The 56,411-nt window shown below is 68.3% G+C and carries 55 protein-coding genes and 1 pseudogene (2 of these 56 cut by a window edge); 17 read left to right on the top strand and 39 right to left on the bottom strand.

Going from position 1 to position 56,411, the window contains the following annotated elements; all coding sequences use genetic code 11:
- From phnN to IEW87_RS06510, 15 genes are all read right to left on the bottom strand, one after another.
- Nucleotides 1–47, bottom strand: the beginning of a protein-coding gene (gene phnN / locus IEW87_RS06580; protein ID WP_188711478.1) for a phosphonate metabolism protein/1,5-bisphosphokinase (PRPP-forming) PhnN. 511 nt of this gene lie to the left of the window's left edge; the window shows 47 of its 558 coding nt (coding positions 1–47); it begins with the start codon at nt 45–47; the stop codon falls past the left edge of the window.
- Entirely contained in the window at nt 44–1,195 is a 1,152-nt protein-coding gene (locus tag IEW87_RS06575; RefSeq protein WP_188711477.1) for an alpha-D-ribose 1-methylphosphonate 5-triphosphate diphosphatase, read from the bottom strand. The genes phnN and IEW87_RS06575 overlap by 4 nt, the downstream gene beginning before the upstream one ends.
- Nucleotides 1,192–1,863 carry a DUF1045 domain-containing protein gene (locus IEW87_RS06570; RefSeq protein WP_188711476.1) on the bottom strand — a complete coding sequence of 224 codons (672 nt, stop codon included), beginning with the start codon at nt 1,861–1,863 and terminating at the stop codon, nt 1,192–1,194. The genes IEW87_RS06575 and IEW87_RS06570 overlap by 4 nt, the downstream gene beginning before the upstream one ends.
- A complete protein-coding gene (phnL, locus tag IEW87_RS06565; protein WP_188711474.1) occupies nt 1,860–2,582 on the bottom strand; it encodes a phosphonate C-P lyase system protein PhnL in 723 nt (240 codons plus the stop codon). The genes IEW87_RS06570 and phnL overlap by 4 nt, the downstream gene beginning before the upstream one ends.
- 2 nt (nt 2,583–2,584) lie before the next feature.
- Nucleotides 2,585–3,364, bottom strand: coding sequence for a phosphonate C-P lyase system protein PhnK (gene phnK, locus IEW87_RS06560; RefSeq protein WP_188711462.1), 780 nt, complete (start codon nt 3,362–3,364; stop codon nt 2,585–2,587).
- Complete coding sequence (locus tag IEW87_RS06555) at nt 3,361–4,272, bottom strand: alpha-D-ribose 1-methylphosphonate 5-phosphate C-P-lyase PhnJ (protein ID WP_188711460.1); 912 nt, start codon at nt 4,270–4,272, stop codon at nt 3,361–3,363. The genes phnK and IEW87_RS06555 overlap by 4 nt, the downstream gene beginning before the upstream one ends.
- Entirely contained in the window at nt 4,259–5,362 is a 1,104-nt protein-coding gene (locus IEW87_RS06550) for a carbon-phosphorus lyase complex subunit (protein WP_188711459.1), read from the bottom strand. The genes IEW87_RS06555 and IEW87_RS06550 overlap by 14 nt, the downstream gene beginning before the upstream one ends.
- Complete coding sequence (gene phnH / locus IEW87_RS06545; protein WP_229730997.1) at nt 5,362–5,976, bottom strand: phosphonate C-P lyase system protein PhnH; 615 nt, start codon at nt 5,974–5,976, stop codon at nt 5,362–5,364. The genes IEW87_RS06550 and phnH overlap by 1 nt, the downstream gene beginning before the upstream one ends.
- Nucleotides 5,973–6,461: a phosphonate C-P lyase system protein PhnG gene (phnG, locus tag IEW87_RS06540; protein WP_188711457.1), complete on the bottom strand. Its 489-nt coding sequence runs from the start codon at nt 6,459–6,461 to the stop codon at nt 5,973–5,975. The genes phnH and phnG overlap by 4 nt, the downstream gene beginning before the upstream one ends.
- Before the next feature lie 106 nt (nt 6,462–6,567).
- Entirely contained in the window at nt 6,568–8,295 is a 1,728-nt protein-coding gene (gene phnE, locus IEW87_RS06535) for a phosphonate ABC transporter, permease protein PhnE (RefSeq protein ID WP_188711456.1), read from the bottom strand.
- Nucleotides 8,296–8,297: 2 nt separating this feature from the next.
- On the bottom strand, nt 8,298–9,146 hold the full coding sequence (phnC, locus tag IEW87_RS06530; protein ID WP_229730995.1) for a phosphonate ABC transporter ATP-binding protein: 849 nt from the start codon (nt 9,144–9,146) through the stop codon (nt 8,298–8,300).
- Nucleotides 9,147–9,226: 80 nt separating this feature from the next.
- Entirely contained in the window at nt 9,227–10,186 is a 960-nt protein-coding gene (locus tag IEW87_RS06525) for a phosphate/phosphite/phosphonate ABC transporter substrate-binding protein (RefSeq protein WP_188711455.1), read from the bottom strand.
- Between the two features lie 175 nt (nt 10,187–10,361).
- The gene (locus IEW87_RS06520; RefSeq protein ID WP_188711454.1) at nt 10,362–11,069 is read right to left on the bottom strand and encodes a GntR family transcriptional regulator; all 708 of its coding nucleotides are present in this window, start codon (nt 11,067–11,069) and stop codon (nt 10,362–10,364) included.
- 68 nt (nt 11,070–11,137) lie between these two features.
- Complete coding sequence (locus IEW87_RS06515; RefSeq protein WP_188711453.1) at nt 11,138–11,821, bottom strand: uracil-DNA glycosylase; 684 nt, start codon at nt 11,819–11,821, stop codon at nt 11,138–11,140.
- Nucleotides 11,818–12,591, bottom strand: coding sequence for an SDR family oxidoreductase (locus tag IEW87_RS06510; RefSeq protein WP_188711452.1), 774 nt, complete (start codon nt 12,589–12,591; stop codon nt 11,818–11,820). The genes IEW87_RS06515 and IEW87_RS06510 overlap by 4 nt, the downstream gene beginning before the upstream one ends.
- Nucleotides 12,592–12,701: 110 nt before the next feature.
- Between IEW87_RS06510 and IEW87_RS06505 the strand changes: the two genes are divergently transcribed.
- Together IEW87_RS06505 and metX are read left to right on the top strand one after the other, a co-directional pair.
- Entirely contained in the window at nt 12,702–14,003 is a 1,302-nt protein-coding gene (locus IEW87_RS06505; RefSeq protein ID WP_188711451.1) for a bifunctional o-acetylhomoserine/o-acetylserine sulfhydrylase, read from the top strand.
- Nucleotides 14,004–14,347: 344 nt separating this feature from the next.
- The gene (gene metX / locus IEW87_RS06500; protein WP_188711450.1) at nt 14,348–15,553 is read left to right on the top strand and encodes a homoserine O-acetyltransferase MetX; all 1,206 of its coding nucleotides are present in this window, start codon (nt 14,348–14,350) and stop codon (nt 15,551–15,553) included.
- Nucleotides 15,554–15,677: 124 nt separating this feature from the next.
- Here the strand turns inward: metX and IEW87_RS06495 are convergent, their stop codons facing one another.
- The 5 genes from IEW87_RS06495 to IEW87_RS06475 are packed head-to-tail and all read right to left on the bottom strand — an operon-like array spanning nt 15,678 to nt 23,070.
- Nucleotides 15,678–16,898 carry an MFS transporter gene (locus IEW87_RS06495; protein WP_229730993.1) on the bottom strand — a complete coding sequence of 407 codons (1,221 nt, stop codon included), beginning with the start codon at nt 16,896–16,898 and terminating at the stop codon, nt 15,678–15,680.
- A gap of 28 nt (nt 16,899–16,926) precedes the next feature.
- Nucleotides 16,927–17,229, bottom strand: a complete 303-nt coding sequence (locus IEW87_RS06490; protein ID WP_188711449.1) for a thiamine-binding protein — start codon at nt 17,227–17,229, stop codon at nt 16,927–16,929.
- Nucleotides 17,230–17,237: 8 nt separating this feature from the next.
- Entirely contained in the window at nt 17,238–18,422 is a 1,185-nt protein-coding gene (locus IEW87_RS06485) for a glycosyltransferase 87 family protein (protein ID WP_229730991.1), read from the bottom strand.
- Entirely contained in the window at nt 18,419–19,306 is an 888-nt protein-coding gene (locus IEW87_RS06480) for an ADP-dependent NAD(P)H-hydrate dehydratase (protein ID WP_188711448.1), read from the bottom strand. Before IEW87_RS06480 ends, IEW87_RS06485 begins: the two co-directional genes overlap by 4 nt.
- Before the next feature lie 32 nt (nt 19,307–19,338).
- Nucleotides 19,339–23,070, bottom strand: coding sequence for a multifunctional oxoglutarate decarboxylase/oxoglutarate dehydrogenase thiamine pyrophosphate-binding subunit/dihydrolipoyllysine-residue succinyltransferase subunit (locus IEW87_RS06475; RefSeq protein WP_373285095.1), 3,732 nt, complete (start codon nt 23,068–23,070; stop codon nt 19,339–19,341).
- Nucleotides 23,071–23,279: 209 nt separating this feature from the next.
- On the opposite strand from IEW87_RS06475, the gene IEW87_RS06470 reads away from it, so the two are divergent.
- Nucleotides 23,280–24,617, top strand: coding sequence for a hemolysin family protein (locus IEW87_RS06470; protein WP_188711447.1), 1,338 nt, complete (start codon nt 23,280–23,282; stop codon nt 24,615–24,617).
- Entirely contained in the window at nt 24,614–25,663 is a 1,050-nt protein-coding gene (locus tag IEW87_RS06465) for a hemolysin family protein (protein WP_188711446.1), read from the top strand. The genes IEW87_RS06470 and IEW87_RS06465 overlap by 4 nt, the downstream gene beginning before the upstream one ends.
- Before the next feature lie 42 nt (nt 25,664–25,705).
- Here the strand turns inward: IEW87_RS06465 and IEW87_RS06460 are convergent, their stop codons facing one another.
- Genes IEW87_RS06460 through IEW87_RS06450 form a run of 3 tightly spaced genes read right to left on the bottom strand, consistent with a single transcriptional unit; the run spans nt 25,706 to nt 27,870 of the window.
- Complete coding sequence (locus IEW87_RS06460; protein WP_188711445.1) at nt 25,706–26,998, bottom strand: GNAT family N-acetyltransferase; 1,293 nt, start codon at nt 26,996–26,998, stop codon at nt 25,706–25,708.
- Nucleotides 26,999–27,016: 18 nt separating this feature from the next.
- On the bottom strand, nt 27,017–27,271 hold the full coding sequence (locus IEW87_RS06455) for an alpha-ketoglutarate decarboxylase (RefSeq protein ID WP_188711444.1): 255 nt from the start codon (nt 27,269–27,271) through the stop codon (nt 27,017–27,019).
- On the bottom strand, nt 27,268–27,870 hold the full coding sequence (locus tag IEW87_RS06450) for a sigma-70 family RNA polymerase sigma factor (RefSeq protein WP_188712680.1): 603 nt from the start codon (nt 27,868–27,870) through the stop codon (nt 27,268–27,270). The genes IEW87_RS06455 and IEW87_RS06450 overlap by 4 nt, the downstream gene beginning before the upstream one ends.
- Before the next feature lie 110 nt (nt 27,871–27,980).
- Here IEW87_RS06450 and aroA point away from each other — a divergent pair, with 110 nt between their 5' ends.
- From aroA to IEW87_RS06425, 5 genes are all read left to right on the top strand, one after another.
- Nucleotides 27,981–29,318 (top strand): 3-phosphoshikimate 1-carboxyvinyltransferase, encoded by a 1,338-nt coding sequence (aroA, locus tag IEW87_RS06445; RefSeq protein WP_188711443.1) that lies wholly within the window; start codon nt 27,981–27,983, stop codon nt 29,316–29,318.
- A gap of 2 nt (nt 29,319–29,320) precedes the next feature.
- Nucleotides 29,321–30,361, top strand: coding sequence for a ribosome small subunit-dependent GTPase A (gene rsgA / locus IEW87_RS06440; RefSeq protein ID WP_188712679.1), 1,041 nt, complete (start codon nt 29,321–29,323; stop codon nt 30,359–30,361).
- Nucleotides 30,362–30,441: 80 nt separating this feature from the next.
- Nucleotides 30,442–31,557 carry a hypothetical protein gene (locus IEW87_RS06435; protein ID WP_188711442.1) on the top strand — a complete coding sequence of 372 codons (1,116 nt, stop codon included), beginning with the start codon at nt 30,442–30,444 and terminating at the stop codon, nt 31,555–31,557.
- Nucleotides 31,558–31,571: 14 nt separating this feature from the next.
- Nucleotides 31,572–32,045, top strand: coding sequence for a thioredoxin-dependent thiol peroxidase (gene bcp, locus IEW87_RS06430; protein WP_188711441.1), 474 nt, complete (start codon nt 31,572–31,574; stop codon nt 32,043–32,045).
- 125 nt (nt 32,046–32,170) lie between these two features.
- Entirely contained in the window at nt 32,171–33,091 is a 921-nt protein-coding gene (locus tag IEW87_RS06425) for a cation diffusion facilitator family transporter (protein WP_188711440.1), read from the top strand.
- Between the two features lie 10 nt (nt 33,092–33,101).
- Here IEW87_RS06425 and IEW87_RS06420 read toward each other — a convergent pair whose 3' ends face one another.
- Nucleotides 33,102–33,728 carry a trimeric intracellular cation channel family protein gene (locus tag IEW87_RS06420; RefSeq protein WP_188711439.1) on the bottom strand — a complete coding sequence of 209 codons (627 nt, stop codon included), beginning with the start codon at nt 33,726–33,728 and terminating at the stop codon, nt 33,102–33,104.
- Between the two features lie 166 nt (nt 33,729–33,894).
- Between IEW87_RS06420 and IEW87_RS06415 the strand changes: the two genes are divergently transcribed.
- Both IEW87_RS06415 and IEW87_RS06410 read left to right on the top strand, forming a co-directional pair.
- Nucleotides 33,895–35,013, top strand: coding sequence for an alcohol dehydrogenase family protein (locus tag IEW87_RS06415; RefSeq protein WP_188711438.1), 1,119 nt, complete (start codon nt 33,895–33,897; stop codon nt 35,011–35,013).
- Nucleotides 35,000–36,046 (top strand): proline racemase family protein, encoded by a 1,047-nt coding sequence (locus IEW87_RS06410; protein WP_188711437.1) that lies wholly within the window; start codon nt 35,000–35,002, stop codon nt 36,044–36,046. Before IEW87_RS06415 ends, IEW87_RS06410 begins: the two co-directional genes overlap by 14 nt.
- A gap of 39 nt (nt 36,047–36,085) precedes the next feature.
- On the opposite strand, the gene IEW87_RS06405 is transcribed toward IEW87_RS06410, so the two are convergent.
- On the bottom strand, nt 36,086–37,519 hold the full coding sequence (locus tag IEW87_RS06405) for a glycosyltransferase (RefSeq protein WP_188711436.1): 1,434 nt from the start codon (nt 37,517–37,519) through the stop codon (nt 36,086–36,088).
- 276 nt (nt 37,520–37,795) lie between these two features.
- Entirely contained in the window at nt 37,796–38,410 is a 615-nt protein-coding gene (locus tag IEW87_RS06400; RefSeq protein ID WP_188711435.1) for an SAM-dependent methyltransferase, read from the bottom strand.
- A gap of 91 nt (nt 38,411–38,501) precedes the next feature.
- Here IEW87_RS06400 and IEW87_RS06395 point away from each other — a divergent pair, with 91 nt between their 5' ends.
- Complete coding sequence (locus IEW87_RS06395) at nt 38,502–39,095, top strand: helix-turn-helix domain-containing protein (protein WP_188711434.1); 594 nt, start codon at nt 38,502–38,504, stop codon at nt 39,093–39,095.
- A gap of 21 nt (nt 39,096–39,116) precedes the next feature.
- Here the strand turns inward: IEW87_RS06395 and IEW87_RS06390 are convergent, their stop codons facing one another.
- The 3 genes from IEW87_RS06390 to IEW87_RS06380 form a co-directional block, all read right to left on the bottom strand.
- Nucleotides 39,117–40,088: an alpha/beta fold hydrolase gene (locus tag IEW87_RS06390; RefSeq protein WP_188711433.1), complete on the bottom strand. Its 972-nt coding sequence runs from the start codon at nt 40,086–40,088 to the stop codon at nt 39,117–39,119.
- Entirely contained in the window at nt 40,081–40,302 is a 222-nt protein-coding gene (locus tag IEW87_RS06385) for an AbrB/MazE/SpoVT family DNA-binding domain-containing protein (protein ID WP_188711432.1), read from the bottom strand. The genes IEW87_RS06390 and IEW87_RS06385 overlap by 8 nt, the downstream gene beginning before the upstream one ends.
- A gap of 98 nt (nt 40,303–40,400) precedes the next feature.
- Nucleotides 40,401–41,936 (bottom strand): MFS transporter, encoded by a 1,536-nt coding sequence (locus IEW87_RS06380; RefSeq protein WP_188711431.1) that lies wholly within the window; start codon nt 41,934–41,936, stop codon nt 40,401–40,403.
- A gap of 30 nt (nt 41,937–41,966) precedes the next feature.
- Here IEW87_RS06380 and IEW87_RS06375 point away from each other — a divergent pair, with 30 nt between their 5' ends.
- Both IEW87_RS06375 and IEW87_RS06370 read left to right on the top strand, forming a co-directional pair.
- Nucleotides 41,967–42,659 carry a TetR/AcrR family transcriptional regulator gene (locus IEW87_RS06375; protein WP_188711430.1) on the top strand — a complete coding sequence of 231 codons (693 nt, stop codon included), beginning with the start codon at nt 41,967–41,969 and terminating at the stop codon, nt 42,657–42,659.
- Nucleotides 42,660–42,720: 61 nt separating this feature from the next.
- Nucleotides 42,721–43,056: a DUF6804 family protein gene (locus tag IEW87_RS06370; protein ID WP_188711429.1), complete on the top strand. Its 336-nt coding sequence runs from the start codon at nt 42,721–42,723 to the stop codon at nt 43,054–43,056.
- Nucleotides 43,057–43,192: 136 nt separating this feature from the next.
- On the opposite strand, the gene IEW87_RS06365 is transcribed toward IEW87_RS06370, so the two are convergent.
- The 7 genes from IEW87_RS06365 to IEW87_RS06335 all read right to left on the bottom strand — a co-directional run bounded on the left by IEW87_RS06365 (nt 43,193) and on the right by IEW87_RS06335 (nt 51,474).
- Entirely contained in the window at nt 43,193–44,272 is a 1,080-nt protein-coding gene (locus tag IEW87_RS06365; RefSeq protein WP_188711428.1) for an aminopeptidase, read from the bottom strand.
- A complete protein-coding gene (locus IEW87_RS06360) occupies nt 44,269–45,786 on the bottom strand; it encodes an FGGY-family carbohydrate kinase (protein WP_188711427.1) in 1,518 nt (505 codons plus the stop codon). Before IEW87_RS06360 ends, IEW87_RS06365 begins: the two co-directional genes overlap by 4 nt.
- Nucleotides 45,783–46,916: an ABC transporter permease gene (locus tag IEW87_RS06355; protein ID WP_229730989.1), complete on the bottom strand. Its 1,134-nt coding sequence runs from the start codon at nt 46,914–46,916 to the stop codon at nt 45,783–45,785. Before IEW87_RS06355 ends, IEW87_RS06360 begins: the two co-directional genes overlap by 4 nt.
- A 3-nt stretch (nt 46,917–46,919) precedes the next feature.
- A complete protein-coding gene (locus IEW87_RS06350) occupies nt 46,920–47,951 on the bottom strand; it encodes an ABC transporter permease (protein ID WP_188711426.1) in 1,032 nt (343 codons plus the stop codon).
- Complete coding sequence (locus IEW87_RS06345) at nt 47,948–49,450, bottom strand: sugar ABC transporter ATP-binding protein (RefSeq protein WP_188711425.1); 1,503 nt, start codon at nt 49,448–49,450, stop codon at nt 47,948–47,950. The genes IEW87_RS06350 and IEW87_RS06345 overlap by 4 nt, the downstream gene beginning before the upstream one ends.
- Before the next feature lie 58 nt (nt 49,451–49,508).
- Nucleotides 49,509–50,546 (bottom strand): autoinducer 2 ABC transporter substrate-binding protein, encoded by a 1,038-nt coding sequence (locus IEW87_RS06340; RefSeq protein WP_188711424.1) that lies wholly within the window; start codon nt 50,544–50,546, stop codon nt 49,509–49,511.
- A 148-nt stretch (nt 50,547–50,694) separates the two neighbouring features.
- Nucleotides 50,695–51,474 (bottom strand): DeoR/GlpR family DNA-binding transcription regulator, encoded by a 780-nt coding sequence (locus IEW87_RS06335; protein WP_188711423.1) that lies wholly within the window; start codon nt 51,472–51,474, stop codon nt 50,695–50,697.
- A 114-nt stretch (nt 51,475–51,588) separates the two neighbouring features.
- Between IEW87_RS06335 and IEW87_RS06330 the strand changes: the two genes are divergently transcribed.
- Nucleotides 51,589–52,410: a BtpA/SgcQ family protein gene (locus tag IEW87_RS06330; protein WP_188711422.1), complete on the top strand. Its 822-nt coding sequence runs from the start codon at nt 51,589–51,591 to the stop codon at nt 52,408–52,410.
- Nucleotides 52,411–52,467: 57 nt separating this feature from the next.
- Here the strand turns inward: IEW87_RS06330 and IEW87_RS06325 are convergent, their stop codons facing one another.
- Nucleotides 52,468–53,115 carry a hypothetical protein gene (locus IEW87_RS06325; RefSeq protein ID WP_229730987.1) on the bottom strand — a complete coding sequence of 216 codons (648 nt, stop codon included), beginning with the start codon at nt 53,113–53,115 and terminating at the stop codon, nt 52,468–52,470.
- A gap of 355 nt (nt 53,116–53,470) precedes the next feature.
- On the opposite strand from IEW87_RS06325, the gene IEW87_RS06320 reads away from it, so the two are divergent.
- On the top strand, nt 53,471–54,262 hold the full coding sequence (locus IEW87_RS06320) for an inositol monophosphatase family protein (RefSeq protein ID WP_229730985.1): 792 nt from the start codon (nt 53,471–53,473) through the stop codon (nt 54,260–54,262).
- Between the two features lie 201 nt (nt 54,263–54,463).
- Here IEW87_RS06320 and IEW87_RS15180 read toward each other — a convergent pair.
- A pseudogene (locus tag IEW87_RS15180) lies at nt 54,464–54,544 on the bottom strand (LuxR C-terminal-related transcriptional regulator); the annotation flags it as partial.
- A gap of 421 nt (nt 54,545–54,965) precedes the next feature.
- The gene (locus IEW87_RS06310) at nt 54,966–55,883 is read right to left on the bottom strand and encodes a sigma-70 family RNA polymerase sigma factor (protein WP_188711419.1); all 918 of its coding nucleotides are present in this window, start codon (nt 55,881–55,883) and stop codon (nt 54,966–54,968) included.
- A gap of 110 nt (nt 55,884–55,993) precedes the next feature.
- Between IEW87_RS06310 and IEW87_RS06305 the strand changes: the two genes are divergently transcribed.
- Nucleotides 55,994–56,411, top strand: partial view of an FAD-binding oxidoreductase gene (locus IEW87_RS06305; protein ID WP_188711418.1) — the start only. Its footprint extends 911 nt past the window's final position; the window shows 418 of its 1,329 coding nt (coding positions 1–418); the start codon lies at nt 55,994–55,996; its stop codon lies beyond the right edge, outside the window.

The following is a 56,411-nucleotide window of genomic DNA, read 5'->3' as shown; positions in this document are numbered from 1 at the left end:
GCGCCGCTCGGCCCCACGACGGCGACGAAGCATCCCGGCGCGCTCATGCGACCCGCATCCCCTCGCGCCACACGCCACGCACGATCGGCACGGGTGCGCCTGAGGCGCCCTCGTACGGCGCGACCCGCACGAGGTCACCGCGCAGCCCCGTCGAGACGGATCCGCGGTCGAGCAGCCCGGCGGCCGTCGCAGGATTCGCGCTCACGAGGCTGACGGCCTCCGGCAGGCTCGCCGCGTCGTCGGCCACGATGCGGAAGACCGCCTGCAGCAGGCTGGCGGGCACGTAGTCGCTCGAGAGGATGTCGAGAAGCCCGGCGGCCAGCAGCTCGGCGGCAGCGACGTTGCCCGAGTGGGACCCGCCGCGGACGATGTTCGGCGCGCCCATCACGACGGCCTGCCCCGCCTCACGCGCCGCGCGCGCCGCTTCGATCGTCGTGGGGAACTCGGAGATGTGCACGCCGAGCTGCGACGACTCAGCCACGTGCGCGAGGGTCGCGTCGTCGTGCGCGGCCATCCGCAGGCCGCGGGCGCGGGCCCGCTCGGCCATCGCACCCCGGTGGGTGTCCGCGTAGGCGGCCGACAGCTCGTGCAGCTCGGCGACGTGACTCGCGAACTCGCCCTCCGACATGTTGTGCTTGCCCACCATGTACGTGCGGAAGGCCTCGATGTCGGCGTACTGACGCTGACCGGGCGTGTGGTCCATGAGCGAGACCATGCGCACGCGGTCGCTCACGCCGAGGTCGTCGAACACGTCCACGACGTCGGGGGTGGCGACCTCGCACCGCAGGTGCACGTAGTGGTCGGATCGAAGAATGCCGCTGTCCGCGGCCTGCACGAGCGCCCCGACGAGCGTTGACGCGCGCCCGGCGAGTCGGTTCTCCCCCGGTCCGGATCCGATGCGCAGTGCGTCGAAGACCGTCGTGACGCCGGACGCGGCCATCTGCGCGTCGTGCGCGACGACGGCGGGAATCGGATCCCAGAAGCGCTTCGGCCGCGGCTGGAAGTGCGATTCCACCTGGTCGGTGTGCAGCTCGACCAGGCCCGGCAGCAGGTAGTCGCCGCCGAGGTCCTCGCCGACATCGGACGCGCCCGCGTCGATGGCGTCGATACGGCCATCGCGCACCCGCACCGATCCGTGGAGGACACCGTCCGGAAGGACGATGCGCGCGTTGGTGAGGATCGTCTCGTGGCTCATGCGGTGGGCTCCTTCGTACGCAGGGGAAGACTGGCGAGGTGGTGGAACGGCTCGCCGGGCGCCGGCTCGACCGCGACGGTCAGCGCGGTCAGCGGGACGTCGGTGCCCGTGACCTCACCGAAGTGCAGGGCGATCGCTTCGTCGATCGCGTCGCACCCCGCGGGGTCGAGCGCGTCGGTCAGCGTGATGTGGAGGCGGAACTCGTCGAGCACGTACGGGTAGCCGTAAGCGTCGAGCAGCTCCCGCTGTCGATCCGAGAGGCGTTCGGGTCGGCGCCGTTCGCGCTCGGCGTCGGTCAGCGGGGCGCGGAACGGCTCGAAGTGGCGGACCACGTCGGCCGCGAGCGCGTTGGCGTCGTGTGGATCCCCCGCCGACACCAGTGCACGGAAGCGGCCGATGACCGCCGGCGCGACGTGCCGGAGGACGACCGCGTCTCGCGCCGCTGCGAATGCACCGACGGCCTGGACGAGGTCGTCTTCCGTCGTCCCCTCGGCCAGCCGGAACGGCGCCTTCAGCGTCGCGTGGTACCCGTATCGACGCGGATCCACGGTGACGGCGCGCGCGCCGCGCCGAGCGAACCAGCGCTCGACGGCATCGCGCAGGTTCATCGCGTCGGCGGGCGGGTTCGGACCGGCGCCGGGAACCGCGTAGACCGCGTATCGCGTCATGCCGGCACCATCTGCCGTTCGGGCGCGAAGGCGGACACGTCGACGATCCGATCGGCGACGGCATCGCGCACCTCGGCGTCGTGGCAGATCGCGAGGATCCCGGTGCCGGCGCGGAGTCGCTCGCGGATCATCTCGACGACCACGGCCCGGTTGCGCGCGTCGAGCGACGCGGTCGGCTCGTCGAGCAGCATGAGGGGTCGCTCGGTCGCGAACCCGCGCGCGATGTTCACGCGCTGCTGCTCACCGCCGGAGAACGTCGCGGGCGGCAGCTCCCAGAGTCGCTCGGGGATGCTGAGCCGCTCGAGCAGCTCTCCCGCCCGTTCCCGGGCGACAGCGCGGTCGGATCCGCGCTCCACGAGCGGCTCGGCGACGACGTCGATGGCGGCCACACGCGGCACGGCGCTGAGGAACTGGCTGACGTACCCCATGGCGTCGCGTCGGGCGGCGAGCACCTCACGCGGAGACGCGATCGCGATGTCGACCGTCCGGTCGCCCGCGGCGAGCGCGATTCGGCCGCGTTCGACCTGGTAGCTGCCGAAGACCATCTTCATGATCGTGCTCTTGCCGGCTCCGGAATCACCACCCAGGACGACGCACGCGCCGCGCGGCACGTCGAACGTCACGCCCTGCAGCACGGGCAGCACCTGAGATCCCTGGAGATGGAGAGTGAACGTCTTCGCCACGCCCTCGACGGAGAGCACGGGGGTGAGGTCGGTCATGATCAGCCCTTCAGGATCGAGGAGACGAGAAGCTGGGTGTAGGCGGCCTGCGGGTCGTCGAGCACGCGATCGGTGAGGCCCTGCTCGATCACGTGGCCGTCCTTCATCACGACGGTGCGGTGCGAGATGAGGCGCGCGACGGCGAGGTCGTGGGTGACGACGATGACCGCGAGGCCGAGGTCGGCGACGAGCGAGCGGATCAGGTCGAGCAGTCGGGCCTGCACGGAGACGTCGAGGCCGCTCGTCGGCTCGTCCATGAAGACCAGCCGCGGCCCGAACACGAGGTTGCGAGCGATCTGTACGCGCTGGCGCATCCCGCCCGAGAACGTCGCCGGGGCGTCGTCCATGCGGTCACCCGGGATCTCGACGCGGTCGAGCCACTCGGCGGCCTTCTCACGGATCCGTCCGTAGTGGCGCCATCCGTTGGCCATGAGCGGTTCGCCGACATTGCCGCCGGCCGACACGTGCATCCGCAGCCCGTCGGCGGCGTTCTGGTGCACGAAGCCCCACTCGGTGCGCCAGAGCCGGCGCACGTCGCGCTCGCTCAGCGCGTCGAGATCGGCCAGCTCGCCCGACGCGCCCGCGTAGTGCGCGGATCCCTCGTCGATCGTGAGGCGCTGGGAGAGCATGCCGAGCAGCGTCGACTTGCCGGACCCGGATTCGCCGACGACGGCCAGCACCTCACCGGGCCAGAGGTCGAACGTCACGCCGCGGCAGCCGAACCGGTCGCCGTAGCGGTGTCCGGCGTCCGTGACGCTCAGGAGGGGAGTTGCCGTGGTCATGAGGTCTCCTTCTGGGGCTGCTCGGCGGCGCGCTCGCAGTGGTCGGTGTCGCTGCAGACGAACATGGCGCCGCCGACGTCATCGGTCACGACCTCGTCGAGGTAGACGCCCTCGGACCCGCAGATGTCGCACGGCCGGTCGAAGCGCTGCGGTTCGAACGGGAAGTCCTCGAAGCCGAGGCTCTCCACTCGCGTGTACGGCGGGATCGCGTAGATCCGCTTCTCGCGGCCGGCGCCGAACAGCTGCAGAGCGGGCGACATGTGCATCTTGGGGTTGTCGAAGCTGGGGATCGGCGATGGCGCCATCACGTAGCGCGAGCCGACCATCACCGGGTAGTCGTAGGTCTTGGCGATGTGCCCGTACCGTGCGATGTCCTCGTAGAGCTTGACGTACATCAGGCCGTACTCCTCGAGCGCGTGCAGGCGACGCGTCTCGGTCTCGCGCGGCTCGAGGAAACGCAGCGGCTCCGGGATCGGCACCTGGTAGACGATCGTCTGGCCCGGGGCGAGCGGCGTCTCGGGGATCCGGTGCCGCGTCTGGATGATCGTCGCCTGCTCGGTGCGCGTCGTGGAAGCGGATCCAGCGACGCGCTCGAAGAACTGACGAATCGACACGGCGTTGGTGGTGTCGTCAGCGCCCTGGTCGATGACCTTCAGCCGGTCGTTCGCACCGATCACCGAGGCCGTGACCTGGACTCCGCCCGTCCCCCAGCCACGCGGCATGGGCACCTCACGCGAGGCGAACGGCACCTGGAAGCCGGGGATGGCGACGCCCTTGAGCAGCGCCCGGCGCACCACGCGCTTGGTCTGCTCATCGAGGTAGCCCTCGTTGTAGACGATGCGCGGCTCGCCCGTCGGCGCGAACGACAGCGCCTCGTCGGGGCGGACACCGGGATCAACCGCGGTCATGAGCGGGCTCCTTCATCTCTTCGCGCGCCTCGGAGCGCGCCGCGAACTCTGCGCCGAGCTGCCGGACGAGCACGAGCTCGGCCTGGAAGTCGACGTAGTGGGGAAGCTTCAGGTGCTCGACGAAGCCGGTCGCCTGCACGTTGTCGCTGTGGGCGATGACGAATTCCTCGTCCTGCGCCGGCGAGACCTCGCGCTCGCCGAACTCGTCCTTCCGCAGCGCGCGGTCGACAAGCGACATCGACATCGCCTTTCGCTCGGCGCGACCGAATGAGAGGCCGTATCCGCGCGTGAACTGCGGGGGCCGGTCGGCGGATCCGACGAACTGGTTGACCATCTGGCATTCGGTGACCTCGATGCGGCCGATCGGCACCGCGTGCCCGATCTCCGGGACCTCCAGCTCGACCTCGATCTCGCCGACGCGCACCTCCCCGACGAACGGGTGGGTGTTGCCGAAGCCGCGCTGCGTGGAGTAGCCGAGCGACAGCAGGAACCCCTCGTCGCCGCGTGCAAGCGCCTGGAGGCGTTCGGCGCGCGTCATCGGGAAGGTCGTGGGCTCGCGGGTGAGGTCGCCGGGGTCCGGATCGTCCCAGCCGTCGGGCCGGTCGGGTTCCACGAGCGCGCCGTGTCCCAGCAGGTCCGTCACGCGCGGCATCGGCTCGTCGTCGACGTCCGGCGTCGGAACCTCCGGCGTCGCGAGCTCGTCGGCAAGGAGCCGGTGCGTGTAGTCGAACGTCGCGCCGAGCTGCTGCCCGCCCGGGATGTCCTTGAACGTCGCGGAGACGCGGCGCTCGGGCGGCAGCATGCCCGTGTCGAGCGGCACCGTCACGCCGAAGCGCGGCAGCGTCGTGCGATACGACCGCAGCAGCGTGATCGCCTCGAGCACGTCCCCCTGCGCCTGCAGCAGCGCCTTCGCGGCGAGGTCCGGATCGTACAGCGAGCCCTCGTTCATGACGCGGGCGACGAGAACGCCCATCTGGTCGCGCAGCTGCTGCGACGCGATCCGCTCCTGGTCGGATCCGGATCCTCGCTTGGCGAGCAGGGCGTGCGCATTCGCGATCGCCTTCTCGCCTCCCTTGACGGCGACATACATCAGGCCTTCTCCTTCTGCGTGGTCACGGTCGTGCGCGGCAGTCCGACGACGGTTCCGCGCGCGGCGAGGATCGCGTCGATTCCGCGTGGGAACATGGCGATGTTCGCGCGGCGCGCCTCGAGGAATCGGGCCGAGGCTCCTGCGCCGTCCCAGGCGATGGATCTGTCGATGCCGGGGCCCGTGGCGACGATGTCGCCGGTCGGGAGCGCGTCGGTCGCGTCGATGAGGACGGTCGCCGACAGGTGCGGCTCCTCGTCCGTGCCGGCGTTCAACGCGTCGAACGCCGGCACGGCGGAGGGGCCGGACGCGATGCAGAATAGTGCGTCAGCCGGATCCTCGACGATCGGTGCGCCCGTGTGGAATCGGATCCACCCCGCGACGTCGGGCGCGTGGGTGAGCGCGCTGTCGAGCCAGATGGGCGTCTGCTCGTCGCAGAGTGCGAGGGCGATCGCGCCGACCTCGCGCGAGAGCGGCGCGGGCGGATCGAGCACGACGTCGAGGCGCTGCGGCATCAGGGGCCGGGCCAGCGCGTCGAGCACCGCGCGGAACACGCGCTGCGCGTCGTGCACGGGGCTGTGGAAACCGGGCGTCAGCATGCCGGTCTGGGCGGTCATTCGTCGTCCTCCTCGTCGTTGGAGTCGTTCTCGCGCGCCACGGTGAAGAAGTCGACAACCGTGCTGCGGGCGTCGGCTCGACGCTCGGCGTCGCGCGCATTCTGCCGCTGTTCGAGCACCGCGATGACCTCCTCGCGCACCCGGTTCGCCTGAACGGATCCGAGCAGGCCGTCGAAGATCGCGGCGAGCGCCGCGTGTTCGGGGTGGCTGCCGAGGACGTAGGCGGTGCCGATCGCCTCGTCGTCTGCGGAGCGGACGGCGACGGTGGCGCGCGTCGCGGTCGCCTCACCGAGATGGAATCGATCGCCGGTGCCGCCGGTGCGGGCCTGCACCATGACGAGGCCGGACTCGGGACCGCGCACGTATTCGACCTCGGGTCGGTCGGGCCACTCGCGCCAGAGATCGGCGAGCTCGGCCGCCGACGCCTGCGCGAGCACGCGCGCGGTGCGGCGTCGCTCTTGGGGTTCGCGCTGAAGCTGTTGCATGGCTCCAGCGTCCGGTGCGGAGATGTCCCGGCCGGGCCCCGAGGATGAACGGGCGGTGAATCGATCCGTAAACCCCGCGTGAGATGTCGCGGAGTGCGCGGCGACGTCAGATGACGACGCGACGCACCCACGCCGAGATCGCCTCGAGGGCGAGGACCACGGCGAGGATCATGAGGATGATGAACGTGACGGTCTCGAACTGCATCACGCGGTTGGCCTGCAGCAGCAGGAAGCCGATGCCGCCGGCGCCGACGATGCCCAGGAGGGTGGCCGAGCGCACGTTGACGTCGAGCTGGTAGAGCACGTGCGCGACGAACGCGGGCAGCGCCTGACGCACCGTGGCGCTGGCGTACACCTGCAGGCGGCTCGCGCCGCCGACGCGCACCGCATCCTGTACGCGCACGTCGGTCTCCTCCACCGAGTCGGCGACGAGCTTGCCGAGCAGGCCGACGGATCCGATGCCGAGCGCGAGCGCGCCGGGCACGGCCCCGAGGCCCATCATGACGATGAAGATGATCGCGAGGATCAGCTCGGGGAAGGCGCGCACGACGACGATGAGCGTCCGGAACGTCGTGGCGGTCGCCCGGTTGGGTGCGACGTTGCGCGCCGCGAGCGAGCCGATCGGGATCGCGAGGACGACGCCGATGAGGGTCGCGGCGAAGCCGATCTGCACCGTCGCGATCATGCCCTCGATGAGGCGGTCGAGGATGCCGCCGTCGGACGGCGGGAAGAACAGCGCGAGCGTTGCCGGGATATCGGCGATGCCGGCCATCAGGGCGGCCGGTTCGATGCGGCTGCCCGCGACGGCGAGCGCGATGATCACGAGCGTCGCGCCGATGCCGAGGAAGCGGCGGATGCGGTCGGCGTCCCACGGCGGCGAGGTGACGATGCGCCCGCGCGCGGTACGCGGCACGTCGTGCGTCGCGGTGGGCGCGGTCATCCAGCCGCCGCTCATGCGGTCGAGCACGCCGAGCAAGCCGCGACGGCGGCCGTTCTGGCGTCCGAGCAGCGCGGTGCGGATGGCACCGGAGATGAGCTCGACGACGATGCACAGCACGAGCACGACGAAGGCGAGGGCCATGCCGCGCTGATAGTTCATGGTGTTGAGGGCCTCGGCCATCGCGAGGCCGATTCCCCCGACGCCGACGTAGCCGAGCAACACCGACGTGCGCAGGTTGATGTCGAAGCGGTGCAGGGCCGTCGCGATGATCTGCGGCATCAGCGGCGGGATGATGCCCGACCAGATCTGCTGCCAGCGCGACGCGCCGGCCGCGCGCAGCGCCTCGACGGGGCCACGGTCGAGCTCCTCGATGGCGTCGGCGTAGAGCTTGCCGATCATGCCGATCGAGTGCAGTCCGAGGGCGAGGATCCCGGGAACGGCGCCGAGGCCGAACAACCGGAAGAAGAAGATGGCGAGCACGAGATCCGGGATCGCGCGCATGACCACGATGAACGTGCGCGCCGTGACACCGGTGACCCGGTTCCGGGTCGTGTTCGATGCCGCGTACAGCGCGACGGGCAGGCTGAGGACGACCGCGAGCGCCGTCGCGACGGTGACGATCGCGAGCGTCTGCAAGGTGAGCGAGACGAGCTCGGCGACCGGCGGGAAGTCGAGTGGCACCATCCGCGAGAGGAAGTCGGCCGCGTTCTGGAATCCCGCGGTGAGCGAGCTCACGCCAATACCCAGGTCGACGAACGACCACACGCTCGCGGCCAGCAGGCCGAGCATGACGGTCCAGACGGCGACGACGCGGGCCCTGGGCGCTGGCCGCGGCGGGACGGGGAAACCGGCGCGCGCGGTGTCGGACGCGTCGACAGGAGCGATCGTCGCCATCGTCACGCCCTCGCCGGATCGGAGTCGACGGCTTCCGGGGCTGAGACGGCCGTGTAGACGTCGAACACGTCGTCCCGGCTGAGTCGGTCCGCGGCACGGTCGAGCACGACGCGCCCCGAGCGGAGGCCGGTGATGCGATCGCCGACGTCCATCGCGAGCTCGACCTGGTGCAGGCTGCAGATGACGGTGAGTCCGAGGTCGGTGGAGATCTCCCGCAGCAGATCCATCACGCCGGCGGAGCTGACGGGGTCGAGGCTCGCGACCGGCTCGTCGGCGAGGAGGACGACGGGCTCCTGGATCAGCGCCCGCGCGATGGCCACACGCTGCTGCTGTCCACCGGAGAGCGTGTCGGCGCGCTGGAACGCCTTGTCGGCGAGCCCGACGCGGGCGAGGTGCGCCATCGCCTGCTCCTTGACGGCGCACGGATAGCTGAACAGCCCGACGCGCGGTCCGCGCAGGGATCCGAGGCGACCCGCGCAGACGTTCTCGAGCACCGACATCGATCCGACGAGGTGGAAGTGCTGGAAGATCATGCCGACGCGGGTGCGGAGCCGGCGGAGGTCGCGCTGTGACGCGTCGTGCACGGCGACGCCGAGGGTCTCGACCTCGCCCGCCGTCGGCTGATGCAGCCCGTTGATATGGCGCAGGAGCGTCGACTTGCCGGACCCTGACAGGCCGAGCAGCACGTTGATCGCGCCCGGCGTGAAGTCGACCGTCACGTCGGCGAGTGCCGTCACCTGGCCGAACTGCTTCGTGACGCCGTTCAGCCGCACTGCGCTGTCGGCATCGTCCGGCGTCAGATGGGGAATCCCCGCGGTCATCGCCTGTCGGATCTCTGCCACGTTCGTCATCTCGTCCCTCTCCTGCTGGTGTCGTCAGGGCGGGTGAGGAGGCTCCGAGCGTTCCTCACCCGCCCCGTCGGCCGGGTGCGTCAGGCGACGCAGGACTCCGACTCGGTGATGTCGCAGACCGCGCGGATGCCGTCGTACAGCGAGTCTTCGACGGCGATGAAGCCGTACGCGCTCTCCTCGGGAAGCTCGCAGTCCTCCTCGCTGTCGCAGATACCCATCTCCACGAGTGCGGGCTTGTTGATCTGCTCCTGGAAGACGCGGGTGATCTCGTCCTGGAGGTCCTGCGGAAGCTGGTCGCTCACGACGGTCGGCGAGTTCGGGATGTCCTCCGACTCCCAGACGACCTCGAGGGCACCTTCCTCGAGCTGACCCGATCCGATCAGCTCGTGAGTGACCATCGTGTCGAACGCGAATCCGGCGTCACACGTGCCGTCCGCGACGGACAGCGCCGACGCGTCGTGACCGCCGGCGAACACAGCCTCGACGTCCGACGTCGGGTCAATGCCCTCCTCGAGCAGACCGGCGGAGGGGAACAGGAAGCCAGAGGTCGAGGTCTGGTCGACGAAGCAGACATTCTTGCCGGCGAAGTCCGCCAGGCTCGTGATGTCGCTGCCCGCGGGGACGATGCCATAGGAGCGGTAGCTCGCGGCCTCATCGGGCGAGTCGGCGAGCGCACCCACCGGCACGACGCCGGCGCCGCTATCGGCCGCGACGACGTACGAGAACGGCCCCATGGATCCGATGTCGACCTGACCGGCGCGGAGCGCCTCGATGACGGCCGCGTAGCTGGTCGCCTCCTGCATCTCGATCGTGAGCCCGAGCTCCTGCTCGAGGGCGTCGATGATCGGGGCGTTCGACTCGGCGATGCTCGTGGCCGACTCGGAGGGGATCTGCGCGAAGGTCAGCGTGTCCGGCCAGTCGTTGCCGCCGGCGCTGTCGGCCGTCTCATCCGCGGCCGTTCCCGCGCAACCGGCGAGGGCGAGGAGCCCTACGCCCGCGAGAGCGACGAGCGAGGTGCGCTTCGTACGGGTCGAGATCATGAGAGTTCCGTCCTGATTGTTACGGGTGCGTGCCGGCAGTGCCAGCGAGGGACGGATCCACCGTCGGCGCCGGACCTGGCCCGTTCCCCACCCCGAACCGAACGGCCGGAAGCGCGCCGGTGAACACTCGAGAAACTTGCGCGACAACTGGTCGCGCATCGCGCGGCGGCGTGCGTCAGGCGCGGGTGCCGAACTCGATCGTCACGCGCACGCGATCCGGCCGCAGCCACGACCGGCTGAACATCAGTGGCGGACCGTCCTGCGCATCGGTGGTCAGCGTCTCCAGGAACCATGCGGCCGTGCCCTGCGCGACACCGAGGCGCTCGACGGCATCGGGCGGCGGAACGTCGGTCGCGACCCGTGACCAGGCGCGCACCGGGTCCCGCCGGTGCCCGCGCAGCACTTCCGCGAGGGATTCGATCACCTTGAGCGTGACGTCGATGTTCTCGAGCACCCCGGGCGCGATCCATTCCTCCGAGCAGCTGATGACGTCGTCGTCGACGTAGGCGATCCGCTCGAGGCGCGTGCACGTCGCGTTCTTCGGCAGGGCGAGCATCTCGGCGACGTCGGCGGGAGCGCCCGTCTCGGCGATCGCGATCGGGAAGGTCCGGGCAATGGAGCCGGCACGTTCGACCATGCGGTGCAGCGACGGCGGGCCGTCGGACGAGATGACGTAGTCGAGGCGGCGGTTCACGAACGTGCCGGCTCCGCGCCTTCGGCGCACGAGGAATCGCGCCTCGAGACCGTCGATCGCGCGCCGCACGGTCGCTCGCGTCGTGTCGAACCGCGCCATGAGGGCGTGCTCGCTAGGAAGCGGCGAGCCCGCCTCGAGACCGCTGATCTCGCGGGTGAGCTCCGCGGTAATGCGGCTGACGACGTCCATGCGGTGACGCTACGAGCGTCGAGTGAACGCCAGGGATCCGGACGGTGACGCGCGCGTGACGTGGCCCGTCAGCGCACGCGCCAGTCGACCGGATCCGCCCCCTGCTCGGCCAACAGGGCGTTGGCGCGCGAGAAGGGCCGGGATCCGAAGAACCCGCGGTGCGCAGACAGCGGCGACGGGTGGGGCGACTCGATGCGCGGCACCGAGCCGAGCAGCGGAGCGAGGCTGCGGGCGTGCGCTCCCCAGAGGATCGCGACGAGCGGGCGGTCGCGGGCGGCGAGCGCGCGGATGGCGTGCTCGGTGATGCCCTCCCAGCCCCAGCCGCGGTGCGACGCCGGCTGCCCGGGCGACACCGTCAGCACGCGGTTGAGGAGCATGACGCCCTGGTCTGCCCACGCACTGAGATCGCCGTGCTCGGGGGCGGCGATGCCGAGATCGGTGCGCATCTCGGTGTAGATGTTGGCGAGGCTGCGCGGTACGGGGCGCACGTCGCGCTCGACGGCGAAGGAGAGGCCGACGGCGTGGCCGGGGGTCGGGTACGGGTCCTGCCCGACGATGAGCACCTTGACCTCGTCGAGTGGTCGCTCGAACGCACGCAGAACGTGGGATCCCGCGGGCAGATACGGCTGGCCCCCGGCGCGGAGCCGCTCGCCGATCGCCGCGATGTCGTCACCCACGGGGGCGAGCGCGTCGGCCCAACCGCGGTCGATGAGGCCCGCCGCAGCGAGACTCGGCAGGCTCCGGTCGGTCATGGGGTGCGGGGGGCGAGCGGTCCGCGGTGCAGCAGGTGCTGGGCGGCCTGCGCGACCGGCCGCATCGTGATGAGGTCGAGGTTGACGTGGCCGGGGAGCCCGAGCGTGTAGGCGATGACCCCGGCGACGTCGTCGGCCGTGAGGGGCGCTTCGACGCCGTCGTAGACCGCGTCGGCCGCAGCGGCGTCGCCGAGGCGGGTGAGCGAGAACTCCTCGGTCTTCACCATGCCGGGGGCGATCTCGAGCACGCGGATCGGCTCGCCGACGAGCTCGTGGCGCAGTGCGTCGACGAGCATCGACTCCCCCGCCTTCGCCGCGTTGTATCCGCCGCCTCCGGGGTACGCGACCTGAGCGGCCGTCGACGTGAGAAAGAGGAGATCCGCGTGGGTGTCGCCGTCGGCTGCCGTGCGCCGCAGCTGCGGCAGGAGGGCCTTCGTCAGGCGCTGCGCCGAGAGCGTGTTGCGCTTGTACATCGCCAGCCAGCCGTCGCTGTCGCCGTCCTCAACGCGGTCCGCTCCGAGCGCGCCGCCCGCGATGTGCACGAGCGAGTGGACGGGCCCGGCTCCGACGTACTCGGCGAGCGCGTCGACGTCGGCCTGCTGCGTCAGGTCGGCCGCGAACGCGTCGGCGCCGGTCTCGGCGGCCAGCTTCTCGAGGCGTTCGGCGCGGCGTGCGACGCCGACGACCTCCCACCCGGCCCCGCGGAGGGCGGCCGCCGTCGCCCACCCGATGCCCGAACTCGCTCCCGTGACAATCGCGCGTCTCATCATGGCTCCAGGCTACTGCCGCCGTGTGACGTCGGGTTTCCGGGGGCTTGGCGGCCCGACACGCCGGTCGTATGGTCGAAGGAACGTAGTTCTCACCCGACCGAGAGGCACTCATGAGCGACTCCGCGAACTGGAAGTTCGAAACCCAGCAGATCCACGCCGGTGCACAGCCCGACCCGACCACGGGTTCGCGCGCGACGCCGCTCTACCAGACGACGGCGTACGTCTTCAAGGACGCCGACCACGCGGCGAACCTGTTCGCGCTGACCGAGGTCGGCAACATCTACACGCGCATCATGAACCCGACGACCGACGTCGCCGAGAAGCGCATCGCGGCGCTCGAGGGCGGTAGCGGCGCGCTGGTTGTGGCGAGCGGGCAGGCGGCGGAGACGTTCGCGGTGCTCAACATCGCGCAGGCCGGTGACCACATCGTCTCGTCGAGCGCGATCTACGGCGGCACCTTCAACCTGTTCAAGTACACGCTCGCGAAGCTCGGCATCGAGACGACGTTCGTCGAGAACCAGGACGACCTCGACGAGTGGCGCCGCGCCGTTCGCCCGAACACGAAGCTGTTCTTCGCCGAGACGATCGGCAACCCGCAGGCGAACGTCCTCGACATCCGCGGCGTCGCCGACGTCGCACACGAGAACGGCGTGCCGCTCATCGCGGACAACACGGTCGCGACCCCCTACCTGATCCGTCCGTTCGAGCACGGCGCCGACATCGTCGTGCACTCGGCGACGAAGTTCCTCTCGGGCCACGGCACGATCGTCGCGGGTGCTGTCGTCGACGGCGGCACGTTCCCCTGGTCGCAGCACGCCGACCGCTTCCCTGGCCTGACCGAGCCGGACCCCTCGTACCACGGGGTCAGCTACACGGGCGTGCTCGGCGACGAGATCGCGTTCGTCATGAAGGCGCGCGTGCAGCTGCTGCGCGACCTCGGATCCGCCGCGGCGCCCAACAACTCGTGGCAGCTCATCCAGGGCATCGAGACGCTCTCGCTGCGCATGGAGCGTCACGTGCAGAACACGCAGGCGATCGCCGAGTGGCTCGAGCGCCACCCGGACGTCGCGAGCGTGAACTACTCGGGTCTGCCCTCCTCGCCGTGGTACGAGGCCGCACAGAAGTACGCGCCGAACGGGCAGGGCGCCGTGCTCTCGTTTGAGCTCAAGGGCGGCGTCGACGCCGGTCGCGCCTTCGTGAACTCGCTCAGCCTGTTCAGCCACCTCGCCAACATCGGCGACGTGCGCTCGCTCGTGATCCACCCGGCCTCGACGACGCACTCGCAGCTGAGCCCCGAGGAGCAGCTCGCGGCCGGCGTCACGCCGGGCCTCGTGCGGCTCTCGGTCGGTCTCGAGAACATCGACGACCTCACCGCGGACCTCGACCAGGCGTTCGCCACCGCCCGCGCCTAACGCTCGCAGGAACACGTGTGGGGCCCGGACACTCGTCCGGGCCCCACACGCATCCCCAAGAGCACCCCCACCCTCCCCGTCGCACCTGTCCCCAGCGCGGAAGCGGAGCGACCCGCCTCGGTCCGGCCGCTGACCCGTGCCACGCGAACCCGACGCGCTAATCAGGAGCGGAGCGATCCGCCCTCGCCAGGCCGCTGGCTCGGGCCTGGCGGGCGCGCGACGCAGGAGAGCGCGGGATCGCGGCCTGGCGAGGGCGGATCGCGCAGCGGCCGTCACGCGCCATTCGTAACTCAGCCAGAGCGAGAAACAGGCGCGGACTCCCAACCTCCGGCAGAATGGACGAGATGGACTGGCAGATCTCCGAAGACACGGTGCCGTCGGCTCCGGTGACGGAGGCCGACACGCGCCTCATGGCTGGGCGCCCGCCGGCGACGGGTGCGTGGCAGGACGGCGACCCGGTCGGCAATCGCCACTTCGCGTGGCTCGGTGCGTTCACGACGGAGCGCGGCGACACGCTGCCCCAGCTGCGCTTGGCCTACGAGACCTGGGGCGAGCTCAACGCGGATGGCTCGAACGCCGTGCTGATCCTGCACGCGTTCACGGGCGACAGTCACGTCATCGGCGAGGCCGGCCCCGGCCACCCGACGGCGGGCTGGTGGGAGGACATCGTCGGTCCGGGCAAGGCCATCGACACGGATGAGCTGTTCGTGGTCGCGCCGAACATCCTCGGCGGCTGCCAGGGGTCCCTCGGCCCCGCGAGCATCCACCCCGACGGCGACCACTGGGCATCGCGCTTCCCGTACGTGACGACGCGTGACCAGGTCGACGCGCAGCGCGTGCTCGCGGATCACCTCGGCATCGGCGCGTGGCATGCCGTGATCGGCGGATCGATGGGCGGCATGCACGCGATCGAGTGGGCGGTCACTCACCCGGAACGCGTCGCGCGGCTGGGCGTGATCGCGGCGCCGCCGTACAACACGGCCGATCAGATCGCGCTGAACTCGACGCAGCTCGAGGCGATCCAGATCGATCCCGGCTTCGCGGGCGGAGACTTCTACGAGGCGGACCCGGGTGAGGGCCCGCACCGCGGTCTCGCGCTGGCGCGGCGGATGGCGATGCTGAACTACCGCGGCATCGTCGAGCTCAACAAGCGCTTCCAGCGGTCGTGGCAGTCGGGCGTGAGCCCGCTCGGGCACGGCGGGCGGTTCGCGGTCGAGTCGTACCTCGACTTCCACGGCAACAAGTTCACGCGCCGGTTCGACGCGAACACGTACATCCGTCTGGTCGAGGCAATGGACTCGCATGACGTGGGCCGCGATCGCGGCGGCGTCGAGGATGCGCTGGCGCGTGTCACGGCGCGGACGCTCGTCGTCGGCATCGACACCGACCGGCTGTTCCCCATCGAGGGGCAGCATCGGATCGCGCGGGGCGTGTCCACGACGATCCACGGGGACGACGCGATCGTCATCACGAGCGATTTCGGCCACGACGGCTTCCTCATCGAGACCGACGTCCTCGGCCACCACCTGCGCACCCTGATGGCGGAATAGCATTCGCTGAACGTCGGGAAATCTCGCGAGATCCGCCACAAACGGGAGATCTCTCGAGATGCTCGGCGAATTTCGAGATGCCCGGCGAACCCGATCCGCGAACGAGGCCCGGCGAACCGGACCGCTATGCGGGCGCCGGCGCCGGACGCCGGTCCAGCGCGAGCGACCACGCCGCGATCCCGACGCCGGCGACCGACAGCACGACGCCGAGCCACGCGGGCGCCGCGTAGCCGAAACCGGCGGCGATGACGACGCCGCCGAATGCCGCGCCGACGCTGTTGCCGATGTTGAGCGCGGAGTGGTTCAGTGCGGCGCCGATGGACTGGTAGGAGCCGGCGACGTCGAGCAGCCGCAGCTGCACGGACGGCACGGTGATCTGACTCAGCACGCCGAAGACGAACAGCGCGATGACGAGCGCCACCGGCCACGCCGACAGCGCGCCGACCAGAGCGGATCCGACCGCGACGGCGCACAGCCCGAACAGGAGGGTGCGCTCGACGCTGATGTCGGCGAGCCGTCCGCCGAGTACGTTGCCGAACACCATCCCGAGGCCGATCGACATGAGCGCGATCGGCACGGCCCATTCTGGTCCGCCCGCGGCCTCGGTCATGAGTGTCGCGATGTAGCTGTAGATCGAGAAGAACGCGCCGAATCCGACGGCGCCGAGCAGCACGGTCATCCACACCTGCGGAATGCGGAAGATGCCGAGTTCCTGGAGGAAGGATCGCCCGCGGTCGCCGGGGCGGGCGGGAATGTGTCGCGCGCACATGATGAGGGCGAGGACGAATACGAGCACCACGACGGCGTACGCCGCACGCCATCCGAGGTGCTGGCCGAGGAAGGTGCCGCCCGGAACCCCCACGACGTTCGCGACAGTGAGGCCGGTCATCACCATGGCCACACCCCAGCCACGGCGGCTCGCCCCGAGGATCTCGCTCGCGACGATCGTCGTCATCCCGAAGTAGGCGCCGTGCGGCAGGCCGGAGAGAAAACGGGTCGCGGCGGCGAGCTCGAACGTCGGCGCGATCACGGTCAGGAGATTGCCGACCAGCAGCGCCGCGATGAGCAGGATCATGACCCGATTGCGCGGGTAGCGCGTGACGATGGCGGCGATCGTGGGGGCGCCGACCACGACGCCGAGCGCGTACAGGCTGATGAGGATCCCGGCGCGCGCGATCCCCTCTTCTGGGTGCGCGGCCATGAGCGTCGGCAGCAGGTCGTCGGCGATGCCGGGCAGCAGCCCCATCGAGACGAACTCCGTCATGCCGATGCCGAATGCACCGATGGCCATAGAGAGGAGCGCCATCGTCGCCGCACCCCTCGACACGGGGGTCGAGGTAGTCACCCGACAAGTGTAGGTGACGAGGCAGGGGTCAGCCGTCGATCGCGGTCTCCAAGCGCTCGATCTTGCCGTCGAGTTCGCCGGTGTAGCCCGGGCGGATGTCGGCCTTCAGCACAAGCGAGACGCGGGATCCATAGGGAGCGACCGCGTCTGTCGCGCGCTTGACGACGGCCATCACCTCGTCCCACTCCCCCTCGATCTCGGTGAACATCGACGAGGTGCGGTTCGGAAGCCCGGAGTCGCGGACGATCTTCACGGCCTCGGCAACGGCGTCGTGGACGGATCCGTCCGCGCGACCGGTGCCGGATGGGGCGACGGAGAAGGCGACGATCATGGGGGCTCCTAAGATGGTGTCGGCGTTCGGATCAAGCGGATCACGGCCCAGGCGCCGAGAGCGATGATGATCACGTTGCGCGCTCCCAGGACCGCTGTCGCCAGCGTATCGCTCATGAGGATCAGGTGATACGTCACGGGGTAGACGACGTGCGTAAGGGCCGCGGCGATGAGCGCCAGCAGCGCCGGGCCCCAGGCGCGGGCGCGATCCCACGCGATCCAGAGCACGAGGGGTGGGATCAGCCAGGTCTGGAACTGCGGGGAACCGACCTTGTTGAAGACGATGAGGACGATGACGAGCGCGAGCGCGAGCGGCGGCAGCACGCGGACGACCGGCGATCCGCTGCGGATCCGCCACACGCCCGCTGCCGCGACGGCGAGCGCCGCGACGGCCATCAGCGGCGTCAGTGCGGCGGCGACCTCGACGACGCCCCGGCCCGAGACCTGGTAGGTCAGGATCTCGGTGTCGTAGGCGATCGTCGCGTCGCCCGCCCCGAGGACGAAGGGCGTGGCGGCGATCGCCTCGATCTGCAGCCCGCGCGCGCCCTGCGTCGTGATGAATCCGAGGAGGTGCTCCGCGTCGCCCGCGAGAGAGACGACAGCGATGACGACAGCGGAGACCGCGGCGCCGCCGGCGATGATCCGCCAGCGGCCGCGCACGGAGACGACGAGCGCGGCGACGAGCGCGGCCGGCCACACCTTGATCCAGGTCGCCGCGCCCACGAGGGCGCCGGCGACGACAGGGTGACGGATCGCGGCGAGCAGACCGAGAATCGCGATCGGCACGGTGATCGCATCGAGCCGGAACAAGGCGATCGGGCCGAGGACCGCGGTGAATGCGGCCCAGTACACACCTGCCGCGAGCCGCGGCCGGCTGGATCCGCGACCGACGAGGACGCCGAACGCGACGGCATTGACGATCGCGACGAGAACGGCCCAGGCGAGCGGATACGTCGGGAACCACACGAGCGTCTGGGCGAGCACCATCGGCGCGAGCGCAAGCGGCGGGTACACCCACGGGTCCGTCACGCCCATGATGGCCTGGCCGCTCAGGGCGAGTTCGCTCCACGGCTCGTAGACGAGGTAGGTGTCGCCCATCGGCTGGTTCGGCCAGAGCCACCCCAGGGCGATCGACACCGCGTGCGCGAGGAGGAACGCCGCCCACACCGCGGCGAGACGGGTGTGGCGCGTCACGCAGAGGCCTCCGCGAACGCGTGCGGGAGGGCCTCCGCGACGTCGAGGGCCGTGATCGGGCCGCCGTGCCGGGCGGCGATCTGGCCCGCTGTGCCCTGCAGCCAGGCGCCGGTCGCGGCGATCGGTCCGAGATCCTCCACGTCGATCTCTTCCTCGGCCGCGGCGACGGCGCCCGCCAAGACGGATCCGATCGCGCCCGCGAGGACGTCTCCGGTGCCCGCGGTGGCGAGCCACGGCGTTCCGGCGCGCACGACGGTCCACCAGCCGCCGGGGGTCCCGACGATCGTCTCCGCCCCCTTCAGCAGCACGACGCCGCCAAGTGCGACGGCTGTCTCGCGCACGACGAGGAGGCGCTCGGGGAAATCGCCGGCAAGTCGTTCCGCGAGCGGATCCACGTCGATGTCGTCGACGCCGAGGCCGAGCGGGATGCGCACCTCGCGCAGCTCCCCCGCGTGCGGCGTCACGACGAACGGACCGTGCGCTCGCGGGGCGAGGTCGAGCGCGCCCGCATCGATGACGGTTGGCGCCGGCGAGGCGAGCATCCGCTCGATCGCCCGCGTGACCTGATCGGTGCGCGTGCGCGCGTCGATCCCGCTGCCGACCACGACCGCGTCGGTGCGTCCCGCTCCCATCACCGTCTCCGGACGCTGCTGGAGCACCAACCGCCCGACGTCGGCCTCGCCGAACCAGCGCACCATGCCGATCCCGGTCCGCCACGCGCCCTCGACCGAGAGCACCGCGGCGCCCGGGTACGCCGAGCTGCCCGTGAGCATCAGCACGGATCCGCGTGAGTACTTGTGGTCGTCGCGCGACGGCGTTCGGAGCACCTCGCGCGCGTCAGCGCCCGTCCATTCGTCCTCGTGCCATCCGTATCCGCCGGGCATGCGGCCACACTATCGGCCGCACCAAGCGTCCGTCAGCGTCCGAGCGCTCGCTTCATGAGCGCCGTGTGCTCGACGGCGTGCACCTTCGACGATCCGGTCGACGGCGCGGCGGCTGCCGGGCGCGACACGACCGAGATGGTGCGGCCCACCTGGTGGTCCACCCACTGGGTGATGAACGGCCACGCGCCCTGGTTCTCGGGCTCGTCTTGGACCCACACGATCTCCGCGTTCGGGTACTGCACGAGCACCTGCTCGAGCTCGTCCACCGGAGTCGGGTAGAACTGCTCGACACGCACGAGGGCGATCGACGGATCCGGGTTCTTCTGCAGCTCGCTGGCGAGATCCCAGTGGATCTTGCCGGAGTGCAACAGCACGCGCGTGATCTTCGAGCGGTCGATGTCGCGCTGGTCGTCAAGGACCGGTTCGAACGCGCCCTCGGCGAAGTCCGCCACCTCGCTCGTCGCGCCGCGCAGGCGCAGCATCGCCTTCGGCGTGAACACGACCAGCGGACGGCGCGGACGCGAGTATGCGTGACGGCGCAGCAGGTGGAAGTACGACGCGGGTGTCGAGGGCCGCGCCACGGTCATGTTGTCCTGCGCGCACAGCTGCAGGAAGCGCTCGATGCGCGCCGACGAGTGGTCGGGACCCTGTCCCTCATACCCGTGCGGGAGGAGCATTACGACGCCCGATTCCTGTCCCCACTTCTGCTCGGCCGAGGAGACGAACTCGTCGATGATCGACTGCGCGCCGTTGACGAAGTCGCCGAACTGCGCCTCCCACAGCACGAGAGCGTTCTTTTTCTCGACCGAGTAGCCGTACTCGAACCCGAGCGCCGCGTACTCGCTGAGGAGCGAGTCGTAGACACTGAACCGTGCCTGGTTCTCGGCGAGGTTCGACAGCGGCAGCCACTCCTGGCCGTTGACGCGGTCGTGGAACACGGCGTGGCGCTGCACGAAGGTGCCGCGGCGCGCGTCCTGGCCGACGAGGCGCACGGTCGTACCCTCGAGCAGCAGCGATCCGAACGCCAGCAGCTCGCCGAACGCCCAGTCGATCTTGCCGCTGCGGCTCATCTCGACGCGCTTGTCGAGCAGCTGCTTGAGCTTCGCGTGCACCGTGAAGCCCTCGGGAATGTTGGCGTGCGCGTCGCCGACCTGCTCGACGACGGAGGCACCGACGCCTGTGGCCTCCGGCGCCCCCTCGATGCCCGGCTTCATCTGCTCGGGCGTGAGGACAGGAATCGACCCGGTCTCTGCCGCGTGGGTCTCCGCGAACGCCACCTCGAGTCGGTTCTGGAAGTCGGCCTTCGCCGCCTCGTACTCCTCCTCGGTGATGTCGCCGCGACCGACGAGCGCCTGCGTGTAGAGGCGGCGCACCGAGCGCTTCGCCTCGATCAGGCCGTACATGAGCGGCTGCGTCATCGAGGGGTCGTCGCCCTCGTTGTGGCCGCGGCGGCGGTAGCAGATCAGGTCGATCACGATGTCGCGGTGGAACTTCTGGCGGTACTCGAAGGCGAGCTCCGCCGCGCGTACGACCGACTCGGGGTCGTCGCCGTTCACGTGGAGAACGGGCGCATCGATCGTCTTGGCGACGTCGGTGGCGTAGTACGACGTGCGAGCATCCTGCGGCAGCGTCGTGAAGCCGACCTGGTTGTTGACCACGACGTGGATCGTGCCGCCCGTGCGGTAGGCGCGGAGCCCGGACATCTGCATCGTCTCGAAGACGACGCCCTGGCCGGCGAATGCCGCATCACCGTGGACGAGGATCGGCAGCCACGGGAACGTGCCGCTCTCGAAGCGGTCCTGCTTCGCGCGCACGATGCCCTCGAGCACGCCGTCGACGGTCTCGAGGTGCGAGGGGTTCGCGGCGAGGTAGATGTCGATCTCGCGGCCGTCGGATCCTCGGAAGGAGCCCTCGGTGCCGAGGTGATACTTCACGTCACCGGATCCGCGCTTGTTGCCGGCGAGCGCTCCCTCGAACTCGCTGAACACGTCGCCGTACGTCTTGCCGGCGATGTTGGTGAGCACGTTGAGGCGGCCGCGGTGGGCCATGCCGATCGCGGCGCCTTCCATGCCCTCCATCGAGGCACCGTCGATGATCCGGTCCAGCAACGGAATGAGCGATTCGCCGCCCTCCAGCGAGAAGCGCTTCTGTCCGACGTACTTCGTCTGCAGAAAGGTCTCGAAGGCCTCGGCCTGGTTGAGCTTGCCGAGGATCCGCAGCTGCTCGTCGTGGTGCGGCTTCTCATACGGCCGCTCGAGCTTCAGCTGGAACCACTCGCGCTGCTCATAGTCACGGATGTGCATGTACTCGATGCCGATCGTGCGGCAGTACGTGTCGCGCAGCACGCCGAGGATGTCACGCAGCTTGGCCTGGCGCTTGCCGCCGAACCCACCCGTGACGAACTCACGTTCGAGGTCCCAGAACGACAGCCCGTGCGACTCGATCTCGAGGTCGTGGTGCTCGCGCTGCACATACGCGAGCGGGTCGATGTCGGCCATCAGGTGGCCGCGCACACGGTAGGCGTTGATCAGCTTCTGCACGCGGGCGGTCTTGTCGACGCGTTCCGAGATGTCGACCGAGACGTCGGGGGTCCACCGGATCGGCGCGTACGGGATCCGCAGCGCCGCGAAGATGTCCTCGTAGAAGTGATCGGAGCCGAGCAGCAGCTGGTGGACGATCTTCAGGAACTCCCCGGATCCGGCCCCCTGGATCACGCGGTGGTCGTACGTGCTCGTGAGCGTGATGGTCTTGCCGATCGCCATCTCGTTCAGCGTCTTCTGGCTCGCCCCGGCGAACTCGGCCGGGTAGTCGAGAGCGCCGGCGCCGATGATGCAGCCCTGCCCCTTCATGAGGCGAGGGACGGAGTGGACCGTGCCGATGCCGCCGGGGTTGGTGAGCGACACGGTCGTGCCGGCGAAGTCGGACGCCGTGAGCTTGTTCGCCCGGGCGCGCGTCACGAGATCCTCGTAGGCGGCGAGGTACTCGTTGAACGTAAGCGTGTCGGCCTTCTTGATGCTCGGCACCATGAGGGCGCGCGTGCCATCCGGCTTCGGGAGGTCGATCGCGATGCCGAGGTTGACGTGGGCCGGCGCGACGACGCTGGGCTTGCCGTCGATCTCGTCGTAGTAGACGTTCTGGCTCGGGAACGACTTCAGCGCCTGGATGAGGGCCCAGCCGATGACGTGCGTGAACGAGATCTTGCCGCCGCGCGTGCGCGACATGTGGTTGTTGATGACGATGCGATTGTCGATCATCAGCTTCGCCGGGATCGTCCGCACCGAGGTCGCGGTCGGCACCGAGAGCGACTGGTCCATGTTCCGCGCGAGCGTGCGGGACAGGCCCTTGAGCGCGGTGACCTTGTCTTCCTGTGCGTCGTCTTCGGTCTCGGAACGTGCGCTCTGCGGTTCAGCGGGCGTCGGAGCGGGGGCCGCGGGCTTCGCCGTGGTCTTCGCGACCGGCTGCGTCGACGTCGATGTCTTGTCTGCGGCGGATCCAGCCGACTCCGACGTGGACTGTCGCTGCGTCTGCGCGGACGCCTGCGGCTTCTGCGCGGGAGCCGACTTCTTCTGCTCTGAGACCGTTCCGTTCTGCTCGGCCTCGTAGCGCTCCATCACCGGCCACCATTCCTTGTCGACGGCGTTCTTGTCGAGCTTGTACTGCTGGTAGAGCTCATCGACGAGCCACTGATTGGCTCCGAAGTCCCCCTCGCTCGACGTACCGACACCCGTCCCCTGACTCGACACGGCCAGATCGCCCACTTTCATCGATGAATGTTGCTCGTCGCATGCGCCGAAACCTCGACGCGATCCGTGTTCCAGCGTATCCCACGTGATCCTGGGTTCTCCCGGGAACGCGGCACGAAATTGCCATATGATCGAGGGATCATGGACGACCCTCCTAGTAGCAGATCCGAGTCCGACCCCGCACGACATCGTCCGTGCCGTGACAGAGGGGCGGGTGCGGAGCAGTCGTGATGGACTGGATCATGCTGGGCGTCGGCCTGCTGCTCATCCTCGGCACCGGCGTCTTCGTCGCCAGTGAGTTCGCCCTCGTCAACCTCGATCGCGCGGATCTCGAAGCCCGCCGGGATCGCGGCGAAGCGCGACTCACGATGACGATCAGCGCCCTGCGAAAGACCTCCACCCACCTCTCATCCGCGCAGCTGGGCATCACGCTCACGACGCTGCTGACCGGCTACACGATGGAACCCGCCCTGTCGCGGTTCCTCGCACCAGCATTCGAGAGCTGGCTGCCCGAACCGACCGTCGCCGCCATCAGCGTCGTCATCAGCATGACGATCGCGACGATCCTGTCGATGATCATCGGCGAGCTGATTCCCAAGAACTTCGCGCTCGCCCTGCCACTCGCGACCGCCAAGGTCGTGGCCCCTTTGCAGATCGCGTTCACGGCGGTCTTCCGCCCGGCGGTCGCCGGCCTGAACGGGAGCGCGAACGCGTTCATCCGCATGCTCGGCATCGAGCCGCAGGAGGAGTTGTCCGGCGCGCGCTCGGCGGAGGAGCTCTCCAGCCTCGTGCGCCACAGCGCGCTCGCCGGGATGCTCGAGAAGGACACCGCGACGCTGCTCGACCGCTCGCTGCGCTTCACGCGCCTGTCCGCGGGCGACGTCATGACGCCGCGCCCCCGTATGCACGCGATCGGCGTCGGCGAGCCGGCCGACGCGGTGATCGACCTCGCCCGCGAGACCGGGCTCAGCCGATTTCCCGTGTACGACGACGACCTCGACGACATCGTGGGGATCGTGCATCTGAAGGCAGCCGTCAGCGTGCCGCGCGAGAAGCGACACGACGTTCCCGTCGGCGCGCTCCGCACCGAGCCGCTGCGGGTGCCCGATACGGTGCGTCTCGACCAGCTGCTCGCCGAGCTGCGCACCCGCGGCTACCAGATGGCCATCGTCGTCGACGAATACGGCGGGACGGCGGGCGTCGCCACGCTCGAGGATCTCGTGGAGGAGATTGTCGGCGAGGTCGCGGACGAACACGACCGGCGTCGGGCCGATGTCGTCCGCCACGTCGACTCCGTCACCTTCCCGGGGCAGCTGCGACCCGATGAGGTCGAGGAGCGCGCGGCCGTGGAGGTGCCGGAGTCCGATGACTACGACACCGTCGGCGGATACATCATGAGCGCGCTCGAGCGCGTTCCGGACGTGGGAGACACGGTGCGCGTGGAGCACGGCTCGCTTGAGGTCATAAGCATGGACGGTCGCCGCGTCGATCGCGTGCGCTTCATCCCGGATCCGCTGCCGGCCGGCGCCGAAACCGCGAACGAGCGCACGGACGGGGGTGCGCGATGAGCGACTGGGCTGGACTTGCCTGGCTAGTGGTGCTGCTGATCGCCAACGCCTTCTTCGTCGGCGCCGAGTTCGCCGTCATCTCGGCGAAGCGCTCGCAGATCGAGCCGCGCGCCGACAAGGGCTCGCGTGCCGCGAAGACTGCGCTGTACGCGATGGAGCACGCGACGCTCATGCTCGCGACGAGCCAGCTCGGCATCACGATCTGTTCGCTGCTGATTCTCAACGTCTCGGAGCCCGCGCTGCACCACCTCCTGCTCGGGCCGCTCGAACTGACAGGACTCGGCGAGGCGGCGATCGACACGGTGTCGTTCCTGATCGCGCTCATCATCGTGTCGTACCTGCACGTCGTCTTCGGCGAGATGGTCGCGAAGAACCTCGCGTTCAGCATTCCCGACCGCGCGGTGCTCCTGCTCGCGCCGCCGCTCGTGTTCGTCTCGAAGGTGTTCCACCCGGTCATCTGGGTTCTCAACGGTCTCGCGAACGGCTTCCTGCGCCTCGTCGGTGTCGAGCCGAAGAACGAGGCGAACGCGACGTTCACGCTCGACGAGGTCGCCACCATCGTCAGCCAGTCGCGGCGGGAGGGTGTGCTCGAAGACATGTCGGGGACGGTCGCTGCGGCGCTCGAGTTCACGAACAAACGGGTGGGCGATGTGGCGGTGCCGCTCGAGCGGATCATCATGCTGCCCGAGTCGGTCACGCCCGCCGAGGTGGAGCGCGCCGTCGCGACGCATGGCTACTCGCGCTACATCATCGCCGACGGCGCCGACGAGCCCATCGGCTACGTGCATCTCAAGGACGTGCTGCGGTCGGCCGAGCACGCGCATGTCGAAGAGCCCGTGCCCGGTAAGCGGATCCACCACATGGTGCCCGTGAGCGAGTCGACCGAGCTCGAGGACGCCCTGGCGCTGATGCGCCAGCAGGGACGCCACCTCGCGCGGGTGCGCGACAAGGACGGCCGCACCGTGTCGGTGCTCTTCCTCGAGGATGTGATCGAGGAGCTGATCGGCGAGGTGCACGACGCCACCGAGCGCTCGCGCCGCCGGTGACGCTGCGGTCCGCGGGCGGCGACCTCTCGCCGCCCGCGGACGTCAGTAGACGATCGAGAGGTGCGGCGCCGTCGGCGCGCGCAGCGCATCGGAGAGCGCGCGGATCTTCGCCCCATCGCCCGTCACCCGACCAGCAGCCTGCAGCGCTTCGAGCGGAACGCCGCCGAGATAGGCGGCCGACAGCGCGCCCACGTCCAGCGTGATGTCGGTGCGCTCCCCCTCATCGAGCGGCTCGACCCGCACGCCGTCGGCACCCAGCTGCGCAACAGTCCACGCGCCGTCGGCGAGGCCGAGCGGATCTGTGACCGCGAGGCGCACGCCGAAGGCACCCGACATCGAGCGGGCGGCGAGCGCCGCCGGAACGTCGAGGATCCGGAGCCAGCCGTGGTCGCGGACACGCTGCTCGACGCCGCGACGGTCGTGCACCTGCCAGCCGATCGGGTCATCGACCGGTTGCAGGCTCGCCTCGACCGTGTCGATGAGATCGTAGGAGATCGCGAAGCGCCACAATGCGGCGCGAGCGTCCGGCGTCGCGGCGATGAGGTGGTTCACGCGGAACGTGTGCCGGTCGCGCGACGGCCCGTCGACGATCTCGAAGGCGAGGGATCCGACGAGCTCGCCAGCCGAGTCGACGGCGCGCACACCACGGATCCGTCGGGGCTCGGTCGCACCGGGGACGACACGCGCGATCTCACGCCACCGGCGCGGCCAGCCCGCGATGTCGCCGATGCGGTCGCCGCGCGTGCGCTCGTGGAGAGCGTCGAGGTCGTCGGCGAGCTGGTCCCGGTCGACGAACAGCACGCGGGCGGACGGTTCGTGGGGCCCCCACCCGGCGCGCGCGGTATCGATCGTCACCCGAGCGACCGCCGTCGCCGGGGCGAACCCGTATCGACCATAGATGGTCGCCTCGGTGACCGTCAGGCCCGCAATCGCGAACCCGGCGCCGGCGGCCGCGCGCAGCTCGCCCTCGAGCATGTTGCGCGCGATGCCGCGGCGACGATGCGTCGCCGCGACGGTGACCCCGCTGATCGCCCACATCGGCATCTCTCCGCCGGGCACCGTGAGGCTGGTCCCCCACGAGCATTCGGTGGCGACGGGAAGCGGCTGCACGGCCTCGCGGTCGTAGACGGCGATGATGCGACGCTCGCCCTGTGCAGCGAGCTCGTCGGCGACGACCTCGTCGGTTGGCTCGGCGTCGATGAACCCGCGGTGCTCGGCGCGCAGAAAGTCGGCGACGTCGTCGCCGGAGATCACACGATAGTCGAGCCCGCGGTGAGCGAGTCGCTCCGTCGAGAGCGGGTCGGCCGGGACGGTACGGGCGTCAGCGATATCCACCGGCACAGGATACGCGCGTCAGTGCGGCTCCGCCTGCACGATCCGGAGAGTCGTCATCACGCGCGCTCGCAGGTCGTCCGGCGCCATCTCGTCCGAGCAGGCGCGTTGCACTGCCAATGTCAGCGTGCGCGCAACGGTCTCCTCGTTCTGACACTCGGCGCAGTTCTCGATGTGCTCTCTGATGTCGGTATGCGCGGTCTCGCAGCAGTCGAGCTCTCCGCGTACGAACGCTTCGAGATCCGCACGGGTCTTCTCACATCCGCAATCGCTCACTTGTCTTCTCCTGTCTGTGCCGCGACGATTCCTCGCTCCGCCGCGTACCCCCGCAGGCTTTCCCTCAGCAGTCGCCGGCCACGGTGCAGGCGACTCATGACGGTGCCGATCGGGGTGTCCATGATGTCGGCGATCTCCTGGTAGGCGAATCCCTCGACGTCAGCGAGGTAGACGACCATCCGGAAGTCCTCTTTCAGTTCCTGAAGTGCGTCCTTGACCGCGGAGGCGGGCATGCGGTCGATCGCCTCCGCCTCGGCGGAGCGCCGGGACGACGACGTGGTCGACACCGCGCCGCCGAGCTGCCAGTCCTCGAGCTCGTCGATCGCGCCCTGGTACGGCTCACGCTGACGCTTGCGGTAGCCGTTGATGTACGTGTTCGTGAGGATCCGGTACAGCCAGGCCTTCAGGTTGGTGCCCTGTGTAAACCGTCCCCACGCGGCGTAGGCCTTGACGAACGTGTCCTGCACGAGGTCGGCCGCGTCCTGTGGATTGCGCGCCATGCGCATCGCGGCGCCGTACAGCTGGTCCATGTACGGCAGCGCCTGCTCCTCGAATTGGGTTCGAGGATCGGTGCTCTCGGGGATCTCGGCGTCATCCATCACCGGCAAGCCTACGTCGAGGACCACGTCAGCGACCTCGAGGGGTCGTGCGATCCGTACGGCCACGCTCATCCGTCACCTCTCCCTGGGGTTCACTAAGGTAGAACGCGATGAGCACCCGAGGGTATTCCCCCACATCCACATCCGCGGCAAGCGCGCCCCGCGGCCCGTTCGACGCGCCTGTGGCCTCGAAACCGCTCGACGCGAGCGTCACGGTGCCCGGATCCAAGTCACTGACCAACCGCGAGCTGGTGCTCGCGGCGATCGCCGATGGCCCTGGGCGCATCGCCGGTCCCCTCCTCTCCGCCGACTCGCGACGGATGGGCGACGCCCTCCGCGCGCTCGGCGTGACGATCGACCGCGTTCCGGGCGACAGCCCGTTCGGCCACGATGTCGAGGTGACACCGCCGCGTACGCTGCGCGGCGGGTGCGAGATCGACTCCGGGCAGGCGGGAACCGTGATGCGGTTCGTCGCGCCGCTCCTCGGCCTGGCCGAGGGCGACGTTCACATGACGGCGGATGACAACTCGCTGCACCGCCCCATGGGAACGATGATCAAGGCGCTGCGCGACCTCGGCGTCGACATCGACGACGGGGGCAACTGGAGCCTCCCGTTCACGGTCCACGGCCGCGGCCAGATCCGCGGCGGCGAGCTCGAGATCGACGCCTCCGGGTCGAGCCAGTTCGTCTCCGGCCTGCTGCTCGCGGCGCCGCGCTTCGACGTCGGACTGCACCTGAAGCACACGGGCAAGCGCCTGCCGAGCATGCCGCACATCGACATGACCGTGGAGTCGCTCTCGCGCCGCGGCGTCCTCGTCGAGCGGCCGAGCGCCGGCGAGTGGATCGTCCCGGCGACCACGCCGCGCGGCAAGACCGTCTCGATCGAGCCCGACCTGTCGAACGCCGCACCGTTCCTGGCCGCCGCCATGGTGGCCGGCGGCTCCGTGACGATCCCCGCGTGGCCCGCGCACCCGACGCAGCCGGGCGGCCAGCTCACCGAGATCCTGTCGCTGCTCGGCGCGCGCGTCACCCGTCGCGGCGGCGCCGTCACGGTCACGGGCGGCACGCGGATCCACGGCGTCGATCTTGACTTGTCGGCCGTCAGCGAGCTCACGCCGACCCTCGTCGGCATCGCCGCGTTCGCGGACTCGCCGTCGTCGTTCACCGGCATCGGCCACATCCGCCAGCACGAGACCGACCGCATCGCGGCGCTCGTGGACAACCTCCGCGCGCTCGGTGGCGAAGCTCACGAACTCGACGACGGGATCCGCATCGTGCCCGCGCCGCTGCATGCCGGCACCTGGGAGGCACGCCACGACCACCGCATCGCGACGACCGGCGCCCTCGTCGGTCTGCGGGTGCCCGGCGTCGTCGTCGACGACATCGGGACGACCGCCAAGACGATGCCGCAGTTTCCGGCCCTCTGGCAGCAGATGCTCACCGGGTGACCATGAGCTGGTGGAGCGACGTCGACGACGACGATGACGACGAGATCTACGACGAGTCCGCCATCCGGGTGCGCCCGAACCCGAAGGCCAACCGACCGCGCACGAAGCGCCGGCCCGCCCACGAGGACGCCATCATCGGGCGCGTGCTCGGCGTAGACCGTGGCCGATACCGCGTCCTGATCGACGAGAAGGACACCACGGAGCGCGAGGTCATCACGGCGCGCGCCCGCGAGCTGCGGCGGACGCCGATCGTCACGGGCGATCGCGCGCGCGTGGTCGGCGACACCTCCGGAGACGAGGGGACGCTTGGCCGGATCGTCGGCATCGAGGAGCGCACGTCGCTGCTGCGACGCTCGGCCGACGACACCGATAACGTCGAGCGCGTCATCGTCGCCAACGCCGACCAGATGCTGGTGGTCGTTGCGGCCGCGGATCCGACGCCCCGCCCGCGCCTCGTCGACCGCTATCTCGTGGCCGCGCTCGACGCGGGGATCCGCCCGCTCCTGGTCGTGACGAAGACCGACGTGGCCGATCCGGAGGAGTTCCTCACGCACTTCGAGGGCATCGACGACCTCCGCGTGTTCCGGTCGTCGCCGCAGCACGTGCCGATCGACGAGATCGGCGCGGCGCTCGTCGGCCATTCGACGGTGTTCGTCGGGCACTCCGGCGTGGGGAAGTCGACGCTCGTGAACGCACTGGTGCCCGACGCGGACCGTGCCACCGGACACGTCAACGAGGTGACGGGACGCGGACGCCACACGTCGTCGTCGACGGTCTCGCTGCGCTTCCGTTCGGAGGCCGGCGACGGCTGGGTGATCGACACCCCGGGCGTGCGATCGTTCGGGCTCGGACACGTCGACCCTGACAACATCCTCGCGGCGTTCGGTGATCTCGCCGACGTCGCCGAGCAGTGCCCGCGTGGCTGCACCCATCTCCCGACGGCCCCGGACTGCGCGCTCAACGAGTCGCCCGACGTCTCGCCGGCTCGCCTGTCCTCGTTGCAGGGCCTGCTGGAGACGTTCGCCCACCGCGACGAGCACTGACGCCCGCTCGCCAGATTCCATCACCTGTTGATTTCTCGGGTATGGTCGATCGCTGTTTGTGTCACGCACCTGGAGGTCCCATGAACATCCGCGCCCGTCGCACCGCAGCAGCGGCCCTGACTCTCGCTCTCGCCGCTGGCCTCGCGTCGTGCAGCCTGTCACTTCCGCTCCGCGACGCCGTGACGGAGGGCTCCACCGGTGAGACGGCGGAAGCGGCCGCGGTCGATGCCTCGCTGCCGGCCGCAGAGCCGGACCTCGCCGGCACGACCCAGCTGCTCGGCGACGTCGAGCTGACGGAGATCGACGCCGGCGCCGAGAGTGGCGTGCATGCACCGGGCCTCGCCGTTCAGATCACCCACGCGGGAGTCGTCCCGACGATCAGTGCTGCGGTGTACGAGGACCTCACCGGCGACGCACTCGACGCAGACGAGGACGGCGAGACCCCAGCGGAGGTCCGCGCCGCCGACGGGTACGCGCTGCTCGTCAGCCGCTACGAGACCATGGACCCGGAATGGGAGCCGCGCGGATCCGCACCCCGCACGGACGTCGTCGTCAAGTCCCCGGGAGCGGACGGCATGCAGCTGCTCAGCACGTCGAATAACGACGCCCGCAGCATGGGCACGATCGTAATGAGCGTGCCGGAGGACCACTCCCCCGAGGACGCCCTCATCGAGATCGAGACCGCCGACGCGCGCCAGTCCGTGAGCCTCGTGGACGGCATCCGCATCGACAGCGACGTCCCGCACGCCTACCCCGGGCCGCGTGAGGTCACGCTGACGAACGCGGAGAAGCTCGACACGACGTTCGAGCATTGGATCTCCGGGCCGGCGACCGTGCAAGGCCAGGTCACCGGTGCGATCGCCACGCCGTACCTCGATGCCGGGCGCGGCCAGGGCGACGGCTGGGCCGCGCCCGAGCAGATGTATCTTGCGATCGACGTCGACTGGCACCTCAGCGAGTCCGCGACGTACGACGAGACGTCCATCCGGCTCGAGGCCCCGGACGAGCAGGTCTTCCAACCGATCAACGACCCGAAGGGGCTCACGGACGTGTTCGAGCGCGCCGCCGTGTTCCAGATCCCGATGGACGTCGCCACGGCGACGGTCGTGATCGAGTCGGCCTACCGCAACGGTGTGCTGAGCGGCGCGAAGCTCATCGAGTTCGACCCAATTCGCACAGAGCTCGAGCTCGGCTGAGTAGGCTGGCACAGATGACTGACACGCGCCTCGAGGCAGGATCCCCCGCACCCGACTTCTCGCTGCTCGACCAGGACGGCACGGCCGTCTCGCTCGCCGACTTCCGCGGTCGCAAGGTCGTGCTGTTCTTCTACCCGGCGGCCATGACCCCCGGGTGCACCACCGAGGCCTGCGACTTCCGCAACTCCCTCGCATCGTTGCAGGGCGCTGGCTACGACGTCGTCGGCATCTCGCGCGACGAGCCCGCGAAGCTGAAGCAGTTCGCCGAGCGCGACGCGCTGACGTACCCGCTTCTCAGCGATCCGGACCGCACGGTGCATCTCGCGTACGGCGTCTGGGGCGAGAAGAAGAACTACGGCAAGGTCGTCGAGGGTGTCATCCGCTCGACGTTTGTCGTCGACGAGGACGGGAAGATCGCGTTGGCGAAGTACAACGTCAAGGCGACCGGTCACGTGGCCCGGATCCGAAAGGACCTCGGGCTCGACTGACGCGCCGCGGCGCCGCTCAGGTCGCTGTCGATAATGGTTCTGATTTACCCTCTCATCAGGACTTGAGCACAGCAGTCTCTCCGGTCGCCCCGGTATGCTCGACGGCGAGAAGAGAGGGGGCCTGCGTGGGTGCTCATCATCCTCCGGGCGCCGCGGTCGACAACCGCGCTCGCCTCGCGATCGCGTTCGGTCTGACGTTCGCAGTCTTCGTCGCGCAGGCGATCGGATCCGTCATGACCGGCAGCCTCGCACTGCTCACCGACACGGCGCACATGCTCACGGATGCGGCCGGACTCGCCGTGGCATTCGTGGCCGCGACGCTCATGCTGCGACCCGCGAGCTCGACGCGCACGTGGGGGTTTCGACGCGCCGAGGTGATCGCCGCGCTCGCCCAGGCGGCCCTGCTCATCGTCGTGGGAATCTACAGCGCGATCGAGGGCATCCGGCGGCTGGTGGATCCCCCGGAGGTGCCGGGAGTCGGACTGCTCGTGTTCGGCGTCGTCGGCCTCACGGCGAACGTCATCGCGATCGCGGTGCTCACGACTCAGCGCAACGCGAACGTCAACATGCGCGCGGCCTTCCTCGAGGTCGTCAACGACGCGCTCGGATCCGTCGCCGTGATCGTCGCGGCGATCGTCATCGCGACGACGGGCTTCCTGCGTGCCGACCCCATCGCGAGCCTCGTCATCGCCGCGCTCATCGTGCCGCGGGCAGCCATCATCGTCCGCGAGACGATGCGGGTGCTCATGGAGTTCACCCCCGTCGGCCTCGACCTCGACGACGTGCGGCGCCACCTGCGCGAATTGGAGCACGTCACGGACGTGCACGACCTCCACGCGTCGACGGTCGGGACGGGACTGGCCACACTTACGGGTCACCTCGTCGTGCGCGACGAATGCTTCACCGACGGCCACGCCGCGGAGGTCCTCGACGCAGCGAAGCGATGCGTCGCCGAGCACTTCGACGTGCGCATCGACCACACGACCTTCCAGATCGAGACCGAGCAGATCCGGGCGAGCGAGCCAGACTCGATCACCCACCCCTGAGCCGAGACCGTCACGGCTCTTCGCTGCCGCGAGGCGGGCTCGCGTGCGGGATCCGCCACTTGAAACGCAGCGACACGACGCGGAACAGGAACACGAACGCCGCGACGGCGAAGCCAGTGAGCGATGAGTGCCAGCCGAGGACCCAGAGTCCGACGAGGAGAGCCGCACCAAGAATTGCGGGGACCGCGTAGAGGTCGTTCGGGTTGAACAGTTGCGGATCACGGTTGGCGACCACGTCCCGCAGCAGTCCGCCGCCGACCGCGCTCGTGACGCCGAGTACGATGGCCGCGATCGGGTTCAGGCCGGCGCTCAGGGCGATGACCGTGCCCGTCGTGCAGAACAGGCCGAGCCCGCCGGCGTCGAACACCAACAGCGTGCGCCGGAAGCGCTGCACGCTGGGCGCGATGGCGAACACGAGCAGCGCCGCGAGGACCGGCGGCAGCAGGTAGACCGGCTGGTCGAACGCGACGGGCAGGCGTCCGATGATCACGTCGCGGATGACGCCGCCGCCCAGCCCCGTCAGCGCGCCGAGCAGCAGGGATCCGACGAGGTCGTAGCCGCGACCGACGGCGAGCAGACAGCCCGAGATCGCGAAGAAGAACGTGCCGAACAGGTCGGCGATGAGCGCCCACGTCATGGTCGCGCTCCGTCAGCCGCCGTCACCACGGCGCGCCTCACGCCCACCCCGCCGATCGTCTCCATGCTCCCCAGACTGGCCGTCGCCGGTCTCGGGCGCAACACCTCATCCGGGGCATGCCTGATAGCTATTCCGTGCGGGCGTCCGCGCCCCTACACTCGGTCTCATGATGGCCGAGACCACCGCGATTCCCGCGGAGATGAAGGCCGTGCAGCTCGTAGGGCACGGCGGTTTGGAACAGCTGGTCTACCGGGACGTGCCGACACCGGCACCGGGCCCGGACGAAGTGCTCATCGACGTCCACGCGTGCGGTATGAACAACACCGACGTGTGGGTGCGCGAGGGCGCATACGGCACCGAGACCGACCCCGCGTCGGTCTCGACCTGGCGACGCGGGCGATCGACGCTCGAGTTCCCGCGGATCCAGGGAACAGATTCTGTCGGCGAGATCGTCGCAGTCGGGTCAGGCGTTTCGCCCGACCGCATCGGCGAGCGCGTCATGGTCGATTTCAGTATCTACAACAGGCCCGAGGGCGACGACAGCCTTGCCGACATCGACTACATCGGTCACGGGCGCGACGGCGGGTACGCGGAGTACCAGGTGGTGCCCGCCGCCAACGCGCACGAGATCACGGCCGACATCTCCGACGCCGAGCTGGCGACCTTCTGTTGCGCGTATCTCACGGCAGAGCAGATGTTGGAGCGCGCGCGCGTCGCGCGGGGCGATCGCGTGCTCGTCACGGGCGCCTCGGGCGGCGTCGGATCCGCGATCATCCAGCTCGCGCGGGTGCGCGGCGCGGTGCCGTACGCCGTGTCGAGCCCCGGTAAGGAGGATGCTCTGCGGCAGATCGGCGCAGAGGACGTGATCCTGCGCGGCGGTGACCTCGTGACCGACGTCGAACGCGTCGTCGATGGCCCCATTGACGTCGTCGCGGACCTCGTCGCGGGGCCGATGTTCAACGACCTGCTGCGGATCCTGCGCCCGGAGGGCCGATATACGACGGCGGGCGCGATCGGCGGGCCCGTCGTCGAGCTCGACCTGCGCACCATGTACCTGAAGCAGCTGCAACTGAACGGGTCGTCGCAGGGCACCCGCACCGATTTCCGCCGCCTGGCGGGCTACATCCAGACCGGTGAGATCCGCCCGCTGCTCGACCGCACGTTCCGCCTCTCAGACTTCCACGATGCGCAGCGGACCTTCATGGACAAGTCATTCATCGGCAAGCTCGTCGTGGTGCCCGACCGGCACTGGGAGCGGATCGGAGCACCCCATGCAGGATCGTGAACGCACCCTGACCCTCATCGACACGCAATCCGGAGGCGACGTCAGTCGCATCGTCCTCGACGGCGTCGGTCCGCTCCCCGGCGCCACCGTGTTGGAGAAGGCGCGCTACCTGCAGCACGAGGGCGACGGACTGCGCCGACTGCTGCTCTCCGAACCCTACGGGGATCCGGCGATGTCGGTGGATCTGATCGTCGAGCCGAGCCACCCGGAGGCCCAGGCCGGCTACATCATCATGGAGGCGATGGGCTACCCGCTGTACTCCGGATCGAACACGATCTGCACGGCGACGGCCCTCCTGCAGAGCGGGACGATCCCGATGCAGGACGGACGGCAGGAGATCGTCCTCGAGTCCCCGGCGGGCCTGGCACGGATCACGGCAGAAAATTCCGGCGGCCGAGTCCGTTCGATTACGACCCGCGGCGAGCCCGCCTATGTCGCTGACGAGGGGCTGAGCGTCGAGGTGCCGCACTACGGAACCGTGCGGTTCGATCTCGTCTGGTCTGGCGCCTACTACGCGGTGATCGACGCCACGGAGCACGGCTTCCACCTGACCTCGGAGGAGCAGATCGCCCTGACGGCCTTCGGCGACGCGTTCGTCCGTGCCGCCCGTCCCGGCCTGAAGGAAGAGCATCCGGAGCTCGGCGCGGTCGGGCCGCTTCCGTTCGCGCACTTCCGAGGGCCGGTGACGGCGATCGGCGACGGCAGATACGAGTCACCGTCGGCGACATACGTGCACCCGGGGGTGCTCTGCCGCTCCCCCACCGGGACCGGAACCTCGGCGCGGCTGGCGCTGATGGCGCAGCGTGGCGAGATCCGCGAGGGCGAAGCACTCGAGACGATTTCGCCGCGCGGCAACCGCTTCCTCGGAAAGGTGCTCGGCCGTGCGCGCGTCGGCGAGTACGCGGCGCTGCACTCCACGATCACCGGGTCAGCGAAGATGATCGCTCATTCGCAGCTGACGGTGGACCTCGATGATCCGCTCGTTGACGCCAGCGACCTCGAGCACGTCCTGTCGCCGCCCGTGTCGGTGTGACGGATCGGAGACGCCGTCGGCGTCGGGGCGGGAACGGGCTCACGAAGCGCTGAGAGTTTCACGGTTGCGCTTCCTGGCCACGTCCAGTTCCTTCGCCCACAGTGGCACCGTGGCCTCGTCACGGTATTTCTCAGCCGTGCGACGCGCGGCTTCCCGCATCTGTGTCACCTGACGCGGTGGCATTCGCTGGAGTCGGAGAATGGCGCGCGCCAGCCCGGGAAGGTTGCCGCGTGTGATGAGGAAGCCGTTGCGACCGTGCTGGATGAGATCGGCGGGCCCGTAGCGGATGTCGTAGGCGATCGGAATGCAGCCCGCGCTCATGGCTTCGAGCAGCACGAGCCCGAATCCTTCCGAGCGTGAGGTCAGGAGCAGGAAGGACGCCGAGGAGAGCCGATCACGTGCGTCGCGGTCGTATCCGTGCAGCCGGATCGGCCCGTGTCGTTCTGCATCCGAGATGAGCCGTTCGAGTGCGGGGCGCTGCGGTCCGCCACCGTAGATGTCGAGCGAAACGTTCTTGTCGAAGCGGCGAGCGAGCCGTACCGCGCGTACGGCGTGTTCTGGGCGCTTGAGTCGCGACAAGGCGCCGAGGACGATACCGCTACTCGGCGAACGTTCCCACCCAGGCGGCGTCGACATGACCCGACTGTTTGGGATGACGCGGAGGTTTGAGCGGCGTCCGAACATGAGGGACACGTCGCGCCGCTGCCGATCGGTGAGAAAGACGACCGCGTCATAGCCGTCGAGATGGCGAAACACTTCCGCCCGAGACGGTCGCAGCCTGCCCCAGGGTCCGATGCTGCCGGCGAGATGGGAGCCGTGGATGACCGCCATCGTCGTGCGCCGACGACGTCTGTAGGTGTGCAGGAATCGGGACACCGGCTTGCTGTCTGCGATGAGGTAGCAGTCCTCGTCTCCCGCTGTGAGCTGGTCGAGCCAGTATCGGTACAACGCCCACTTGCTCCCCCAGGAACGCGCCGGCTGACCGTCCCCGTCGCAGAGGACCACCGAGCGGCCGCCCCGCGTGCCAGCTTCGGTCGTGTCCTGACGGTCGCTGACGAGAAGAGAGCCGTCCGGTCGGTAATAGTCGGTCTGCAGCACGGTCTTCCCATCAGCGGCCAGGCGGCTTCGCTGCAATTCCATGCCACCGCGGTGCACAGAGCGGTACGACCGGTCCGCACCGAGTGGGGTGAACGCCCGTTGCGACGCGCCCAGGGGCGAAGCCGAGGGTACGACGTCGTGCTCACGCAGCCACTCCCAGAGGTTGGTGAGCCGCATTCCCGGCAACATCTCGCCGTTGGCGAGCAGTCGGCGCTGGATGTCCGCGTAGTCCGGGCCGTCCTTGAACGTCAGGATCTCGACCGGGACGGCACCGAGCCGCACGAACGCGCGTGAGCGGTGCAGCATCGCGCTGGTCAGGCCCCCGTAGTTGTCAGGGATGGTCCACGTCAGCGCGAAGAACCTCCCCTTCGGCAATGATGTCGACCCATTCGGCGCCGCGCTCATCGATGCTGGCCGTTCGCAGATCCGTGCCACTCGCTCGGATTCGATTCGGACGTGTTCATCACGCGAGCATTCTGCGTGCGTTCGCGCGTGCGCGATAGGGGGTTGCGCGAGGCCCGCCTCACTGTTCACCGGGACGGCGCGGCACTCCGCGCCGGACTCCGAGGAGCGGCGGTGCGGCGCGGATCGTCGATGACGTCGGCGGGAGCGAGGGTTCCGAGTGATGGTGGGGTGGTCATAGGGTTTCCTTCATGCTCGACGGCGGGCGCGGACGATCACGTCGCGCAGGGAGACGACGCGGTGGCCGGGTCGGAGAGTGCGGGTGTTCTCGTATCGCGATTCGATCCGCCACTCCGGTGCCAGCAGCAGCCGGGTGATGTCGGACAGCGTCGCGACGGCGTCGGCGGGGTGGTCGCCGTCGTGGTGGCGGTGGCCAGCGGCGTGGGCGATGATCAGCAGCGTCCCGCCGGGGGCGACCCAGGAGGCGATGCGCTCGTAGAAGGCCAGCTGACCGCTGTCCGGATGCGCATAGCTGGTCGTCACCAGGTCCCACGCGCGCCCGGGTTGCCACCGGCTCAGGTCAGTCTCGACCCACTCGATTCGGTCGCTGAGGCCCGCCGCGTTCGCCCGAGTCGCCGCGGTGTCGAGCGCGTTCCTCGAGATGTCGGCGCCGGTGACGCGCCAGCCCCGCCCGGCCAGCCACGTGGCCTCGGCCCCGGATCCGCAGCCCGCGTCGAGAGCGGTTCCGATCGGAAGAGACGATGTCTCTGTCCCGAGGGCGGGATGCGCGGCAAGCCGGTGACCCCGGCCCGTCGCCGCCGGATCCCAATGGTCTTCCCAGTACGTTTTGTCGAATCGCGGCATGTTCGTGCTCCTGTTCTCCGCCGGGTCAGAACAGGATCGCTTCCCCATCACCGTATTGGCAAACATTCTTGCCAAATGGCAAACTGACGAGATGGACAACGCATCCGACCAGACGCTCGACGCCGTCGGCCCGCGACTCAAGCACCTTCGCCTGCGGCGCGATGTGACGCTCACCGCGCTCGCCACGGCGACCGGCATCTCGACGAGCACGCTGTCGCGACTCGAGGCGGGCGTGCGACGGCCGACGCTCGAGCAGCTCCTCCCCCTTGCCCGCTACTACGGCGTCACGATCGACTCCCTCGTCGACGCCCCGCGCACCGCGGATCCGCGGATCGACCTGCGACCGATCGCCTGTAAAGACGGCTCCGTCATCGTTCCGCTCACCCGCCGCCCGGGAGGGATCCAGGCGTTCAAGTTCGTGCTTCCGACGGGAAGCGACGACGCGATCCCCGACCTGCGCTCCCACGAGGGCCACGACTGGGCGTACGTCCTGAACGGCACGCTCCGCCTCGTCCTCGGCGACCACGACCTGCGCCTCCACACCGGCGAAGCGGCCGAGTTCGACACCCGCACGCCCCACTGGTTCGCGGCCACGAGCTCGGGACCGGTCGAGTACCTCAGCCTCATCGGGCGTCAGGGGCAGCGGGCGCACGTCCGCGCGACGACCGACCGCCCGTCGCGATGACGCCAACCTCCGGCCGCGGGGTCAGCGGCAGCGCTTCGCCAGCCCCTCGAGCGCCGCGACGTAGTCCCGTGGCCGCTCGAAATGCACGAGGTGGCCGCCCGAGATCGTCACCAGCTCGGCGTCGGGGAGTGAAGAGATCGCGCGAGAAGCGTCATCCACATCCATCGCCGCCTTGAGGACGCCATCCGCGTCATATGACGTGCCGTTCTTGTCGTACCACCAGCGCGTATGGATCAGCGTCGTCGGCACAGATACCGCCCGCAGCGCCGCCTCGGTATCGAACCCGTCGTACCAGGCGCCGACCTGCCACGCGCGGCCGAAGGCCGGGTCGTACTCGACCATGCCCTCGAACCACACGTCGACGGCGCGCGGCAGGAACCAGATCCGCAAGGGCCGGCCCGGGTGTCGATCGACCCACCGCAGCGCCCAGCGCGTGAGCCGAGCCGCGGCCTTCCCGAAGAATGAGAAGTAGTCGGCGTGCTCGAGGTAGTAGCGCTGGAACTCGGCCTCCGGCTGCTCGCGCACGTATGCCTCCGCGATGCGATGCAGGACCCCGCCGGTCGTGCTGTCGCCGCGCGGCATGGCCGACGAGAAGAGCGGCGGATCCTCGAGCAGCAGTCCGCGGACGAGGTGCGGGTACGCGGCCGCGATCGCGAGCGCCAGCACGCCGCCCGAGGAGTGACCGGCCAGCAGGACGGGATCGTCCGTCACCTGTTCGATCGCCGCCGCGAGCAAGGCCGCGACCCCGACGCACGTGTATTCGTCGGCGGGCAGGTTGTCGGATCCGCCGTGACCGGGCACGTCGATCGCGATGACCCGGTAGCGCACAACCAGGTCCGGAAGCACGCGGCGATGGTCCTGCCAGCGCGCCGCCTGGCCGTGCAGCAGCACGAGGGGCGGACCGTTGTCGGGCCCCTCGGCGACGTTGAGGGTGTACTCGTCGACGGTGATGTGCCGCTCACCCATCAGCACGCCGCGTGCGCCCCTACTCATCGACCCGGATGGTCGGCATGACCGTGTCGATGAAATCGCGGAACGGCTCCTGACGCACAATCGCGATCCCCTGCGCTTCGTCCGCGAGGAGCAGGAGGGAGGATCCGGGCTCGATGCCGAACATCGCGCGCGCCTCCTTCGGAATGACGATCTGCCCCTTGGGGCCGACCTTCACGATGGCCGCGAACTTGTCTCCTGGCGCTGTGACACTCATATCGTCTCCGCCCGATTCGTAAAAGTAACTCTAGTTATACTAGTAGTACCGAATCGGGTCAAGAGACCTCAGAACCCCACGCGATGTCGGCGCAAGCATCAGCGCCTGCCGAACGCGACCGCGATGATTGCGGCCGCAACTCCCGCCAGCACCGCCGAGATGAGCGCGTACACCATGAACCCATTCGCCGTCGCATCTTGCACCAGGTCGACGAGCGGTGGAGCGCCCCCGGCAGACGCGCGGGCGACGGCGAACGCCTCGTGAATACTCGAGCGGAGCGCGGCGCCAATCTCTTCGGAGAGGCCGGTGGGAGCGAGCCGCTCGAGCGACTCGCGGAAGACGACGATGCCGACCGTCCCACCGATGGCGATACCGAGTGCCGTGCCGAGTTCACCGCCGACCTCCTGCGCTGCCGCGGCGGACCCGACGCGGTCCTCGGGAGCGCTGGAGATGATGGCATCGCTGACCAGCGCCAAGGCCGTTCCATGACCGAGGCCGATGACCGCCACCGCACCGACGAGCAGTGCGGTCGTCCCGATGGCGACTGCGCCGGCGGCGAGGACACCGCCGAGCGCCACGACCAGCAGCCCGCTGAAGATGACGCTCGATGACCGAAAACGGCGAACGAGCGCCGGGGCAATCAACGAGCCGAGAATCTGCGCCCCGATGTACGGCAACGTCAGCACGCCGGCGATGAACGGGGTGAAACCTCCGACCCACTGCAAATGCTGCGTGAAGAGGAAGAACAACCCCACGACGCCGACACCGGTGAGCAGGAGCGTCAGCAACGCCGCCGTGACGCGTCGGTCCTTCAGAAGCGCAAGATCGAAGAGCGGATCCGCCAGCCGTCGCTGTCGGCGCACGAAAGCCGTGATCGTGACGGCCCCCGCCACGACGAGAATCCAGGGAAGCCACGACGACGTCGGCGCGGTCCGCCCGTCGGTGCCGGCGACGATCTCCTGCAGTCCGGAGACCACGGCCAGCATCCCCGCGACCGAGAGCCCGACACTCAGCACATCGACGCGACCCGCCTGAGGCTGGCGTCGCTCAGGGAGCGCGAACCGACCGAGCGCGACGAGCACCACCATCGGCGGCACATTGATCAGAAAGATCGCTCCCCACCAGAACGCCTCCAGGAGTGCTCCTCCAAGAAGTGGGCCGATCGCGCCGCCGACGGTGAACGCGCTGAGCATGATCGCGATGGCGAGGCGTCGACGATCATCATCGGGAAACATCTCGCGCAGCAACGAGAAGAGCGACGGCATCAAGGTGGCACCGGCGACGCCGAGCAGCGCTCGAGCGAGCACCAGCGATATGGGAGACCACGCGAAGGCGGCGACCATCGAGAGCGCTGCGAAGGCCAGCGCTCCCCAGAGGAGCAGCCGGCGCGCGCCGACGCGGTCGGAAACCCTTCCCATCGTGACCAGAAACCCGGCGATCAGGAAGCCGTACGCGTGAACGATCCAGAGCGACTCGGTCGCCGTCGCACCGAGATCCCCGGTCAACGTCGGAACGGCGAAGAAGAGCGCCGTGAGGTCGCTCGCGACGGCCAACATCGGTGCGACGAGCAACGCGAGACCCCACCACGCGCGCGTCCTCGGATAGGCGAGCACCTCATCATTTCGTTTCATCATGTCACGTAACGATAATGTTAGACTCGCTGAGTGTCCACCCCCTCCTCCAGCGCCGCCCAGACGGGTCGCCCACGGGACCGCCACCTCGACCACGCCATCCTCGCGGCGACTCTCGCAATCCTGGACGAATCTGGCTACCAGGAGCTGAGTCTCGGCGGCGTGGCACGACGCGCGGGCACGTCCCGCCCGGCGATCTACCGACGCTGGCCGGATCGAGTGCACCTCGCCCTCGCGGCGATCGGGTCGCGCCTGGAGGCCCCGCTCTCTCCAGACACCGGGTGCACGCTGTGCGATCTCGACGAGAGCTTCAAGGTCTTCCTCGTCGCGTACCGCCAGATCCGACCCGACGCGCTGAGCGCAATCCTTGCCGAATGCGCAGCGACTCCGGAGCTGCGGGCGCAGTACCTGGACACCCTGATCGAACCGGCGCGTCGCGCCGTCGGCCACACGCTCGATCGCGCTACCGCCCGCGGCGATCTGCGCCCGGACGCCGACCGGAATCTCCTCCTCGACACGGTCGGCTCGCTCGTGCACTATTTCGCCCTGTTCTGCGATCGCCACATCACTGACGCCGAAGCGGAGCACGCGATCGAGACGCTGCTGCGCGGAGCGGCCGTCGACTACGAGGCGCTCGTCGCCCACAGCCTCGCGTTGGAGGAGACCGAACCGCCCAAGGAATCGCACCACCGACACCACACATTCGACCCCTCTACCCTGGAGTGACATCCGCCGCCAAGACGGGGCTGCGCGCAGCCGGGACAGCACCACACGGAGGGACGCATCAATGAGCGAACGGAATCAGTCGGCGGCGGCTTATCAGCGCAACGCCCTGGCGCCGAGCATCCTCGCCGCAGCGGCGCTCTTCCTTGCGCCCGTCTTCATCGACGCCGGCTGGACGACGATCCTGCTCTTCGTCGTCGCGATCCTCTCACTCATCACGGCCTGGTTCGCGGTGCAGGCGAAGCAGTGGTGGTGGATCCCGATCTTCGTCGCGATCGCGGTGGTGTGGAACCCGGTGTTCCCGTTCGCCTTCTCCGGTCCGCTCTGGACGGCGGCACAGCCGGTCGCGGCGATCGTCTTCCTCGTCGCCGGGGCGATGATCAAGGTGCCCCAGCCGTAGCACAGAGCGAGGGCGCTCGACTCCGCAGCGCTGCATATCCTCGCCCAGGCGGTCTGATGGCCGTCCAAGATGACGATCAAACGGGCCGCCGTAGACACGATGGCCGAGCGCACCATCGGCGCGGGGATTCGCTTCCCTACCTCCGGGAGTAATCGCGCCTAAGCGTAGGCAAGACGTGACCGTGCTCAATGAGTGGCGTGTCGTCGGCGAGGAGACTGCCGCCACCGCGGAGGTCCTTGACGATATCCCAGTGGATCGCCGAGTCGTTGAGACCACCGCATTGCGGGTACGACCGCCCGAGCGCGATGTGCACTGTGCCGAGGATCTTCTCGTCGAGCAGAAGATCGCCGGTCAGCGTTGTCATCGCGGGATTGGTACCGATGCCGAGTTCTCCGACGGTACGCGCGCCGGGCGTGTCCAGAAGCCGCGTGACGAACTCGCCGCCCTCGTGTGCACGCGCGTCGGTGACGATTCCTCTCGCGAAGTCGAGCTCGAGCCCTGTGATGCGTGCTCCGCCGAACCAGAACGTGCCGGGGAACCGAATGTGACCATCGACGCCGTCTTCGATGGGAGCCGTCGCGACCTCCCCATCGGGCAGATTCGCTTCGCCAGCGAAAGGCACCCAGATACGGCCACGACAGTTGAGCGTGAGGTCGGTGTCTGAGTCTTGAATCTTCACCACCCGCGTCGCGCCGAGCTCTGCGCACAGTTCGTCTAGCGACCGGCGGTGCGCGGGCCAGTCGGCGAGAGTCGATGCAAAGAACTCCGCCGTCAAGTCAACGTCGCTCACCCCGATCTGCTCTGCCCACTCCGGACTCGGCACACGCACCAGGGTCCATCGCGTGTTCTGCCAGCGCGCCGTGGACACGGCACCCTTGCCTGCGCGCTGCAGACTGAGGCGACCTCCGTCGATGGTGTCGGGCGGCACGACCATTCCGCGGAACGACACATGGACATCGGCCCAGTTCATCGCCGCGAGCTCTAACGGTCCCGGCGTACCGAGAACGTCATCGGACGCGAAGTCAAGAGCGTCCCGGTCGTACATCTCGTCGATCAGTTGGACCTGTGGCAGACCTCCGCGGCGATAAACCTCGCGCACGAACGCTCCAGCAGCGTCGGCGACGGCAGTCGACGTCATGAATACGCTAACGCGCGTTCCCTCACTCACTTCATTCACTGTGGCGAGGTGGGCGGCCAGTTCGGGCCATCTGCTCATGCGTTCGTCCCATCGTCGTCTCGTCGCATTGCGCGCAGCGCACGGTATGTCGACAAGTACTCGTCGTGCGCGCGACGCAACGCCTCAACTGCTGGATCGGTGTCGGGCCGGGGGACAACGGTCGTGTTGACGGCGATCCACTGCTCGCGGACGTTCGTCTTCGTCGTCACACCGATGCCCAGCGCGGCGATAACGGCGTTGCCATACGCCGCGCCGACCGTCGAGGCGCAGTTCTGCTCGAAGCGGAGGAGATCACTGACCGCCTGCACGAGCACGTCGTTCTTCGTGCCGCCCCCGATCGCTACGACGCGGCGGGGTGGCATGTCGACGTGGCCATACGCGGCCACGGCAGCGGCGACCGAATGCGCAACTCCCTCGACGACAGCACGCGCGAACTCGGCGCGCCCTGTTGTCAGCGACAACCCGGTGAGAGACCCTCGCGCACCCGGATCATGGAACGGCGTGCGTTCGCCGCTCAAGTGCGGTAGATGCAGCGCTCCCCCTGAGCCGGGCTCGGCGGCGTGCACCAGCTCCATGAACCGGCCGAACATCGCCGTATCGCCGGCTCCGTCATCGAGTCCCAGCAGGCCCGCTGCCCAGCGTGTCGCCGTACCCGCGGTTGAGGTGCCCGCGGCGAGCACGTAAAGGCCAGGGAAGGCAAACGGCGCCGACCACAGGGTGTCGTCGACGACGGGCTCGGGCGTCACGCGGATCATATATCCACTCGAGCCGTACATGAGCATCAAGTCTCCGTCGTCGAGCACTGACGACCCGACTGCCTCGGCAACAGCATCCGTCGTCCCCACCATCACAGGCGTGCCTTCGGGGATCCCCGTCTCGGCGGAGCCTGCTGCCGTGACGAGCCCCGCGATGTCACTCGACCATCCGATGTCCGGCAGCTGGTCGACGCTGAGGACGTCATCGAAACCGTCAAGGTTCCAGCGCCGTGCGGACAGGTCGTAGAAGGGATGGTAGTATCCCGCAGTCGCGTGATCCATGACGACCTCTCCTGTCAGCTTGGCGACGAGGAAGCTCTGGCTCGTCATGTACCAGCGGGTTGCACGAGCGACATCGGATTCATTCTCTCGAATCCATGCGACCTTCGGACCGGCCGACTGGCTCGTGAGTGTGTTGCCGGACCGTCGCATGATCTCGTCGCGTCCCATGCGGCGCTCGAAGTCGACGATCTGGCGGGTGGCGCGCGTATCTACCCCGTACAGAATCGCGGGTCGCAGTGGATTCAGCTGTGCATCGACGGGAAGCACACACGGACCGATCGCACTGCACGCCACTGCGAGGATCCTGTGGCCGCCTGCGTTCTGCATCAGCTCCCGGGAAACGGCCGTGAAATCACCCCACCACACATCGAGGGCGTCGTGCTCGACGTGCCCCGGTCGCGGCGTACTGACGCTGTGTCGGGCGCGTGCCGTCGCGTGCACGACGCCGACAGTGTCGACAAGAACCCCTTTCGTCTCGTACGTGCCTACATCGATACCGATCAACAAGCCGGTCACGTGCTCTTCACCTCGTCGAATCGCTTCTTCGTGTCGTTTCCCACGCCGGAGAGCGACGCGATATTTCGGGTCTGGGTCGACGGAACGTATCGGCCCCGACGTCGAAATCTGACCTGGTCGAACACCATGACGCCGATGAGGATGACACCCTGAGCGATCGAGTACTCGTACGAGGAAAGCCGGATTGCGTTGAAACCCGATTGCACGACCTGCAGGACGAGCGTGGCCAGCACAACACCGGTCACCGTTGCGAACCCACCCATCGGATTCGTTCCGCCGAGGACGGCGATGACGATCACGAGCAGAACATACGAGGTGCCGTAGTCGGCGCTCGCCGTAGGATTACGCGTGACAAACAGCACGCCGGCGAGGCCTCCGAGGAGTCCCGTCGTAACGTATGTCCCGTAGAGCACGGAGGCGCTGCGGATCCCGGAGTAACGGGCGGCTGCGGGATTCGACCCCTGCAGCTGCGTCTTACGCCCGAAGGGCGTGCGGCCGATCAGCACGCCGATTGCGATTGCAACGACCACGAAGATCAGGAATAGAACAGGGATGCCAGCGACTGTCGACTGGCCCACTCCCCCGAGGATTTCGGGCGCGCCGTAGAGGGTCCTGCCGCCTGTCCACACGATGGCTAGTCCGTTGAAGATCTGCATCGTCGCGAGCGTCGCGAGGATCGGCGCAATTCCAACGGTGCTGATCAGCACCGCGTTGATGAGACCTGCTCCGACGCCGACGGCGACGCCGACGACGACAATCATCCCACCGAGAGACTCGGCGAGCGCGGGGTCGCTCGCAGCGAGCCCCGCGTACATCGTGCTGATCGTAATGGCCGTGAGGTTCGCGATCGAGACGAGCGACAGGTCGATTCCGCCCGTCAGCATCGCAAGTGTCATCGCAATAGCCAATAGTCCGACCTCGGGCGCAGACACCATAATGTTCTGCAGGTTCAGCGGATTGAGGAACACCCGGGGATTGAGAGCCGCGAACACCCCGAACGCGATGACGAGAAGCAGGACCATCCGACCGATTCCGCGGTCGACGTGAAGGTTCGCGATCCAGGTCCGCACAATATTGTCGACGCGCGAATTGAGCACCCCGAGTGAGCTCCCCTGAGAACGAGTAGGCATGGGCTACACCTCCGCTGTGTCGATGACGAATGTGCGACGCGACGCACGGCGAGCCGAGATGGCCTGGATGCCCACACCGACGACGAGCAGAAGCCCGACAGCAGCGCGTTGCCATGCCGTGGGCACGCCCATGAGGAGGAGGCTGTTGTTGATCAGCTGCACCAGGACCACTCCGAGGACGGTTCCGAGTACTGAGCCCCGGCCGCCGAAGACGGACGCGCCTCCCAAGACGACTGCGGCGATCACGTCGAGTTCGGTACCCATGATGTCCTGCGGGTTCGCGTTGCGGTTCAAGATCACATGAATGAGCCCGCCGACCGCAGCGATCGCGCCGACCAGGACGTAGAGCATGATCTGGAACCGCACGACAGGAAATCCGGCACGTCGCGCAGCCTCCGTATCACCGCCGATCGCATAGATGCCGCGACCGAACATCGTCCTGCGCAGCACCCAAGCGGTCAGCAGAACGAGGACGGCCACCGGCACCACGAGCAGGTGCAGGTAGGAGCGGCTGCCCTCGAGGGCGATGAGATTCGCCGTCGAGAGGCTCGCCATGCTGGCGGGTAGCTCAGCGATGTACCTAGAGCCGACGTACACGAGCAGGATGCCGCGGAAGATGCCCTGGGTCGCAAGGGTGACGATCAGCGTCGGTAATCTGAACCGGGCGATGACGGCGCCGTTGACGGCGCCCAGGGCTGCCCCGACGAGGCACGCGAACACGAGAACTCCGATGATGCCGGGGTCGAACTGCCCCGCCTGGGCGAGATGGACTGTCGTATACGCGGCGAAGATCGCGATTGCGGCGAACGATACGTCGATGCCTCCGGAGATGATCACGAGCAACACTGCGATGGCGAGCACAGTGGGCACGAGTGCCGAACGCACGATCGAGAACAGCGTGTGGACAGTGAAGAACGAGGGGCTCACGATGCTCATCACGACGACGAGCACCAGGATGATGATCGCCAACATCCCTTCGTTGTTCGCCCCGGCGAGGCGTGATCCGAGCGACCGGGCACGTGTTGAGGACGTCATGCCGCCATCACCTCCTGAATGTGCTGTTCGTCGATCTGCTCGCCGGCGAACTCGTCGACAATCGACCCCCGACGCACGATGAGCACCCGATGGCAGATCGACACGAGCTCTGGCACGTCGTCGGAGATCATGACGACGCCCATGCCCTCGCTAGCCGCCTGACGCAGGAGAGTGAGGATCTCGCTCTTCGAACCGACATCGACACCCACAGTGGGCCCATTGAGAATGAGAATCTTCGGCTTCATGGCAAGCCACTTCGCGAGGACGACGCGCTGTGCGTTGCCGCCGGATAGCGATCGGACGGGCGCAGCGACGCTTGGCGCCTTGATCCTCAGCCGCGTGAACAGCGTCGAGATCGTTTCGGCGATGCGCTTCTGACTGAGCACGATCTTGCCACGCGCGTGTTTGTCGAGCGAAGCGGCAACGATGTTGTCAGCGATCGACTTCTCCAGGAAGAGTCCCTGCGTCAGCCGGTCTTCGGGCACGTATCCGATCCCGGCCGCGATCGATGCGCGGATGCTGCCGGGGCGCAGCTTCTGTCCGTTGACGGCCACAGTCCCTGATTCGGGTTTGAGGAGGCCGAACAGCGCTTCGACGATCTCTCCCCTTCCCGAACCGAGGAGCCCCGTGATCCCGATGATTTCGCCCGGGGCCACGCCGAAAGTGACGTCGTTGAATGCCCCGGGGAGCGTGAGCTTCGACACAGTAAGCAGCTTGGAACGAGCGTCGGCAACGTCATTGACGAGTCGCGCGGCATCGACTTCACTGCCGGTCATGGCGACGGTGAGCGAGGCGATGCTGTAGTCGCGAGCCGACCCGCTTGCGACGAGCTGGCCGCTGCGGAGTACCGTGATGTCGTGCGAGACCTCGAGGACCTCATCGAGTTTATGGCTGACGAACACGAGCGCGACATCGCGTTCCTGCAGTGTCCGCACGAGCGCGAAGAGCCGCTGCACCTCCGAACGCGTGAGCGCCGTCGTCGGCTCGTCCATGAAGATGATGCGCGCGTCCTGCACCAGTGCCCGACAGATCGCGGTGAGCTGGCGATCGGCAACGGAGAGCGTTTCTACGTCAGCGTCTAAGTTCAGCGCGAGCCCGAGCTCGTCGACGATGCGTTCGGCATCGGGGCGGCTGCGCGCCCGATTGAACATCTTCTTCCGCGCGGCAATCGCCGCCGGAAGGACGATGTTCTCCGCAACGGTGAGATTGGGAAAGAGTGAAAAGTCCTGGTAGATGACTTGAATGCCTGCGCGGAGCGCACGAGCAGGGGTCATGCGGCTGATCACCTCGCCGTCGATGACGATCTCGCCGGCTTCCGGCGACTCGACGCCGCTGATGATCTTGATCAGCGTCGACTTTCCGCTCCCGTTCTCGCCAGCAAGACAGTGCACGCGACCCGGCAGGAGCGTCATCGACACTTCGTCGAGTGCTGTGACGCCGCCGAACACTTTGACGATGCCGCGCACCTCGAGAACGGGCGGGTGATTGCGATCGGGCATAGTTGTCCTTTCGGTGGTGGAGCACGCACGGCCTCCACCACCACGCGGTGGGCGAAGGTTAGAAGTCGAAGTCTGCGACGTTGTCCGCGTCGACTTCGATTGCCGCGTCACCGACGAACACGTTGTCGAATCCATCGAGTTTCGACAGCGACTCGTACCCCTCGATCCCGAGGTCCGTCCCCTCCTCGATCGTCTCGCCGCTCGCAAGCAACTCAGCGATCTTCAACTGCGCTTTGCCCGCGAGCGCAGGATCCCAGAAGAACGCCTTGTCGATCGATCCGTCCTCGAGGTACTTCTCCGCGACAGACGGAATGCTCGTACCCATCACGCAGACCCGGTCCTCGAGTCCGGCCTCCTGCACCGCTCGAGCGATGCCGGCGATGTCCGTCCCGGCCGATCCCTGGAATCCTTTGAGGTCCGGGTACTTCGAGAGCAACTCCTTAGCGCGCTGGTACGCAACGTTCTCGTCTTCCTTGCTCTCGATGGGGTCCTCGACGCGCGCCATGTCCGGGTACTCGGCCTCTTGACGTTCGAGCGCACCGCCGACCCATTCCATGTGGGTCTTTGCGGTCAACCCTCCGACGAACGAGACGTACTCTCCCGATTCCTCCATGCACGTGGCGAGACTGTCGATGATCTGTGCGCCGTAGGCTGTGTTGTCGAAGGCTTCAATGTCGATGTCGGCGTTCGTGATGCCAGCGGCCTCGTGCGTGACCACGATCATCCCCTGCTCCCGCGCCTGCTCGAGGACCGTCTCGAGCGCTTCCGGTGCGTTCGGAACGACAGTGATGGCCGTCGGTGCCTGCGGAATGAGGTCCTGGATGATCTGGATCTGCTTCTCGGGACTGGCGTCGTCAGCGCCTTCCTGACGGGCGTCGATACCGGTCTCCTCGGCGAACTCGTTGACACCGATCTCCATGCGGTCGAACCACCCGACGCCGGTGACCTTGACGACCGTGACCATCGTCATCTCCTCCGGCGATACCTCTTCACTGTCGCCGTTTCCCTCTCCACTGCCGCCGACGGTGCCGCAACCGGCGAGTGGAAGTAGGGCGACAGCCCCGAGCGTCAGACTCGGGACAAGTTTGCGACGCATGTGCACTCCTTTGTGTGAGATTCCCTCAACTCATTGGCGAGTCGGGATTAAGTTACAACCTCATTGGAACCTAAATGCACCTGTGCCAACTTGTCAACGAGGTGCGTGCATGTGAATTTACAACAATGAAGTAACGGGACCGCCAGCGTCAACGCGCTGGCACGCACTGTACAGCGACGCCCGCGGCACGGAACCCAGAGAGAGCAGGGGTCTCAGGATCGCCGTCGGTGACAAGCGCCGTAATCTCACCAGGCGCCGCAACGTTCATCAGTTGGACTCGCCCGAGCTTCGATGCGTCGGCAACCACGAAGACGCGATCCGCGGCCTGAATCGCGGCTTTCTTCACCGCACCTTCCTCGGCGCTGTAGTCAGAGAGACCGCGCTTGCCGTCAACCCCAGCAACACCCATCACGAACACGTCACAGTTGTACTCCGCGAGTGACGCCACCGAGGGAGCACCAATGAGGCTCAACTCCCCGGGGCGCACCATTCCCCCGGTCATCACGATTTTCGTGTTCGGCTCGTCGTGCAGCTCCAGCGCGACGAGGATGCTGGGCGTGATGATCGTGAGCCCAAGCCCCCGCCCCTTGATCGCGCGCGCGACGGCGAGGACGGTGCTACCACTGTCGAGAACGACAGTCTCGCCCGGATTCAACAACTCAATGGCGGCAGCGGCGATATGCGCCTTCTCCCGCGCGCCCGTCAAAGCACGCGACGTAAACGTCGGCTCGGATGCCTTTCCCCGCGCCGCGATCGCGCCACCCACGACGCGCCGGACGCTGCCCTTCTCTTCAAGGAGTTCGATGTCCCGACGGATCGTCATCTCCGAGACATCGAACTCCAGCGCCAGCGTACGAAACTCCGCTTCTCCGTCCGCAAGCACCCGCTGCTCAACGCGGGCACGTCGTTCCTGTGCCTCCATGGCCATGGCGTACTCCTCTCCGATCCGGCACGGATCGTTGCTTGTGTTATTTGTTCACTTGTGATTAGGTTCATGTGAATTCATACCATCGCCTCAGCATGAGAGTTGAAACGAGGAACAATGACCAACTGGCTGCCCGATGTCTTCCCGTCGCCGAAACCCGTCGTAGGGATGCTTCATCTCTCTGCGCTTCCCGGCGATCCAGGCTACGACTCCGCGGCCGGTGTCTCCGCGATCGTCGATCGTGCCAAGCGCGAACTGGATGCCTTGCAGAGCGGAGGTGTCGATGGCGTACTGATCTCGAACGAATTCAGCCTCCCCTACCTCACCGACACCGAACGGATCACATCCGTGACGATGGCCCGTGTGATCGGAGAGCTGGGCCATGACCTCGCGGTGCCGTTCGGGGTGAACGTCCTCTGGGATTCCCGTGCATCGATCGACCTCGCTGTCGCGACGGACGCTGCGTTCGTGCGTGAGATCTTCACCGGCGTGTACGCGAGTGACTTCGGTTTGTGGAACACCAACGTCGGTGAGGTTTCGCGTCATCGTCATCGCATCGGAGCAGCGAACGTGAAATTGTTCTTCAACATCGTTCCGGAGTCCGCCGCATACCTCGCCCAGCGCGACCTCTCAGCGATCGCGCGCTCGACGGTCTTCGCGACGCTCCCTGACGCCCTGTGCGTCTCGGGCCTCACTGCCGGCGCTCCGACCGATACGCAGTCGGTGTCTGTCGTGAAGCAGGCTGCCGGCGACGTTCCCGTCTTCGTCAATACCGGCGTGAAGGCAGAGAACGTGGCTGACCAGCTCTCCGTCGCCGACGGTGCGATCGTCGGCACCTTCTTCAAGAGGGACGGAAAATTCGAGAACTCCGCCGATCTGTCACGCGTCGAAACACTCATGGCGGCGGCGCGGTCGTACCGCGTCGGGATCGCGGCGTAACAGCCACCAACAGGCGCGCCATCGTCGTGCCGGACGACGCTGGCGCATGCTTGCACATCAGGCGAGCACCGTCGTCCACGCATCGACCGTGCGGCGCAGCTTCGGCACGACGGCGTCGTCACGCATCTCGTGAGCCGGGATCACTTCGATCAGCATCGGATTGTTTGTCCAACCAGCGTCCCTGATCGCTGCGGCGACGACCCGTGGATTCACACCGACGTCCGGATCGACGCCGTCGAAGCCGTCGTGCATGTCCACGCCGGGACGTGAGTATTGTAGCTGCAACATCGGCGATGAGCGCCACGGTGCCTCGAACCACCGGGTAAGCGGGTCGTCATCGACCTCAGTCATCGCGATCGGATGCCCGACATCGAGGCAGAGCTGCCACGGCGTGGATGACATCGCGAGCGCACGCTCGATCTCCAGTGCGTCGTCGCACGACGCGCCCGGCTCCCTCCCGACAGCCATGTTCTCGAACAGCAGACTTGAAACGCCTTCGACCGTCGCCCGTGCGGACAACCGAAGCATCCGTTCGTGAAGCTCATCGAATGCGGCGGCACGGCGCGCGGGGTCAGCGGCCGTCGGGACCGAGAGTGCACCGATGTGCCCACCGACGGACGTCACGCCGACGGAACCGCCGAGCTCGATCAGCGCGCTATACCAGGCTTCGGCTAGAGTACGTGCCTCGACGTCGTCACTCAGCAAGAGGCTCGTCGAATAAGCGGCGAGACCTGTGAAGATTGAGTGCAGCTCGACCCCCACACGCTCCGCCACCGCGGCGAATCGCCGGACGTAGGCTTGCGCTTCCGCGGATCGAGGATCGGCGAGCGGGAGGTTATCGACGCTGAGTTGGCACAGATCGAGACCCAAGTCGTCACGGACGATACGAAGAATGTCGTCAGCGTTCGACCACCGTTTCACTGCGAAACATGTATTGATACCAAGCGCCATGTGCACCCGTCCTCTCTGACGTCCCCCCTTCCGATCACCATATCTGAAATTTTCTCCCACAAGCTTGGTACCGTGTGAAGTTGTCGCATTGTCAACGATCGGAGCACACATGTCAGGGACACTCGCGGAGGAACTGCTCGTGATTGCGCGCGGCGCGGCTCGGGCTGGGGCTCTGATACTTGACGACTCCGTCGGCGCACACGTCAGCGTCACGGCGAAGAGCGAGCTCGGGGACGTGGTGACCGACGTCGACAGGCGCGCCGAGCGGACGATCCGCAGCTATATCAACGCGCGTCGACCAGATGATGCGATCACCGGCGAGGAGTACGATGCGACGGGCGACGGCGCGGCAACCTACCGATGGTCGATCGACCCGCTCGACGGAACGTCGAACTTCGTCGCGGGCATCCCCTATTTCGGCTCGTCGGTAGCCGTACAGGAAACCGCGTCTGGAAGCTGGGTCGCCGGGGCCGTGAACGCTCCGGCTCTCCGCCAGGAGTATTACGCTCGCGCCGGCGCGGGTGCGTGGCTCACATCCAGGGGCAGCACCGTGAATCTGGCGGGCGCAGACACCAGCTCCGGCGCCATCCTGTTCGGCACAGGGTTCTCATACAGCCGCGAAATGCGCGCCCGGCAATTCACCGATCTTCCTCTGTACATGGAACATTTCACCGATGTGCGGAGCGTTGGTTCCGCCGCCCTCGGCCTCTGCATGGCCGCAGAGGGCTCGACGAGCGCATTCGTCGAAACCGATCTCTACGAGTTCGACTGGGCGGCCGGCGCCCTGATCGCCGAGGAGGCAGGACTGACGGTGGTGCGTCCACGGTCTCATCGCGGCGGCATCTGGGCCCATTCCCCGCACGTTCCGCTGACCATTCTGGACGCACCTCATGTCGGCTGACGGAACAGATCCCTGAGGGTACACCGCATGCGCGTCAGCCCTGTGAATCTCGGCCGCGAAGTCGCTCCGGACCGAACTCGTATCGCGGGTCCGCACGGGTGTCACACTGGGCCCGTCGCCGATCAGGCCGCGCTGCAGGGCGCGCAGCACCGCCTGCGTGCGGTCGCGGGCACCGAGCTTGACCAGGAGATTCGAGACATGGTTCTTCACCGTGCCCTCGGCCAGGTGCAGCATCTCGGCGATCTCGCGATTGCTGTACCCACCGGCGACGAGGCGCAGCACGTCGGTTTCGCGCGTCGTCAAAGCAGCGCCGACCGCGGCGCCGGAATCGAACGAACTCGACGACAGCGATGACGTAGACAGGCGCGCGGTGAGCGCGGGCTCCCGAGAAGACGCGGCACGCGGAGAAACGTTACGGCTTCGACGGCGTCGTGGACTATCGCGAGGGTAATATCGCCGGTCAGCTCGCGGTTCACTCGCCGGACGGCATCGACGCTACGTCGATCTCGTCGGCGGCGCCCACCGGGAGGTCCTCGCCGAGTACGTTCGTCGCGCGGCATCGTGGCTCGCCGACGGCACGCTACGCGTCGATCACACGATCGTCGAGAGACTCGAGCGTGCACCTGTGGCATTCTTGAGTCTGTGCCGAGGCGCGAACACGGGCAAACTGCTCGTGCGCCCCACGTGGCGGGGCGGGTCTCGGTCAGCCTCCGTCGACGCGCAGCGCGCGCAGACGCTCGGGGTCGGCCAGGACGTCGATCCGGGCGATCCGGTCGCGATCGAAGGTGACCAGGTAGACAGCGTGCACCGTCCCGTCCGCCGCATACGCCGCGGCGGGGACACCGTCGATGAGCACGGGTCGCGTGAGTTCCGCGCGGCCGGCGAAGACGCGTGCGACAGCGTCTCCCCCGCGGATCCGGTGGCCCAGGAGCGGTGCGCCGTCGTCGGCTCCCTGCGCGGCGAGCTCGACCGCGGTGACGTCGCCGCGCAGTTCGATCTCTGGGTCGAGCAACTGAAGCAGCCCACCGAAGTCGCCGTGGCGCGCCGCGTCGAGGAACGCGCCGATGGCCTCGTTCCGACGCTGCCGGATCTGGCTGACGTCCACGCGGCGAAGGCGCGCTCGCGCGCGTGAGGCGAGCTGCCGCGCGGCGACCGGGGTCCGCTCGACGATTGGCGCGATGTCGTCATACGACAGCGCGAACACGTCATGCAGCACGAGCGCGAGGCGTTCGAGCGGCCCAAGCGTGTCGAGGACGACCTGCATCGCGACCGCGAGATCGTCCACACGCATGGCGGCGTCCGACGGATCCGCGCTCACGGGCGCGCTCACGGCCGGGCGCGCCTGGTCGATCACGTCTTCGGAATCCTCGCGGCGTCGCACCTGCTGACGGATCAGGTCGATGCACACGCGCGAGACGACCGTCGTCAGCCAGGCCTCGAGGGACTCGATCGCGCCGACGTCGGCACGCTGCAGCCGCAGCCACGTCTCCTGGACGGCGTCGTCGGCCTGCCACGGGGAACCGAGGGTGCGGTGCGCGATCGCGTACAGGCGCGGCCGGTGGGCCATGAATCGTGCTGCGACGTCATCGATCGCGCGCGGCTGCGGCGTCTGGACCATCATCTTCCCTCCGCGCGGCGTGTCGTCACGGTCTCATCGTGGCGGACGACTCCCTGGTGAGAGCGCCACATCTGAGCTGCTCTCTGTCAATCCATCATCGTGAAGGAGTATCCATGTCCATTGTTGCCCGTCAGAACCTCGGTCGTCTCGCCGACGTCATCCGCGGTCGCATCTGGTTCCCCGGCGACCCCGACTTCGACCGCGCGCACCGCCCGTGGAACCTCGCCGTCGAGCAGGCGGTGCACGCGGTCGTGGAGGCCGCCGACGCGGAGGACGTGGCCGACCTCGTCGCGTTCGCGCGCGACAACGGCCTCGAGGTCGCCACGCAGCCCAGCGGCCACGGCGCAACCGGACGCGCCACCGGTGCGATCCTCCTGCGCACCACGCTCCTCGACACGATCACGGTCGACGCGGAGGCGATGACCGCCACGATCGGCGCCGGCGTGCGTTCAGGTGACCTGCAGCGGGCGGCCGCGGCGCACGGACTGACCGCACTGCCCGGCAGCTCGCCGGTCGTCACCGTCGTCGGCG

It is taken from the genome of Microbacterium faecale, from assembly GCF_014640975.1.
Classification (GTDB): domain Bacteria; phylum Actinomycetota; class Actinomycetes; order Actinomycetales; family Microbacteriaceae; genus Microbacterium; species Microbacterium faecale.
This window is presented reverse-complemented; position numbering and strand designations above follow the sequence as displayed.

Coding starts and splice junctions, on each gene's coding strand:
- IEW87_RS06575 (WP_188711477.1), bottom strand. CDS start 1,195: ATGAGCCACGAGACGATCCTCACCAACGCGCGCATCGTCCTTCCGGAC.
- IEW87_RS06570 (WP_188711476.1), bottom strand. CDS start 1,863: ATGACGCGATACGCGGTCTACGCGGTTCCCGGCGCCGGTCCGAACCCG.
- phnL (WP_188711474.1), bottom strand. CDS start 2,582: ATGACCGACCTCACCCCCGTGCTCTCCGTCGAGGGCGTGGCGAAGACG.
- phnK (WP_188711462.1), bottom strand. CDS start 3,364: ATGACCACGGCAACTCCCCTCCTGAGCGTCACGGACGCCGGACACCGC.
- IEW87_RS06555 (WP_188711460.1), bottom strand. CDS start 4,272: ATGACCGCGGTTGATCCCGGTGTCCGCCCCGACGAGGCGCTGTCGTTC.
- IEW87_RS06550 (WP_188711459.1), bottom strand. CDS start 5,362: ATGTATGTCGCCGTCAAGGGAGGCGAGAAGGCGATCGCGAATGCGCAC.
- phnH (WP_229730997.1), bottom strand. CDS start 5,976: ATGACCGCCCAGACCGGCATGCTGACGCCCGGTTTCCACAGCCCCGTG.
- phnG (WP_188711457.1), bottom strand. CDS start 6,461: ATGCAACAGCTTCAGCGCGAACCCCAAGAGCGACGCCGCACCGCGCGC.
- phnE (WP_188711456.1), bottom strand. CDS start 8,295: ATGGCGACGATCGCTCCTGTCGACGCGTCCGACACCGCGCGCGCCGGT.
- phnC (WP_229730995.1), bottom strand. CDS start 9,146: ATGACGAACGTGGCAGAGATCCGACAGGCGATGACCGCGGGGATTCCC.
- IEW87_RS06525 (WP_188711455.1), bottom strand. CDS start 10,186: ATGATCTCGACCCGTACGAAGCGCACCTCGCTCGTCGCTCTCGCGGGC.
- IEW87_RS06520 (WP_188711454.1), bottom strand. CDS start 11,069: ATGGACGTCGTCAGCCGCATTACCGCGGAGCTCACCCGCGAGATCAGC.
- IEW87_RS06515 (WP_188711453.1), bottom strand. CDS start 11,821: ATGACCGACCGGAGCCTGCCGAGTCTCGCTGCGGCGGGCCTCATCGAC.
- IEW87_RS06510 (WP_188711452.1), bottom strand. CDS start 12,591: ATGATGAGACGCGCGATTGTCACGGGAGCGAGTTCGGGCATCGGGTGG.
- IEW87_RS06505 (WP_188711451.1), top strand. CDS start 12,702: ATGAGCGACTCCGCGAACTGGAAGTTCGAAACCCAGCAGATCCACGCC.
- metX (WP_188711450.1), top strand. CDS start 14,348: ATGGACTGGCAGATCTCCGAAGACACGGTGCCGTCGGCTCCGGTGACG.
- IEW87_RS06490 (WP_188711449.1), bottom strand. CDS start 17,229: ATGATCGTCGCCTTCTCCGTCGCCCCATCCGGCACCGGTCGCGCGGAC.
- IEW87_RS06480 (WP_188711448.1), bottom strand. CDS start 19,306: ATGCCCGGCGGATACGGATGGCACGAGGACGAATGGACGGGCGCTGAC.
- IEW87_RS06475 (WP_373285095.1), bottom strand. CDS start 23,070: ATGAAAGTGGGCGATCTGGCCGTGTCGAGTCAGGGGACGGGTGTCGGT.
- IEW87_RS06470 (WP_188711447.1), top strand. CDS start 23,280: ATGGACTGGATCATGCTGGGCGTCGGCCTGCTGCTCATCCTCGGCACC.
- IEW87_RS06465 (WP_188711446.1), top strand. CDS start 24,614: ATGAGCGACTGGGCTGGACTTGCCTGGCTAGTGGTGCTGCTGATCGCC.
- IEW87_RS06450 (WP_188712680.1), bottom strand. CDS start 27,870: ATGGATGACGCCGAGATCCCCGAGAGCACCGATCCTCGAACCCAATTC.
- aroA (WP_188711443.1), top strand. CDS start 27,981: ATGAGCACCCGAGGGTATTCCCCCACATCCACATCCGCGGCAAGCGCG.
- rsgA (WP_188712679.1), top strand. CDS start 29,321: ATGAGCTGGTGGAGCGACGTCGACGACGACGATGACGACGAGATCTAC.
- IEW87_RS06435 (WP_188711442.1), top strand. CDS start 30,442: ATGAACATCCGCGCCCGTCGCACCGCAGCAGCGGCCCTGACTCTCGCT.
- bcp (WP_188711441.1), top strand. CDS start 31,572: ATGACTGACACGCGCCTCGAGGCAGGATCCCCCGCACCCGACTTCTCG.
- IEW87_RS06420 (WP_188711439.1), bottom strand. CDS start 33,728: ATGACGTGGGCGCTCATCGCCGACCTGTTCGGCACGTTCTTCTTCGCG.
- IEW87_RS06415 (WP_188711438.1), top strand. CDS start 33,895: ATGATGGCCGAGACCACCGCGATTCCCGCGGAGATGAAGGCCGTGCAG.
- IEW87_RS06410 (WP_188711437.1), top strand. CDS start 35,000: ATGCAGGATCGTGAACGCACCCTGACCCTCATCGACACGCAATCCGGA.
- IEW87_RS06400 (WP_188711435.1), bottom strand. CDS start 38,410: ATGCCGCGATTCGACAAAACGTACTGGGAAGACCATTGGGATCCGGCG.
- IEW87_RS06395 (WP_188711434.1), top strand. CDS start 38,502: ATGGACAACGCATCCGACCAGACGCTCGACGCCGTCGGCCCGCGACTC.
- IEW87_RS06390 (WP_188711433.1), bottom strand. CDS start 40,088: ATGAGTAGGGGCGCACGCGGCGTGCTGATGGGTGAGCGGCACATCACC.
- IEW87_RS06385 (WP_188711432.1), bottom strand. CDS start 40,302: ATGAGTGTCACAGCGCCAGGAGACAAGTTCGCGGCCATCGTGAAGGTC.
- IEW87_RS06380 (WP_188711431.1), bottom strand. CDS start 41,936: ATGATGAAACGAAATGATGAGGTGCTCGCCTATCCGAGGACGCGCGCG.
- IEW87_RS06370 (WP_188711429.1), top strand. CDS start 42,721: ATGAGCGAACGGAATCAGTCGGCGGCGGCTTATCAGCGCAACGCCCTG.
- IEW87_RS06365 (WP_188711428.1), bottom strand. CDS start 44,272: ATGAGCAGATGGCCCGAACTGGCCGCCCACCTCGCCACAGTGAATGAA.
- IEW87_RS06355 (WP_229730989.1), bottom strand. CDS start 46,916: ATGCCTACTCGTTCTCAGGGGAGCTCACTCGGGGTGCTCAATTCGCGC.
- IEW87_RS06350 (WP_188711426.1), bottom strand. CDS start 47,951: ATGACGTCCTCAACACGTGCCCGGTCGCTCGGATCACGCCTCGCCGGG.
- IEW87_RS06345 (WP_188711425.1), bottom strand. CDS start 49,450: ATGCCCGATCGCAATCACCCGCCCGTTCTCGAGGTGCGCGGCATCGTC.
- IEW87_RS06340 (WP_188711424.1), bottom strand. CDS start 50,546: ATGCGTCGCAAACTTGTCCCGAGTCTGACGCTCGGGGCTGTCGCCCTA.
- IEW87_RS06335 (WP_188711423.1), bottom strand. CDS start 51,474: ATGGCCATGGAGGCACAGGAACGACGTGCCCGCGTTGAGCAGCGGGTG.
- IEW87_RS06330 (WP_188711422.1), top strand. CDS start 51,589: ATGACCAACTGGCTGCCCGATGTCTTCCCGTCGCCGAAACCCGTCGTA.
- IEW87_RS06320 (WP_229730985.1), top strand. CDS start 53,471: ATGTCAGGGACACTCGCGGAGGAACTGCTCGTGATTGCGCGCGGCGCG.
- IEW87_RS06310 (WP_188711419.1), bottom strand. CDS start 55,883: ATGATGGTCCAGACGCCGCAGCCGCGCGCGATCGATGACGTCGCAGCA.